This is a genomic window from Phytopseudomonas dryadis (genome assembly GCF_004327355.1).
GTDB lineage: Bacteria > Pseudomonadota > Gammaproteobacteria > Pseudomonadales > Pseudomonadaceae > Aquipseudomonas > Aquipseudomonas dryadis.
The window spans coordinates 112770-170440 of sequence record NZ_QJUM01000007.1 but is presented as its reverse complement, the minus strand read 5'-3'; the positions used below and the strand labels follow the sequence as shown (position 1 = coordinate 170440).

The following is a 57671-nucleotide window of genomic DNA, read 5'->3' as shown; positions in this document are numbered from 1 at the left end:
CTGGAGGAAGAACTCGGCGTGGCCCTGGTCGAACGTCAGGGCAAGGGCGTCCAGCTCACCGCCGCTGGCCGTCAGCTTAGCCAACAAGTCAGCCTCGCCTTCGAACAACTGCGTGGCATCCATCGCACCCTGCCCTCCTCCGCTCCGTCCGGCAAACTGCGCGTCGCCTGCGCCCCGGCGCTGCTGGCGCGCATCTCGACCCTGCTGGAGCGCTTTCTGCGCAACTACCGCGAAGTGTCGCTGCACCTGATGTCGCTGGAGCAGGCCCACCAGGGCGCGGACATGGTGATCTCCTTCGGCGACAGCCCGGTCGAGGGCCAGCGCATCGCGGCCCTGCGCGACATCCAGTACTTTCCGGTGTGCAGCCCGCGCCTGCTCAATGGCAGCGAACCGCTGCGCAAGCCGCGCGACCTGGCGCGCCAGGTCCTGCTGCACGAAGACGACGGTTTTGACTGGAACCGCTACTTCCTCGCCGCCGGCATACCCGGCCTGCAGGTCCGCCAGAACGTCTACATGCCCAACGCCTACCTGACCATCCGGGCGGCGACCGCCGGTGCCGGCATCACCATCAGCGACCATATCCTGGCCGGCGACGACCTGACCCAAGGCACCCTGGTCCGCCTGTTCGACATCGAGTTCCCGGCGCCGCACCCCTACTTCATCATCATCCCGCCCCACGCCGACCACGACCTCGCCAAGGCATTTTCCGACTGGCTGCTGCGCGAACTGGAAATGATCGAACGCGTCGGATAGGCCACGCCAGCGGAGCACTGCTGCGGTTATCCTTGTCGCCCTCGGGCCTGCTGCCGTTTCAGCACGACCGCACCGGCGCCCGGCAGGCATGCGCCACTTGACCTGTCCATGTGGGTCACACGGACGCGTGTGCGTCTAGAAACGCAGCAGTCGCGGCAAAACGGGCCGCCCCTTCGGCTTGCGCTGAAACAGCAACAGACCTGGGAGAGCAACATGCACATCTACAAAGTCGGCGGCGCGGTGCGTGACCGCCTGCTCGGGCGACCGGTCACGGAAATCGATTGGGTGGTGGTCGGGGCGACGGCCGAGGCCATGCTGGAACTGGGCTACCGCCCGGTGGGGGCGGACTTCCCGGTGTTCCTGCACCCGCAAACCGGCGAGGAATACGCCCTGGCCCGCACCGAACGCAAGAGCGGGCGCGGCTACGGCGGTTTCACCTTCCATGCCAGCCCCGAGGTGACCCTGGAAGAAGACCTGATCCGCCGCGACCTGACCATCAACGCCATCGCCGAAGACGAGCACGGCCAGCTCATCGATCCCTATGGCGGCCAGCGCGACCTCGCGGCGAAACAGCTGCGCCACGTGTCCCCGGCTTTCGCCGAAGACCCGCTGCGGGTGCTGCGGGTGGCCCGCTTCGCCGCCCGCTACGCGGCCCTGGGCTTCAGCGTGGCGCCGGAGACCCTGGCGCTGATGCGCCAGCTCGCCGAGTCGGGCGAACTGGACGCCCTGACCCCCGAACGCACGTGGAAGGAAGTCTCCCGCGCGCTGATGGAGCCGCGACCGGATGTGTTCATCCAGGTTCTGCGTGACTGTGGTGCCCTGCTGGCCCTGTTTCCGGAAGTCGACGCCCTGTTCGGCGTCCCCCAGCCGCCAGCGCACCACCCGGAAATCGATACCGGCCTGCACGTGCTCGCCGTGCTGCGCCAGTGCGCCGAACACCGGCAACCGCTGACGGTACGCTGGGCCTGCCTGCTGCACGACGTCGGCAAGGGCCTGACGGACAGCAGCGAATGGCCACGGCATATCGCCCACGAACCCCGTGGCGTGCCGCTGATCCAGGCGATCAACCGGCGCTGCAAGGTCCCCAGGGACTGCCAGGAGCTGGCCGAGCTGGTCGGCGAATACCACACCCATGCTCACCGCGCCTTCGAGCTGCGCGCCTCGACCCTGCTGGAGCTGCTGCAGCGCTTCGATGTTTTCCGCCGCCCGCAGCGCTTCGAAGCCTTCGTCGCGGCCTGCGAGATGGACGCCCGCGGCCGCGCCGGCCTGGAACAGCGCGACTACCCGCAGGCCCGCTATCTGCTCGGCGCCATGCAGGCGGTGCGCGATATCGCCGTTCAGCCGCTACTGGCCGCCGGGCACAAAGGCGCGGAACTCGGAGAAGCGTTGAAGCGCGAACGCCTCGCGGCACTCAAGGCCTACAAAGGCGCAAACGGACGGCCGATAGGAGCGCTAAAGGCTGGAGGCTGAACGACAAGCAAACCCCATAGGCTCTTTCGTCCAGCTTTCCAGCCTCAAGCGCTTTTGATCGAAGGCCGAAGGCCGCTCTCGCCTTCTGACGATCTATCCCCGATCCGTATCCAGCAGCTCGGCCGGCGTCAGCTCGATGCCGCGCCAGTGGAAGGAAACCGGCCACAGTTGCTGCTCAATCCGCGCCTCGCGCCAGAGTTCGGCAAAGGTGCGGCCCACCCCCGGATGCTCGGTGTCCGGCACCAGCAGCGCCAGCGGCCTGAGCACGAAGGCGTTCCTGAGGATTTCCGCACGTGGCAGCACCAGGCCATCGAAGTTGCCCACGCGCTGGCCATACATCAGCACATCGATATCCAGGGGCAGGCCCTTGCGATCCGGCGCATAACGGCCGTTGTCAGCCTCGATGAACTTCAGGCGCCGATCCAGCTCCAGCAACGGCAGATCGCTGTAGCCGGCGATCACCAAGTTGAAGAACGGCCCGCTCTTGATACCGACCGCCAGGCTCTCGAATACCGGCGAGCAACGCATGTCCGTGACCAGATCGGCCAGGGCATCGAGACCGGCGCACAGGTGCGCCTCACGCTCGATATTGCTTCCCAGGCCCAGCAATATGGGGGTCAGCGACATCCGCGCTCGATCTCCACGCCGACACCGCCACGGGCCGCCGGCACGGCACCGGGCTTGGTCAGCCGCAGGCGTACCCAGGGAATGCCGAACTCGCCCATCAGCCGTTCGGCCAGCCGCTCGGCGAAAGTCTCCACCAGAATGAACTGCGATTCGCCGGCGAAGGCCTGCACCCGTGCCGACACCGCCGCGTAATCCAGGGCCTTGCTCAGGTCATCGTCCTGCGCCGCCGGTCGGTTGTCCCAGCCCAGCCAGAGATCCAGCTGCAGGCATTGGCGGATGGTGCGCTCCCAGTCGTAGGCACCGATGACGGTGTCGACCTCCAGGCCCGCGATAAAGACTGTGTCCAAGCACGCTCTCCACGGCACGACAATCACGTCGCACCTCGTTAGAATCGTGGTACCCCCCGGCGCGGAATGGATACCATGTTTTGGCTGCTGGCGATCCTCGCCTACCTGCTCGGCTCGCTCTCCTTCGCCATTCTGCTCAGCCGCATGACCGGCGCCGCGGACCCGCGCGCCAGTGGCTCCGGCAACCCCGGCGCCACCAACATGTTGCGCGTGGCCGGCAAACGCCTGGCCATTCTCACGCTGATCGGCGATTTGTTCAAAGGCTTGCTGCCGGTGCTGATCGCCGCGCGACTGGGCTTCGATCTGCAACAGCAGGCCTGGCTCGGGCTGGCGGCCGTGGTCGGCCACCTCTACCCGTTGTTCTTTCGCTTCCATGGCGGCAAGGGCGTGGCCACCGCCGCCGGCATGCTCCTGGGCCTGTATCCGCCGGCCGCCCTGCTGGCGCTCGGCGCCTGGCTGCTGACCTTCCTGCTGACCCGCACCAGCTCCATGGCCGCCCTGATCGCCACGCCCCTGACCCTGCCGCTGCTGGCCTGGCAGCAACCGGCCGCCCTGCTGCCGATGTGCGTGCTCAGCGGCCTGATCGTCTGGCGCCACCGCAGCAATCTACGCGATCTATGGGCCGGCCGTGAGCGGCATTTCTGACAGAGCAGCTTCAAGCCACAAGCGCCAAGCCGCAAGTGACGACGTTCAGCTTGCGGCTGGTGGCTCGCAGTTGGGCAGGTGCTCCATCGGCCAGCGTGCCTGCACGCTGATCGCCAGTTCGTCGTACTGCCCGGCCAGCAGGCGCTGGCAACCGGCGTAGGCGATCATCGCCCCGTTATCCGTACAGAATGCCGGGCGCGCGTAGAAGACCTTGCCCTTCAGCGCTGCCAGCATGTCTTCCAGCGACAGCCGCAGGGCCTTGTTGGCACTCACCCCGCCGGCGATCACCAGGCTGTCGAGTCCGGTCTGCTTGAGCGCGCGCCGGCACTTGATGGTCAGCGTCTCGACCACCGCCTGCTGGAACGCCAGGGCGATGTCGCAGCGGGTCTGCTCACCGTCATCGGCGTTGTCGCGGCACTGCTGCCAGGTATTGAGGGTGAAGGTCTTCAGCCCGCTGAAGCTGAAGTCCAGGCCCGGGCGGTCGGTCATCGGCCGCGGGAAGACGAAGCGCCCGGGCGTGCCCCGCTCGGCCAGACGGGCGATCTCCGGGCCGCCGGGGTATTTCAGGCCCATCAGCTTGGCGGTCTTGTCGAACGCCTCGCCGGCGGCATCGTCCAGGGACTCGCCCAGCAACTGGTAATGGCCAATGCCGTCGACCCTGACCAGTTGGGTATGCCCCCCGGAAACCAGCAAGGCGACGAACGGAAACGCCGGCGGCTGCTCTTCCAGCATGGGCGCCAGCAGATGGCCTTCCATATGGTGCACGCCCAGCGCCGGAATGCCCCAGGCGAAGGCCATTGCCTGGGCACAGGACGCCCCCACCAGCAAGGCGCCGACCAGGCCGGGCCCGGCGGTATAGGCGATGGCATCGATATCCCCGGGCTGGCGGCCGGCCTCGCTCAGCACCTGGCGGATCAAGGGCAGCATGCGTTTGACGTGATCGCGCGAAGCCAGCTCCGGCACCACGCCGCCATAGGCACGGTGCAGGTCGATCTGACTGAACAGGGCGTCGGCCAGCAGGCCGCGCTCGCTGTCATAGAGCGCGACACCGGTTTCGTCGCACGAAGTTTCCAATCCCAGAACCAGCATGATAGCGCCTTGTCTCGAGCAATCCGGCAGCCTGCCGGGCGTGAAAGGCCGGCATGATAATCGTCGCCACGGCACCCAGACCAGTGCTTTTCGATCAGAGGCTTTGCATTCCGGGCGATGAGACGGTAACATCCGCAACCCTTAAAAACCTGCGTACTTCCCCGTGCCGTTTGCCAGGAATACGCTGACCACCGGTAATAAAGAAGGTAGCCCTGGATGCCAGCCGTCAAAGTTAAAGAGAACGAACCCTTCGACGTAGCTCTGCGTCGTTTCAAGCGCTCCTGCGAAAAAGCCGGTGTTCTGGCCGAAGTTCGTAGCCGCGAATTCTACGAAAAGCCGACCGCCGAGCGTAAGCGCAAAGCCGCTGCCGCCGTCAAGCGCCACGCCAAGAAAGTGCAGCGCGAACAGCGCCGCAGCGTTCGCCTGTACTAATACCGTACACGCAACGCCTGAATGCCCGGTTTACGCCGGGCATTATCGTCAAAGACTCCGCATCGCCTTCTGGCGAATGGTCGGAGTTTTTGCGTTTTTGCCGCTAGCAAGCCGATTGGAAATGTAGGCGCTGGTAACGCAGGTCGTTTATCAATAGCCTGCTACTGTTTCCTGCAACGCTGCGGCAGTATTGAGTACCTATGGCCGGCCTGATTCCACAGTCTTTCATCGATGACCTGCTCAACCGCACCGACATCGTCGATGTGGTCAGCTCGCGCATCCAGCTGAAAAAGACCGGCAAGAACTACAGCGCCTGCTGCCCGTTCCACAAGGAAAAGACCCCCTCCTTCACCGTCAGCCCCGACAAGCAGTTCTACTACTGCTTCGGCTGCGGCGCCGGCGGCAACGCCCTGGGCTTCGTGATGGATCACGACCAGATGGAGTTCCCCCAGGCCGTGGAGGAGCTGGCCAAGCGCGCCGGCATGGATGTCCCCCGCGAGGACGGCGGGCGCGGCGGCAAACCGCGCCAGCCCACCGATTCGCCGCTCTATCCGCTGCTCAAGGCCGCCGCCGACTTCTACCGGCAGGCGCTGAAGAGCCACCCGCAACGCCGCGCGGCCGTGGAGTACCTGAAAGGCCGCGGCCTGTCGGGCGAAATCGCCCGCGACTTCGGCCTCGGCTTCGCCCCGCCGGGCTGGGACAACCTGTCCAAGCACCTGGCCGGCGACAGCCTGCAGGAAAAGGCCATGATCGACGCCGGCCTGCTGGTGGAGAATGCCGACAGCGGCAGGCGCTACGATCGCTTCCGCGATCGCGTGATCTTCCCCATCCACGACAGCCGCGGCCGCGTCATCGCCTTCGGCGGCCGGGTACTGGGCGATGACAAGCCGAAATACCTCAACTCCCCGGAAACCCCCGTATTCCACAAGGGACAGGAACTCTACGGGCTGTTTGAGGCGCGCAAGCACAACCGCGATCTCGACGAGATCATGGTGGTCGAAGGCTACATGGACGTCATCGCCCTGGCCCAGCAGGGCCTGCGCAACGCCGTGGCCACCCTGGGCACGGCCACCAGCGAAGAACACCTCAAGCGCCTGTTCCGCCTGGTGCCCAGCGTGCTGTTCTGCTTCGACGGCGATCAGGCCGGGCGCAACGCGGCCTGGCGCGCCCTAGAGGCCACCCTGCCGAACCTGCAGGACGGCCGGCGCGCGCGCTTCCTGTTCCTGCCCGACGGCGAAGACCCGGACAGCCTGGTGCGCAGCGAAGGCACCGACGCCTTCCGCGCGCGCATCCACCAGCATGCGCAGCCCCTGGCCGACTACTTCTTCCAGCAACTCAGCGAGGAAGCCGACCCGCGCTCGCTGGAAGGCAAGGCCCATCTGGTGACCCTGGCGGCGCCGCTGATCGAAAAGATTCCCGGCAACAACCTGCGCACCCTGATGCGCCAGCGCCTGACCCAGATCACCGGCCTCAGCGGCGAAACCCTGAGCCAGATGACGCCGCCAGCGAGCCGGCAAAACCCGCCCACCGCGCAGGACAGCGGCGGCCAGGCGCCGGCTTTCGAAGCCATTCCCGACAGCGCCTACCATGACCTGGCGCCGGCCTACGAAGAAGCGGGCGCGGCCCCCTTCGAGCGCGCGCCGAGGAAAAAGAGCAAGGGCGAGTGGAACAAAGACGGCGGCAAGTGGAGCCGGCAAGGCCGCGACGAACCGCGCGCGCCGCGCACCGCGGTCAGCGTGGAATCGCCTCACCTGAGCGCCCTGCGCACTCTGCTGCACCACCCGGAACTGGCGCAGAAGGTCGAAGAAGTCAGCCATTTCGCCGCAGAAGACGACACCTATGCCCAGTTGCTGGTGGCACTGGTCGGCACCCTGCAGAAGAATCCCGGGCTGCGTTCACTGCAGTTGATCGCCCGCTGGCATGGCACCGAACAGGGGCGCCTGCTCAAGGTGCTGGCGGAAAAAGAATGGCTGATCGACCAGAGCAACCTTGAACAGCAGTTTTTCGACACCATAACTACACTTGCCCATAGCCAGTCGCACAGACGGCGCGAAACGGCCCTGCGCAGCATCATGCAGAAAAGCCCCAGCGAACTGACCGACGAGGAAAAGGCCTTGCTCCGCGAGCACTACAGCAGCCCCTCGTCAGCAACCAGCAAGACCCCAACTGGCGCCTGAGCGCCAAGCTGAGGTATAATCCTCGGCTTGTTTTTAGCCCGCCAAGACCTTAAGTGGATAGGGTGTTATGTCCGGAAAAGCGCAACAGCAATCTCGTTTGAAAGAATTGATCAGCCGTGGTCGTGAGCAGGGTTACCTGACTTACGCGGAGGTCAATGACCACCTGCCGGAGGATATATCCGACCCGGAACAGGTGGAAGACATCATCCGCATGATCAACGACATGGGGATCAACGTATTCGAGAGTGCTCCGGATGCGGACGCCCTGTTGTTGGCCGAAGCCGACACCGACGAAGCCGCCGCCGAAGAAGCTGCGGCCGCGCTCGCGGCCGTTGAGACCGATATCGGCCGCACCACCGACCCGGTGCGCATGTACATGCGTGAAATGGGTACCGTGGAGCTGCTGACCCGCGAAGGCGAGATCGAAATCGCCAAGCGGATCGAGGAAGGCATTCGCGAAGTCATGAGCGCGATCGCCCACTTCCCCGGCACCGTCGACAGCATCCTCGCCGAATACACCCGTGTCACCACCGAGGGCGGCCGTCTGGTCGAGGTACTCAGTGGCTACATCGACCCCGACGACGGCAGCGTGCCCGCCGAAGCGGCCGCCCCCGTGCCCGCCGCGGACGGTGCCGCCGCCGACGACAAGGACGATGAGGAAGAAGACGGCGACAGCGACGACGAGGAAGAAGAAGGCGATGGCGGCCCGGATCCGGAAGAGGCCCTGCGCCGCTTCACCGCGGTCTCCGATCAGCTGGAAATCGCCAAGAAGGCGCTGAAGAAGCATGGCCGCAGCAGCAAGCAGGCCATCGCGGAACTCAAGGCCCTCGCCGAGCTGTTCATGCCGATCAAGCTGGTGCCCAAGCAGTACGACGCCCTGGTGGTGCGCGTGCGCGAAGCGCTGGATCGCCTGCGTGGTCAGGAACGCGCCATCATGCAGCTGTGCGTACGTGATGCACGCATGCCGCGCGCCGACTTCCTGCGCCTGTTCCCGGGTAATGAAGTGGATCTGGACTGGGCCGCCAGCCTGGCCAAGGGCAAATCCAAGTATGCGGAAGCCATCGGCAACCTGCAGGCTGACATTCAGCGCTGCCAGCAGAAGCTGATCGCCCTGCAGACCGAGAGCGACCTGACCCTGGCCGAGATCAAGGACATCAACCGTCGCATGTCGATCGGTGAGGCGAAAGCCCGCCGCGCGAAGAAGGAGATGGTCGAGGCCAACCTGCGTCTGGTGATCTCGATCGCCAAGAAGTACACCAACCGCGGCCTGCAGTTCCTCGATCTGATTCAGGAAGGCAACATCGGCCTGATGAAGGCGGTGGACAAGTTCGAATACCGTCGCGGCTACAAGTTCTCGACCTATGCCACCTGGTGGATCCGTCAGGCGATCACCCGCTCGATCGCCGACCAGGCACGCACCATCCGTATTCCGGTGCACATGATCGAGACGATCAACAAGCTCAACCGCATCTCCCGGCAGATGCTCCAGGAAATGGGCCGCGAGCCCACGCCGGAAGAGCTGGGCGAACGCATGGAAATGCCCGAGGACAAGATCCGCAAGGTATTGAAGATCGCCAAAGAGCCGATCTCCATGGAAACCCCGATCGGCGACGACGAAGACTCGCACCTGGGTGACTTCATCGAGGACTCCACCATGCAATCGCCGATCGACGTGGCGACCGTGGAAAGCCTCAAGGAAGCCACCCGCGAAGTCCTCGCCGGCCTCACCGCCCGCGAAGCCAAGGTGCTGCGCATGCGTTTCGGTATCGACATGAACACCGACCACACCCTCGAGGAAGTGGGCAAGCAGTTCGATGTCACCCGTGAGCGTATCCGTCAGATCGAAGCCAAGGCATTGCGCAAGCTGCGTCACCCGACCCGTAGCGAACACCTGCGCTCCTTCCTCGACGAGTAAGGTTGCAGGGAACAACAAGAATGCCGGTCAGTGCCAAGCTGACCGGCATTTTTTTCATCTGCCGAAAAGCACGTGGAAGAAAGCCTCAAGCTTCAAGCAAAGCATTGCAGGCCGCGTGGGATAAGCACCACGCCCGTGTAGGAGCCGTGTCCCCGCGGCGATTGGTGGCCAGATGGCCGTAACCGCTTCGCCCCGGGGGCGGGGCTCCTACCGCTGAACCCTCTGACTCCTGCCAAGGAGCAAGACGCCACACCCCATGATCCGGGCTCGCGTGGCGAAGGTCAGCCCGCTACCTGGGCGAAGCCCCGGCGAATGTCATCCTCGGGCAGGCTGTCGCCGATAAAGACCATCACGCTCTCGCGCCTTTCATCCGCCGCCCATTCGCTGTCCCAGTCGAAGCCATACAGGCGCAGCACCCCCTGGAACACCATGCGCCGCGGTTCGCCGGCGATATTCAGCACACCCTTGTAGCGCAGCAGCGAATTGCCATGCTCCTCCAGCAACCCTTCCATGAAGGCGCTGAGCTTGTCGATATCCAGCGCCCGCTCGCTTTTCAGCACCAGGGTAGCGATGCGGTCGATGCCATTGCCGGGCAACACCGGGCGCAGGCTCAGGGCCGGCGCCATGTCGGCATTGAGGTTGAAACCGCGCACGTCGAGCAGTTCGGCCAGGTCGATACGGCCATGCTCGACCATGCGGATCGGCGCCCGCCGGTTGATCCGTTGCAGGCGCTGGGTCAGCGCCTCACGGCTGGCCTCATCGACCAGGTCGGTCTTGCTCAGCAGGATGCGGTCGGCGAAACCGATCTGGGCCTGGGCGATGGTCTCCTGCAGATGGCGCTCGGCATTGGCCGCATCCACCAGGGTGATGATGCCGTCGAGCACATAGCGCTCGCACAGCTCGTCGCCGGCGAAGAAGGTCTGCGCCACCGGTGCCGGATCGGCCAGACCGGTGCACTCGATCACCAGGCGATCGAAGACCAGCTCGCCGCTGTCCAGTTTCTCCAGCAGCAGGTACAGGGCTTTCTCCAGTTCGACATGGATGGAGCAGCACACGCAGCCGTTGGCCAGGGTCATCACCTGCACCGGCTCGCTGCCGAGCAACTGGCCGTCGATCGGCGTCTCGCTGAACTCGTTCTCGATCACGGCGATCTTCAGGCCATGCTCGGCCTTGAGCAGATGGCGCAACAGCGTGGTCTTGCCGGCACCGAGGAAGCCGCTGAGCACGGTGACGGCGATGGGGATGGCAAAGGTGGATTCAGACACGGTAACCCTCGAAAGTCGAAAAGAGCGCTTGAGGCTGGACGAAAAAGAGGCTGGGACGGCTAATGCCGATCAGATAAGGTTTCTATAGGAACAGGGAGGCCTACAGAAAAGCGATCCCCCGCGCGTAGGAGCGTCGACCTCGGCGCGATGCAATCGTGGCCATCGCACAAATCGTGTCACGGCCACCAATCGCCGCGGGGTCGCGGCTCCTACAGGGCCAGGGCAAACCGTCGTTTTGCGGGCCAAGCGCTTAACTAACTGGCATTAGACTGGGGCAACCAGTTTTTTCGTCCAGCCTTACAGCCTCCAGCCGCTTTTCTCATCTTGACTAGCAGCAACGAATCGGCCGCCCCTTGCCGCCACCATAACGCGCTTCCTGGCGCTCGCGGAAGAAGGCTTCGTAGCTCATCACCGGTTTGTCCGGGTGCTTGCTGGCCATGTGTTCGACATAGGTGTCGTAGTCGGGCATGCCCACCAGCATCCGTGCGGCTTGACCGAGGTACTTGCCCATACGGCTGAGATCATTGAACACGGGCCACCTCCGGCGCGTCGGCGGGAATGGCCTGATAGACGGCCTCCTGATCCGTGCGTTTGCCGATCTGCCAGGCACCGCGGCCGACCTTGACGGCATAGAACAGCACACTGAGCACCACGAACAGGAACAGCACCGTCAGGGTGGCGTTGGTGTAGGCGTTGAAGATCACGTGCTGCATCTGGCCGATGTCCTTGGCCGGCGCCAGGATCTGGCCGGCGTCCAGGGCATCCTGGTACTTCCTGGCCAGGGACAGGAAGCCGACTGCCGGGTTCGGGTCGAGCAGCTTGATCAGGCCGGCGGTGGTGGTGCAGATCAGCAGCCAGGTGGCCGGGATCAGCGTCACCCAGACATAACGCTGCCGCTTCATCTTGATCAGCACCACGGTACCGAGCATCAGGGCGATACCGGCGAGCATCTGGTTGGAGATGCCGAACAGCGGCCACAGGGTGTTGATGCCGCCCAGCGGATCGATCACCCCCTGGTACAGCAGCCAGCCCCACAGCGCCACGCAGCCGGCGGTGGCGATGACGTTGGCGAACCAGGACTCGGTACGCTTCAGCGACGGCACGAAGTTACCCAGCAGATCCTGCAGCATGAAGCGCCCGGCCCGGGTACCGGCGTCCACCGCAGTGAGGATGAACAGCGCCTCGAAGAGGATCGCGAAGTGGTACCAGAAGGCCATGGTGTTCTCGCCCGGCAGCACGCTGTGGAGGATCTGCGCGATGCCCACGGCCAGGGTCGGCGCGCCACCGGCACGCGCCAGGATGGTGTGCTCGCCGATGTCGCGGGCCACCGCCTCCAGCTCGTCGGGCGTGATGGCGAAGCCCCAGCTACTGACCGTGGCGGCGACCGCGGCGACATCCGAACCGACCACCGCCGCCGGGCTGTTCATGGCGAAGTACACGCCCGGCTCGATCACCGAGGCGGCGACCATGGCCATGATCGCCACGAAGGACTCCATCAGCATGCCGCCGTAGCCGATGTAGCGGGCATGGGACTCGTTGGCCAGCAGCTTGGGCGTGGTGCCCGAGCTGATCAGGGCGTGGAAGCCCGAGACCGCGCCACAGGCGATGGTGATGAACAGGAAGGGGAACAGCGTGCCCTTCCACACCGGGCCGGTACCGTCGGTGAACTGGGTCAGCGCCGGCATTTTCAGCTCGGGCATGACCACCAGGATGCCGACGGCCAGGGCGATGATAGTGCCGATCTTGAGGAAGGTCGACAGATAGTCGCGTGGCGCCAGGATCAGCCACACCGGCAATACCGCGGCGACGAAGCCGTAGCCGATCAGCATCCAGGTGATCTGCACGCCGGTGAAGGTGAAGGCCGGGCCCCACACCGGGTCGGCGGCGATCACCCCGCCGAGCCAGATGGAACCGAGCAGCAGAAACACGCCAACCAGGGAAATCTCACCGATGCGCCCGGGCCGGATATAGCGCATGTAGATGCCCATGAACATGGCGATGGGGATGGTCGCCATCACCGTGAACATGCCCCAGGGGCTTTCGGCCAGCGCCTTGACCACGATCAGCGAGAGCACCGCGAGGATGATGATCATGATCAGGAAGGCGCCGAACAGGGCGATGGTGCCGGGGATCTGGCCCATTTCCTCGCGTACCAGCTCGCCCAGGGAACGGCCGTTGCGGCGCGTGGAGATGAACAGCACCATGAAATCCTGTACCGCGCCGGCCAGTACCACGCCGGCGATCAGCCACAGCGTGCCGGGCAGGTAGCCCATCTGCGCGGCAAGCACCGGGCCCACCAGCGGGCCGGCGCCGGCGATGGCGGCGAAGTGGTGGCCGAAGAGGATGTGCTTGTTGGTCGGCACATAGTCCAGGCCGTCGTTGTTGAGCACGGCGGGGGTGGCGCGCGACGGGTCGAGCTGCATCACCCGGGTGGCGATGAACAGGCTGTAGTAACGGTAGGCGACCAGGTAGAGGGCGACGGACGCCACCACGATCCACAAGGCATTGATGGCCTCGCCGCGGCGCAACGCCACGACCCCCAGGGCGCAGGCGCCCAGAATCGCCAGCACCACCCAGGGCAGGTGCCGGACAACGCTATTGTTATTGCTCATAGATGCACTCCGAAGGGAAAACGCACGAACAGCCAGATCAGCTTAGACGCCGGACGGGAAATCACTAGTCCCCGCGGATCGCCATCAGCGCCGTAACAGAGCGGTCGAGCGGGTCGCCACGCCCGGTATCCTATGCACAGACGACGAACGAGCACCGTGCGTTCCACCCAAAACGCGCGGCCATCGGCAGGCCGCCAGCGCGGCCATTGCGCGGCGGATGGCACTTCCGCTCGACCGCGCGGTGCCGCCGCCACACGCTTCATGCTCACCTTGGCTATAGTGAGTGCACCTTCCAGGAGTTTTTGCATGAACGACATAGCCAACGAACGTCGGCGCTTCCAGCGCATCGCCTTCGATGCACCCACCGAAATTGTCCAGGCCGAGAGGATCTGGCCGGTCGAGCTTCACGATATTTCGTTCAAGGGCTTGCTGATCAGGCGCCCCAAGGACTGGGATGGCACAACGGGCCAGACCTTCGAAGCCCGTATTACCCTCACCGACACCTTGCGCGTGGTCATGCAGGTGGAGCTGGTTCACAGCGAAGCCAAGGTGCTGGGCTTTCTCTGCCAGCACATCGACCTCGACTCCATGAGCCACCTGCGCCGCCTGGTGGAACTGAACCTGGGCGACGAGCAGTTGCTGGAACGTGAACTGGCCGCACTGTGCGAGGACGATACCTGAGCCGCAGCGAGCGGCGTGCTCGGCTTCGTTCGACGACACGGGGCGGATGACGCCCCAATCCCTAATCAGGCATTGGGCCCGCAAAACGGCGGTTTGCCCTGGCCCTGCGGGAGCCGCGCCAGCGCGGCGAGGGGTGGCCATGACCCGCGTCGTGCGATAGCCAGCAGCGCATCGCGCCGAGGTCGACGCGCCTACGCGGGCGGCGGTTTTCCGCTCTTCCGTAGGCCCCCTGCCCCTGCAAAAACCTTATCTGATCGGCATGTCCCCAATCCCAGCTTTTTTCCTGCGTTTCTGCGCAACGTCGCCCCATGTCGCTCGGCGCAGCGTATCGTATGCCATCATCACGGCTTCCCCTGATACGCGACGAAAACCGGCATGCCCCGCCCCATTACCTACCTCGGCCCGCTATTGCTGGCGCTCCTGTCGAGCGCCTGTTCGGTACCCTCATCGGAACCGCTGGAACAGCAGGTGTACATCTGGCAGCGCCAGTGGCAGCCAAGCCATGCCGAGGCGCTGGCCCGAACCCGGACGCATATGTCCACCCTGCGGGTGCTGGCCCTGCAAGGCCATCCCCAGGGCGGCTGGGCGCGTGCCTACCCGGATCTGCCGCTGCTGATCCGCGATGGTCGGCCGGTGATCGCCGTGGTGCGCCTGGACGGCCAGTTGCCGCAACTGGATCAGGCCGAAATCGGCGCCCGCATCGACAGCCTGCTGGCCGACTGGCGCAGCGCCGGCCTGCAGCCGGTCGGCCTGGAGATCGACCATGACTGCGCCACGGCCCGCCTGCCGGGCTACGTGCACTGGCTGCAAGCCCTGCGCGAACGCCTGCCGCAGGATATCCGCCTGAGCATCACCGCCCTGCCCGCCTGGCTCGACAGCCCTCACCTGGATGCCCTGCTGGCCAGCGTCGACAGCTCGGTGCTGCAGGTACACGCGGTCAGCGACCCGCGCGCCGGCCTGTTCGATGCCGGCCAGGCGCGGCGCTGGGCCAGGCGCTATGCCGAACGCAGCCCGACGCCCTTCTTCCTCGCCCTGCCGGCCTATGGCGTCGCCCTGCTCGACAGCCCTGACGGCCTGCCCCTGGTGGAAAGCGAAGTGACGCTGCCGCACGCCGGCGCGCGCCACGAACTGCGCGCCGAGCCACAGGCGGTGGCCGGCCTGATCGACGGCCTGCGTGGCGACGCTCTGCGGCACCTGGCCGGCATCGTCTGGTTTCGCCTGCCACTGCCCGGCGACCGCCGGGCCTGGCCCATGCCGACCCTGCTCGCCGTCATCGATGGCCAGCCGCTGCAGGCCAGGGTAGAGCTGCGCGTCGACACCCGGGACGCTGTCCAGCAGCTGTTCGTCGACAACAACGGCACCCTGGAGGCCGAACTGCCGGCGCGCCTCGAAATAGCGGCCGGCGCCTGCGACGCCGCCGATGCCCTGCCGCCCTATCGCCTGCAGCGCACGGCCGATGCTCTGGTCTTCACCCGTCAACGCAGCGCGCCCCTCGCCGCCGGACACTCCCGGCCCCTGGGCTGGGCCCGCTGCCGCCACCTCGATCAAGGTACGCTTGCCCATGCACAAGACTGACTGGCGCCTGGCCTTCGCCCTCGCCACGCTGCTGCCACTCGCCGCCCAGGCCTGCGGCCCGGACTTTCCCTATCGCCTGCTGGACGACCGGGCCAACGCCCTGAGCGAGCTGCCGGAGGGCAATTTCAATTTCGAGGTCAGCCGCCTGGGGACGGCCATCGAGCAGTTGGGCCAGGCCGGCGCGGGCACCCTCAGCAACTACTGGTATGACGACGATGCCTACACCTCGGCCCGCGACCAGGCCGAGCGCGAGCAAATGCCCACCGCCCAGGCGCAGCGCATCGCCACCCTGCGCACGCTGGACGATCCGGCCCAGGTCGAGGCGCAAGGCCGCGATCTCCCCGCCGAACTGCGTCTGTATACGGCGGGAGCGGTGGCCTTCGCCCGGGGTGACGACGCGCGCGCCAGCGACTATTTCCGTCGCGTGCTGGCCCTGCCCGCCGAGCAGCGCGCCCTGCGCAGCACCTGGGCCGCCTACTCGCTGGGCCGCAGCCTGGCACGCCAGGCGCAGGACACCGACGAGGACGCCCGCCTGGCTCTGCTGCAGCGCGCCGCCGAGGCCTATCGGCAGGCCCGCGACCTGCACATCGAGGGCTTCAGCGACCCGCTCGAACTGGGCATCGCCAGCCTCGGCGAAGAAGCCCGCCTGGCCCTGCTGCGGGACGACTGGGCCGGCGCCATCCACCTGTATGCCAGCCAGTCGCGCCATGGCTCGGCGACGGGCACCAGCTCGCTGCGCCAGGTGGCGCGCGCGCTGATGGCCCTGCCGCCGGAACGCCTGGCCACCCTGCTCGACCAGCCGCCAGTCCAGCGCCTGCTGACCGCCCAGCTGTTCAGCCGCCTGGACAGCTTCGACCCGCTGTCCGAGGCGACCCAGGCGCTGATCGAACAGTTGCAGAAGCTGCCCGTAGCCGCCCTGGAGAACGCCGACCGCCTGGCCGCGCTCAGCTACCAGCGCGGCGACTACGGCAATGCCCGGCGCTTCCTCGAACAGGCCGGCGACAGCGGCCTGGCCTGGTGGCTGCGGGCCAAGCTGGCCCTGCAACGCGGCGACAAGCCGGCGGCCCTGCAGGCCTATGCCGCAGCCGCCAAGGCCTTTCCCCGGGAAGAAAGCTGGGGCTTGCGCATGACCGAGGGCGGCACCTACGAAACGGTGCAACCGGGCTGCCGCATCGGTGGCGAAATGGCCATCCTGGCCCTGGAGCGTGGCGACTACCTGGACGCCTTCGAACAGCTGTACCGCGGTGGCGAGCTCTACTGGATGGACGCCGCCCTGGTGGCCGAGCGGGTGCTCAGCGTCGACGAGCTGAAGGGCTATGTCGACGCCCATATCGCGGCCGAAGACCAACCGGCCGAGGACTGGCGGCAACCGGTAGCCAACCGCATGCGTGAACTGCTGGCCCGGCGCCTGGTGCGCGAAGGTCGCAGCGAGCAGGCCATCGCTTATTTCAACCGTGACGAACTGCGCGACCAGGCCCGGCAGTACCAGACGGCCCTGGACCAGGCCGAATCCGCCTGGACGGACATCGGCAAGGCCGAGGGGTACTACCGTGCGGCCATCGTCGCTCGCGAAGGCCTGGATCTGATGGGGTACGAGCTGGACCCGGACAACGTCTGGTTCGGCGGCAGCTTCTACTTCGCCACTCGCCGTGAGGCTCGGCTACAGCCGGCGGGGCTACTGAGTGCAGCCGAGGCCGAACGGCAGAATGCCAGCGCCGCCAACCCCGACCGGCGCTTCCACTACCGCTACGTGGCGGCGGATCTGGCCAGCCGCGCCGCCGACCATCTGCCGCCGCGCAGCCAGGCCTTCGCCGTCTCGCTGTGCCTGGCCACGGGCTGGACGCTGGAGCGCGCGCCGGATATCGCCCGCGGCTATTACCGGCGCTATGTGGAACAGGGCCCCTACGTCCCCTGGGCCCGGCACTTCGGTTACGACTGCCCCGAGGCGAACTTCGACGGTGCCCGCGCGCTGCTCTGGCAACAGCGCCAACAGGCCGTGCGCCAGGCACTGCGGCCGTACAAGTACCTGCTGGCGGCCATCCCCGTGCTGCTGCTCGCGGGTGTCGTGCTCTGGCGCCGACGGCGCAGCGGCAATTGATGCGGCCAATGCCAGTCAGTCAAGCATTGGGTCCGCAAAACGGCGGTTTGCCGTGGCCCTGTAGGAGCCGCGACCCCGCGGCGATTGGTGGCTGCGCCGTAGATGCCGCTGAATGGACACAACCCTATCGCGCCGAGGTCGGGGCTCCTACAAAATCGGCATTGGCCATGCGGCGTCCTGTCGCGGCCAGCGCCCGGCGATCATTGACCTCGGTCAAGTTCGCCGGGAAGGGCCAGTCGCAGGATAGAGACGAACCCAGAACGGCAATGCCGCACGGAGGTACCGTCATGATCACCGCCCCTATCGCCAAGACAGCCGGTTTCCATTCGCCCCGCCAGAGTGTGACTCGGCCAGCGCTCTACGTCGCCTGGCTGGCCCGCGTCAGTCAGCGCCTGCAACGCCGCCGGCAGGCGGACGCGGCCTGCCTGATCCACTGAGCCGGCGCGCGGCCTCACTCGAACAGCGCATCCAGCGCCTGTTCGAGACGGGTCACGGCCACCACTTGCAGCCCGGGCGGCGCCTCCTTGGGCGCGTTGCCACGGGGCACGATGGCGCGCTTGAAGCCATGCTTGGCCGCTTCCTTCAGGCGCTCCTGACCGCTGGGCACCGGACGGATCTCTCCGGATAGGCCGACCTCGCCGAACACCAGCAGATCGTGGGGCAGCGGCCGGTTGCGCAGGCTGGAGATGACGGCCGCCATCAGCGCCAGGTCCGATGCCGTTTCCAGCACCTTGACCCCACCGACCACGTTGAGGAACACGTCCTGGTCGTAGGTGGGAATGCCGCCATGACGGTGCAGCACCGCCAGCAGCATGGCCAGGCGGTTCTGATCGAGCCCCAGGGTGACCCGCCGCGGGTTGGCCATGTGGCTGGTGTCGACCAGCGCCTGCACCTCCACCAGCATCGGCCGGGTGCCCTCCCAGGTGGCCATGACGATGCTGCCCGGCACTTCCTCCTGGGCGCGGGTGAGGAAGATCGCCGAGGGGTTGGTCACCTCCTTCAGGCCCTTGTCGGTCATACCGAACACGCCCAGCTCGTTGATCGCGCCAAAGCGGTTCTTCACCGCCCGCAGCAGGCGCAGGCGGCCGTCCGGGTCGCCCTCGAAATACAGCACGGTGTCGACCATGTGCTCCAGCACCCGCGGGCCGGCCAGGGCGCCTTCCTTGGTGACGTGGCCGACCAGGAAGATCGCCGTGCCGCTCTGCTTGGCGAAACGCACCAGCAAGGCCGCACTCTCGCGCACCTGGGCCACCCCGCCGGGGGCCGACTGCAACTGCTCGGTGAAGATGGTCTGGATCGAGTCGATCACCATGACCTTGGGTTTTTCCAGGCGGGCGGTGGCGATGATGCTTTCGATGCAGGTCTCGGTCATCACCTTGAGCTTGTCTTCCGGCAGGCCCAGCCGGCGCGCGCGCATGGCCACCTGCTGCTGGGACTCCTCGCCGGTGACGTAGAGCGCGGGAAAACGCTGGGCGATATTGCACAGGGTCTGCAGCAGGATGGTCGACTTGCCGATACCGGGATCGCCGCCGATCAGCACCACGGAGCCGTCCACCAGGCCGCCGCCGAGTACCCGGTCCAGCTCGGCCGAGGCCGTGGAGAAACGCGGCATTTCCTCGACGCTGACTTCGGCCAGGGTCTTCAGTTGCGCCTGCTGCCCCGCCCAGCCGGTGCGCCCGCCGGGTGTGCTGGCGCTGGCCTCCAGCACGGTTTCCACCAAGGTGTTCCAGGCGCCGCATTCAGCGCACTGCCCCGCCCATTTCGGGAAGGTCGCGCCGCACTCGGTGCAGCCATACATGCGCTTGGCCTTGGCCATGGGGGAGGACTCCTGTGCGAACGAAGCCCGGATGATACGAAATGGCTGGATATATTTACAGCCTCGTACAGCGCCGGCAGCCGCCGAAACGCCAAGCCGGGCGCGCCGACCATCGGCGCGGCCACTCAGTAGCCGGGCAAGCCTCGGCAGCCGTCGTCACACGTCCCCTTGCAACGCTGCAACTGCAGCGCGATGGCGTTTTCCAGTCGCGCACGTTGCCGGCGGAGCGGCGAGCGCTCCACCCCCTCGGCGCCCTCCTCACGGAAGATGCGCTCGTTCAGCCGTTCATACTCGCCGGTCAGGCGGGCGAATGCCGGCGCGCAGCGGCGCAACTGCCGCCAGTCGGCGCGCGGCTGGCCGGCATCGGCGTCCGGCGAACGGAGCTTGACCGTCATGGGGCGGCTCAGCCGCGGCAGGCGTTGCCGCATCCGCAGCACTGGCCGGCTTCGCGCTTGAGGCGGCGGGCCAGGTCGTCCTTCAGCGCCAGGCGCTGCGACTTGAGCTGGCCCAGGGCCGCATCGTCGAGCCGTTCGATGCCGTCCTCGATACGGCAGATGCGCTTGTCCAGGGCTTCGTATTCCTCGGCCTGGTGGGCGAAGCCGGCGTCTTCCTGGCGCAGGTGGTGCAGTTGGGCGCGCCACTGGGGGAAGTCATGGATCAGCGGATGGTGGTCGACGTGCATGGCAGCGCTCCTGGTGGGAATCAGCCTGCAGCCTAACCGCCCGGGGCGGCCCTGCCGTTGATCCGGGTCAACCCCGCTCGGCGGGCGCGACGCCGGTCAGGGCTGGCCCTGCTGCCAACGCGTGCGGATATCGCCCCGGGCAAGGCGCTGCGCGTTGTTGCCGAAGGCATCCTCGGCGCTCAGGTCGGCGCCTTTGTCCGCCAGGGCGTCGAGCACGTCCTTGCGCTGGAACAGCGCCGCGTACATGGCCGCGGTCTGGCCGCTGCCATTGCGCTGGTCGGGGTTGCAGCCGGCGTCGAGCAGGCGCTTGGCGATGCGCAACTCGCCCTTGAAGATGGCGCCCATCAGGGCGGTATTGCCGCGCTTGTCCTGGGCGCAGGCATCGGCGCCGGCGGCCAGCAGGCGCTCCACCGCCTCGCGGTGACCGTGGTAGGCGGCGAGGATCAGGGCGGTGTAGCCCTTGTCGTCGGCGGTGCCGAGGTCGTAGCCGGCCTGGATGAATTCGTCGAGCATGGCGCTATCGCCCGCGCGCGCCGCCTGGAAATAGTAATCGCGCAGTTGCGCCTGGATGCCTTCGGCATCGCTGGCCGGCGGCGTGTCGGCCAGCAGCGGTACGGCGCCGGTCAGCGCCAGCGCGAAACATATCGTACGTAGCATGGGAACCTCCCGAACGGCCACTGGCCGTTCCCGCTTGCACAGTAGCCGCGATGCCCGGGAAAAGCGGCATCGCGGTACCCGGTGAATCAGTCCTGCAGCTCGGCGGCCAGCGACTTGACCCGGGCCAGGTCGCCCTTGGCCACTTTGGTCAGGCCCTCGCCATACTGGGCATCGGCCTTGTAGAAGAACGACAGCATGATGTGCTTGCTCTCGTCTTCGGCGCCGGCCAGGGCACCGCCCAGGCTGGCGATCAGGTCGCCCTGCATCTTCTTGTCGTAGGAGCGATACAGATCACCGGCCTGCTTGAAGTTCTGCTCGCGCTGGATCTTCTTCTGCTCGGTGCTGCCGCTCAGCGGCAGGTTGCTGTAGCGCGCATGCTCGGTGGCCGGACGCGGGTTGATGCGGCTGGGCTCGTAGTTCACCTCGGTGGTGGTGTGGCCGATGTTCGCCGCGCCATCCTGGTTGCCGTTGTTGACCGCGACCTTGGCCTGGTTGATCGGCAGGAAGGCATGGTTGACGCCCAGGCGGTACATCTGCGTGTCGGCGTAGGAGAACAGGCGGCCTTGCAGCAGGCGATCCTCGGACGGCTCGATACCCGGCACCAGGTTGGCCGGCGCCAGGGCGACCTGCTCGGTCTCCTGGAAGACGTTGTCCGGGTTCTTGTTCAGCACCATCTGGCCGATCTTCTTGAAGGGCACGTCCGGCCAGATCTTGGTGGCGTCCAGCGGATCGAAGTCGTACTTGGCCAGGTCGGCCGGCTCCAGCACCTGGATGTACAGGTCCCACTTCGGATAGTCGCCGGCGTTGATCGCGGTGATCAGGTCGCGGCTCATGTGGTTGAAGTCCTTGCCCTGGACCTGTTCGGCCTGTTTCGGGTCATGGTTCTTGGTGCCCTGCAGGCTGCGCCACTGGAACTTGACGTAGCGGTACTCGTTCTTGTCGTTGACCAGCTTGTAGGCGTGCACGCCGTTGCCGTCCATGTGCCGGTAGCTGGCTGGCGTCCCTTCGTTGGAGAACAGCTGGGTCAGGGTGCGGGTGGCTTCCGGCACATGGCTGAAGAAGTCGAACAGGGTGCGGTCGCTGCCGTAGTTGGTGTTCGGGTCGGGTTTGAAGGCGTGCACCATGTCCGGGAACTTGATGGCGTCGCGGATGAAGAAGGTGGGGAAGTTGTTGCCGACCAGATCCCAGTTGCCTTCGCTGGTGTAGAACTTGGTGGCGAAGCCGCGCGGATCACGCAGGGTTTCCGGCGAATGGTTGCCGTGCACCACGCTGGAGAAGCGCACGAACACCGGCGTGGTGGTACCGGGGGTGAAGACCTTGGCGCGGGTCAGGTCGGAAATGTCGGCGCTGGCCTTGAATTCGCCATGGGCCCCCGTGCCGCGTGCGTGCACCACGCGCTCGGGAATGCGCTCGCGGTCGAAGCGTTGCAGCTTCTGGATCAGTTGCACGTCCTGCAACAGGGCCGGGCCGGTGCTGCCGGCGGTCTGCGAATTCTGGTTGTCGCCGACCGGCGCACCATTGTCACGGGTCAGGGGGGCGGCGTAGCTGGACAGGGTAAACAGCGAGGCGGACAGCGCCGCCGTCATCAGGCCAAGGGCGGGTGCCCATGAAGTCCGGGATTTCATGGAAGAGTCCTCTTTTTTGTAGAGATGAGCGCGTCGTGCGCCCATCAAGCCTACGAGGACCCGAACCCGGACCTAAATTGAAAAATGCCAGCGCCTCGATAGGCAATGGTTATTGCTCGTTCTTGCGCAAAGCTGCTACGCCCCGCCGGGCGGTTGACGCCAACAGGGCAGTGCGGCAGCGCAGGAACGGCCGTGGACAGCCGCTGGCATGATCCGAACGCAGCGGATCACGCCTCGGCCACAAGCCCGTCGCCCTCAGGCCTCTTCCAGTTGCTGAACGATCTTGTCCTTGAGCAGGACCCGCTCGCGACGCAAGCGGCCCAGGGTTTCATCATCGAAGGGTTGGTTACCCGACTCGAGTTCGACGATGCGCTTGTCCAGGCTCTGATAGCGCCCGACCAGGCCATCGAAACCCGGGTCCGTCCTGCGGCGCTCGGTCAGCTCATCGGCGAACTGACGAAACTCCTTGTGCAGATCATGCTCGGCGGTCATGGGTCACTCCCCTTGGTGTGGATGTTCAAGGATTGACCCCAGCCCGACGACTCCGGCAGCAATGATCCGACAGGCTGTCATCGGCCCGAGCAGTCATTGCCACAGTGACAGCAACCGCCAGCGGCCTCGTGCGGTTGCCGCGCCAACTCCTCAAGCGGAGCGGAAGACCGCAACCGGGGCGTGTTCGCGCCCTCGCTCGATACCCGCGCTGCGTCGATCGACGCGTAGGCCAGCGTGGCCTCGGGCGGATCGCGGCGCGGTTGTGGTTCGGGCGGAGTGGCGTAATCGATATGCATGGTCATGCTCCCGGTAGGTGAACTCGGGCCACTGTAGTCGGCTGCAATCCGGCGTCCCTTGACCCCCGTCAACGCCGCCGGGCCGGCGGACGGCCATCCGTCGCCGCCATGGCGCGCGCGCTGGCGGAGCGCATCGGCAGGGCGACCGAAGGGAAATCAATCCGGACAATTGTCATGCCCCGGGGTCACAAAATTGGCGCGGCCATGAGAAGGACGCATGGCAGACGACCGGGAGTGCTTTACACTTCACCGCACGAATCAGACCAATGGGGGTTGCACATGAGCTTCATCAATGAATTCAAGGCGTTCGCCGTCAAGGGCAATGTCGTCGACATGGCCGTGGGGATCATCATCGGCGCCGCCTTCGGCAAGATCGTCTCGTCCTTCGTCGGCGACGTGATCATGCCGCCGCTCGGTCTGCTGATCGGCGGAGTGGACTTCTCCGACCTGGCGATCACCCTCAAGGCCGCCGAAGGCGACCTGCCGGCGGTGGTGCTGGCCTACGGCAGGTTCATCCAGACGGTGATCGACTTCATCATCGTCGCCTTCGCCATCTTCATGGGCGTGAAGGCGATCAACCGCCTCAAGCGCGAAGAAGCCGTGGCACCCTCGGCGCCACCCGCGCCGAGCTCCGAGGAAGTGCTGCTGGGCGAAATCCGCGACCTGCTCAAGGAACAGCAGCGCAAGGAATGACGCTCATGTGCAACGGCGCCCGCGGGCGCCGTTGCAGAGAACGGCCTTACCCGGCGGCCGCTCGCGTGAGCAGCAAGCGCGCCACGCGCCGTTCCTTGACCTCGATGACCGTCAGTTGCCAGCCGAGGTAGTCGACCCGATCGCCAATCAGCGGCAGGCGGTCGAGCAGGCTCATGGTCAGGCCGGCCAGGGTCTGATAATCGTCGGTCGGCCTGGCGCCGAATCCCAGGCGCTCACGCAGCACCGCCAGGTTCACCGCACCGTTGACGCGGAAACCATTCTCCACTTCCTCGACGTCCGGCCCTTCGACCTCGCTGGCATCCGGCAGCTCGCCGGCGATCGCCTCGAGGATATCGGTCAGGGTCAGCAGACCTTCGAAGCCGCCGAACTCGTTGACCACGAAGGCCACGTGGGTGGAGGCCTGGCGCATCTGCTCCAGGGCGCCGAGCACGCTGGAACTGTCCGGCAGGTTGATCGGCGCGCGCACCAGGCTTTCGATGGCCGGCTGCTCGCCCCTGAGCAGTTCCTTGAACAACTCCTTCTTGTGCACGTAGCCCAGCGGCTCGTCGCCGGCGTCGCCACGCGAGACCAGCAGACGCGAGTGTGGCGAGTCGAGCAGGGCCTGGTGGATCTTCTCCGGCGAGTCGTCGAGGTTGATGCGGTCGACCTCCATGCGGTCGGTCATGACCTTCTGGATCGACTGCTCGGCGAGGCTGAGCACGCCGCTGATCATCACCCGCTCACGGCGGTCGAACAGCGCCACTTCGCCCTCGCTGCCTTCGAGCATGTCGGCGATCTCGTCACCGACCTCGTCGGCCTGCACCTTGCCGCCGAGCATGCGCATCACCGCGTGGGCGGTGCGCTCGCGCAGGCCGCGCTGGCCCTGCAGGCTGCGCTTGCGGCGCGAGCGGGCGACCTGGTTGAACAGCTCGATGAGAATGGAAAAGCCGATGGCGGCGTACAGGTAGCCTTTGGGAATGTGGAAACCCAGGCCTTCGGCGGTGAGGCTGAAGCCGATCATCATCAGAAAGCCCAGGCACAGCATGATCACCGTCGGCCGGGCGTTGACGAAGGCGGTCAGCGGCTTGCTGGCGACGATCATCAGACCGATGGAAACGATCACCGCGATCATCATCACTTCCAGGTGCTCGACCATGCCCACGGCGGTGATCACCGCGTCCAGGGAGAACACCGCGTCGAGCACGATGATCTGCGCCACCACCGGCCAGAACCTGGCATAGGCGCGCGCGCCGCCATGCTGGTGTACGCGGCCTTCGAGGCGTTCATGCAGTTCCATGGTGGCCTTGAACAACAGGAACACGCCACCGAAGAGCATGATCAGGTCACGCCCGGAGAAGGTCTTGTCGAATACCTCGATAAGCGGATCGGTCAGGGTCACCAGCCAGGCCATGCTGGCCAGCAGGCCCAGGCGCATGATCAGCGCCAGGCTCAGGCCGATGACCCGCGCCCGGTCACGCTGCTCGGGCGGCAGCTTGTCGGCGAGGATGGCGATGAACACCAGGTTGTCGATGCCCAGGACGATTTCCAGGACGATCAGGGTCAGCAGGCCCAACCAGGCCGTGGGATCAGCGATCCATTCCATTTAGTGCGGTGCTCTCTCGACGCGAAGACGGACACGGCCAAACGCGCGACGCAGCAGTACAGCACGTGCGCAAGCGGATGGCGGTGGGGAAAAGCATGCAGCGCCAGGCTGCCGGGAAGACGAACGCCGGGTGGCGTCGCCGGAGTGGCTCAGCGCCCTCGGCCTGGGTGGCGAGGGCGGTCTACAACTGTCACTGTCCATGGGATCCGTGAACGGCAATATCGGCCGGTCAATCTAATCCAGTTGCCCGATGGCGCTAAGCGGCCATTCGTAACCAGTTTTTACCAAAGCGCCTACCAGTAGTTCTCCACCGCCACCTGGCCGGGCCGGCGCGTCAGGCTCAGGTTCATGCCGCGCACCTTCAGACGCTGGCGGATGTCGTCGATCATCTGCGGGTTGCCGCAGATCATCACCCGCGAATGCTCAGGCGCCAGTGCGAGACCGGCGGCACGCTCCAGCTCACCGCTGTCGAGCAGCTCGGTGATGCGCGCGTTGAGGCAGCCCGGCGCCTGCTCGCGGGTCACCACCGGCAGGTAGGTGAGCTTGTGGGCGAACTCGGCCAGGTACTCCAGCTCGGCGAAGCCGTGGATCATCGGCTGATAGGCCAGCTCGGCGACGCTGCGCGCGCTGTATACCAGGACGATGCGCTCGAAGCGTTGCCAGATGTCGAAGTCCTGCAGCATCGACAGGAACGGCGCGACGCCGGTGCCGCTGGCCAGCAGCCAGAGGTCGCGGCCGTCGACGAAGCGATCCAGGGTCAGGTAACCGGTGGCGGCCTTTTCCACCAACAGGCTGTCGCCCACCCGCAGACGGCTCAGCTCGCTGGTGAACTCGCCGCCCGGCACCACGATGGAGAAGAACTCCAGGTGCTCGTCATGGGGCGCGGAGACCAGCGAGTAGGCGCGCCAGACCACCGTGCCATCGGCCTTTTCCACACCGAGGCGGACGAACTGTCCGGCGCGGAAACGGAAACCCGCATCACGGGTGGTGCGCAGGGTGAACAGGCTCGGGGTCAGGGTCTGCACCTCGAGCAGGGTCTGGCGGGTGTACTTGTCTTCGCTGCTCATGCGCGGCTCCATCGGTTCTGAACCGCTAGTGTCGCGCAAAGCCGCGCCGGCAAACACCGGCAGTTTTCAGGGAAAACGGCCCGGGGCTGTGCCTGGCGAACGCCTGCCGCGATGCTATGATCGCGCGACGCCCCGTCGCGATAGATGACGGATGGATTGCCCCCGCCTCGCCTTCCACACCGTGACCAACGCGCTGACGCCGTTGTAGCGTCCAGCCGGAACCAGGAGCCTGCCATGAATGCCCATACCCCGCCTCCCCGCACGCTGCCCGCCGCGCTGCTCGAGGCCCTTGCGCAACTGCTCGGCGAACGCTTCAGCACCGCCCGGGCCGTGCGCGAACAGCATGGCCGCGACGAATCGCTGTACGACCCGGTAGCGCCGGACGCCGTGGCCTTCGCCCGCAGCCAGGAGGAGATCGTCGCCGTACTGCGCCTGTGCCACGAACACCGGGTGCCGGTGATCCCCTATGGCAGCGGCTCGTCCCTGGAAGGCCACCTGCTGGCGGTCGAGGGCGGTATCAGCCTGGATGTCTCGCAGATGGATCAGGTACTGGCCTTCCAGCCCGAGGACATGAGCATCAGCGTGCAACCGGGCATCAGCCGCAAGGCGCTCAACGAATACCTGCGCGCCTCGGGCCTGTTCTTCCCCATCGATCCGGGCGCCGACGCCAGCATCGGTGGCATGTGCGCCACCCGCGCCTCGGGCACCAACGCCGTGCGCTACGGCACCATGCGCGAGAACGTGCTGGGCCTGACCGCGATCCTGGCCAATGGCGAGGTGATCAAGACCGGTTCGCTGGCGAAGAAATCCGCCGCGGGCTACGACCTGGCGCGCCTGTTCATCGGCAGCGAAGGCACCCTTGGGGTGATCAGCGAGATCACCCTCAAGCTGCATCCGCAGCCGGAAGCGGTGAGCGCCGCGGTGTGCAGCTTCCCCAGCGTGCATGCCGCCGTACAGACGGTGATCCAGACCATCCAGCTGGGCATCCCCATCGCCCGCGCCGAACTGATCGACACCCTGACCACCCAGGCGCTGAACAGCTACTTCAAGCTGGGCCTGAGTGAAGCACCGACCCTGTTTTTCGAATTCCACGGCAGCGAGGCCGGGCTCGCCGAGCAGGTGGCCATGGTCAAGGCGCTGGTGGCGGAGAACGGCGGCAGCGACCTGCAGTGGGCCACCGCCCAGGAAGACCGCAACAGGCTGTGGAGCGCCCGGCACAACGCGCTGTTCGCCATCCTGCAGCTGAAACCCGGCTGCCGCGCCTCCTCCACCGACGTCTGCGTGCCGCTGTCGCGCCTGGCCGATTGCGTGGTGGCCACCGACGAGGACGTGCGCCAGTCGAACATCCCGGCACCGATCTTCGGCCATGTCGGCGACGGCAACTTCCACGTCTGCCTGCTGCTGGACCCGAACAGCGCCGAAGAACGCGAGGAAGCCGAACGCCTCAACCGGCGCATCGTCGAACGCGCCCTGGCGGTGGGCGGCACCTGCACCGGCGAACACGGTATCGGCCTGCACAAGATCGACTACCTGGTGCAGGAGCACGGCGAACCGGCGATCGAAGTGATGCGCTCGATCAAGCGCGCCCTGGACCCGCACAACCTGATGAACCCGGGCAAGATCTTCCGCATGAACTGAATGGCCTGCGCCGGTGCAGCCGGCGGACAGGCTTCGCGTCATCCAGCCCGTGGCTGACGCGAACCGTAGCCTGGGTGGAGCGCAGCGATATCCAGGGCACCATCTCCCGGGTGTCGCTGCGCTCGACCCGGGCTACCTGAAGTGAAATCCCGGCGGCCATCCCGACGAGGCGAAGCGCGAGTCCGCCCTCAGCCACGCGGCCCGACCGATCCACCGAACAGACGGCTGCCCGTGGCTGACGCGAACCGTAGCCTGGGTGGAGCGCAGCGATACCCAGGGCACCATCTCCCGGGTGTCGCTACGCTCGACCCGGGCTACCTGAAGTGAAATCCCTGCGGCCATCCCGCCGAGGCGAAGCGCGATTCGCCCTCAGCCGACCGATCCACCGAACAGACGGCTGCCCGTGGCTGACGCGAACCGTAGCCTGGGTGGAGCGCAGCGATACCCAGGGCACCATCTCCCGGGTGTCGCTGCGCTCGACCCGGGCTACCTGAAGTGAAATCCCGGCGGCCATCCCGACGAGGCGAAGCGCGATTCGCCCTCAGCCGACCGATCCACCGAACAGACGGCTGCCCGTGGCTGACGCGAACCGTAGCCTGGGTGGAGCGCAGCGATACCCAGGGCGCCAGCTCCCGGGTGTCGCTGCGCTCCACCCGGGCTACCTGAAGTGAAATCCCTGCGGCCATCCCGCCGAGGCGAAGCGCGAGTCCGCCCTCAGCCACGCGGCCCGACCGATCCACCGAACAGACGGCTGCCCGTGGCTGACGCGAACCGTAGCCTGGGTGGAGCGCAGCGATACCCAGGGCGCCAGCTCCCGGGTGTCGCTGCGCTCGACCCGGGCTACCTGAAGTGAAATCCCGGCGGCCATCCCGCCGAGGTGAAGCGCGAGTCGCTGGCGCAGACGCGGCCAGACCGATCCACCGAACAGACGGCTGCCCGTGGCTGACGCGAACCGTAGCCTGGGTGGAGCGCAGCGATACCCAGGGCACCAGCTCCCGGGTGTCGCTGCGCTCGACCCGGGCTACCTTCTGCTTTTACTTGCCGCTTGTGGCTTGTAGCTTGCCGCTGCCCCTCAGAGCGCATCGCGGCTGCTGACGCCATCCACCAGGCGGGCGATGCCCAGCGGGTTGGCGTTCTTCAGGGCGTCGGGCAGCAGCGCGTCCGGGCAGTTCTGGTAGCACACCGGGCGCAGGAAGCGGTCGATGGCCAGGGTGCCGACCGAGGTGCCACGGGCATCGGAGGTCGCCGGGTACGGGCCACCATGCACCATGGCGTCGCAGACTTCCACGCCGGTCGGGTAGCCGTTGAACAGCACGCGGCCGACCTTCTGCTCGAGCAGGGCGAACAGCTCGCCGGCGCCGGCCAGGTCGCCCGGTTCGCTGATCAGGGTGGCGGTCAACTGGCCGTGCAGGCCATCGATGGCCGCCAGCAGCTCGGCCTTGTCGGCCACTTCGACGACGATGGTGGTCGGGCCGAAGACTTCTTCCTGCAGCAACTCGTCGCCGTTCAGCAGCAGGCTGACGTCGGCCTTGAACAGTTGCGGGCGAGCCTGGTTGCCTTCCTGCCTGGCGCCGGTCAGGTGAGTGATGCCGGCATGCGCGTTGAGCGCTTCCAGGCCTTTCACGTAGCTCTTCAGGGTGCCGGTGTTGAGCATGGTTTGCGGTTGTTGCTCGGCCATCTTGGCGGTGAAGCTTTCCAGGAAGGCGCTGAACTCAGGCGAACGGACACCGATCACCAGGCCTGGGTTGGTACAGAACTGGCCACAGCCCATGACCACCGAACCAGCCAGCTCGCCGGCGATTTTCTCGCCACGGGCCTTGATGGCTTCGGGCAGCAGGATGACCGGGTTGATGCTGCTCATCTCGGCGAATACCGGAATCGGCTGCGGGCGCGCCGCGGCCATGTCGCACAGGGCGCGACCGCCTTTCAGCGAACCGGTGAAGCCGACGGCCTGGATCGCCGGGTGCTTGACCAGCGCCTCGCCGACGCCACTGCCGTAGATCAGGTTGAACACGCCCTTGGGCATACCGGTGTGGTCGGCGGCGCGCAGCAGGGCTTCGGCAACGAAGGCGGCGGTAGCCATATGGCCGCTGTGGGCCTTGAACACCACCGGGCAGCCGGCGGCCAGCGCGGAAGCGGTATCGCCACCGGCGGTGGAGAAGGCCAGGGGGAAGTTGCTGGCGCCGAACACGGCGACCGGGCCGAGGCCGATGCGGTACTGACGCAGATCCGGACGTGGCAGCGGTTGGCGATCCGGCAGGGCGCGGTCGATGCGTGCGCCGAAGAAGTCGCCACGGCGCAGCACCTTGGCGAACAGGCGCATCTGGCCGCTGGTGCGGCCCCGCTCGCCCTGGATACGGGCGCTGGGCAGAGCGGTTTCGCGGCAGACGGTGGCGACGAACTCATCACCCAGGGCATCGAGCTGGTCGGCGATGGCGTCGAGGAAATCGGCGCGCCTGGCGGCCGGCAGGCTGCGGTAAGCGGGGTAAGCGGCTGCGGCGGCTTTGGCGGCAGCGTCGACTTCTTCAGGGGTGGCCTGGACGAAGTCGTAGGGCAGGGCTTCGCCGGTGCTGGCGTCATGGCTCTGGTGAACGACGGAGCCGGCTGCGCTGAACGCGCCGCCGATGATGTTGTGGCCGATACTGGACATGGGGTGTGCTCCTGGTCAGAACGCAGGCGGGGCCAACAGGCCCCGTCTACAGGAAGGTAGAAGTGCTCGTGTTACAGAACGCGCACGCTGCCCGGTGGCAGCGGCTCGTCGGCCGCGACCAGGCCATTGCGCAACGGCGCGCCGAACTCGTTCATCTCGATCTCGAAGGTATCGCCGGGCTGGGCCTTGATGCCGTCGGCGAAGGACAGCGTGGCGGTACCGAAGTAATGCACGTGCACATCGCCCGGGCGCAGGAACTGCTGGTACTTGAAGTGGTGGAACTCCAGGTTCTCCAGGCTATGGCACATGTTTTCCTCGCCGCTGAGGAACTCCTTCTCCCACAGCACTCGATCGCCCCGGCGAATGCGGCTGGTGCCGGACAGATGGGCCGGCAACTGGCCTGTGCGCAGCTCCGGGCCATAGGCGCAGAAGCGCAACTTGGAGTGCGCCAGGTACAGGTAGCTGCGCCGCTCCAGCACATGGTCGGAGAACTCGTTGCCCAGGGCATAGCCGAGGCGGTAAGGCTTGCCGTCATCACCGATGACGTACAGGCCGACCAGTTCGGGCTCTTCACCGCCATCCTCGGCGAATACCGGCACCGGCAGGTCGGCGCCAGGACGCACGACGATACCGCCATCGCCCTTGTAGAACCACTCCGGCTGCGCGCCGATCCTGCCAGCGCCCGGTTTGCCGCCCTCCAGCCCCCAGCGGAACATGCGCATGGTGTCGGTCAGGGTGGCGTCGTCCTGGGCCTTCTGCTGGTGCATCTTGTCGCGGGTCGAGGCGCTGCCGAGGTGGGTCAGGCCGGTGCCGGTGATCAGGCAGTGGGCCGGATCTTCATGATCCAGCGGCGGCAGGATGCGTCCGGCTTCCTGCAGGTCGCGGTAGGCCGGCCCTGTTTCGCTGCCGCGCGCCGTCACCTCGTCCTGCAGGCTGCGCCCGGCACGAATGGCCGCCAGCGCCAACTCGCGGGTGCTGCCGGCTGCACGCACGGTGTGGATGGCATCGCCTTCGACGATGCCGACCTGGCGTTGGCCCTTCGCGCTTTCGAACTGGATCAGCCGCATGATCATCTCTCTTGTTCCAGGGGATTGGCCGGGACTTTACGAACTGCGCGCCGGCCTGCCTAATGACAACCCCTGATCGCGTAATAACCCGTGGTTATTCCCCATGCTCGCATCGCTGCCCTCCCTGGTTTCCCGCCTGCGCCTGAAACAGCTGCGCCTGCTGATCGCCCTCGACGAACAGGGCTCGCTGCACAAGGCCGCCGAACAGGTCTCGATCAGCCAGCCGGGGGCGACCAAGGCCCTCAACGAGATCGAATCGGCGTTCGGCATGCGCCTGTTCAGCCGTACCAGCCTGGGCCTGGAAGCCAACGACCTGGGCCGCTGCGCGATCCGCTACGCCCGGTTGATCCACAGTGACCTGGCCCATCTGCGCGAGGAGATGCTCGGTATCCTGCAGGGCCAGGGCGGGCGCCTGGTGGTGGGCGTGATCATGGGTGCGGTGCCGCTGCTGATGCGCAGCCTGACGCGCCTACGCGGCAAACAGCCGGAGCTGTCGGTGGAGATCGTCGAAGACACCAGCGCCCGCCTGCTCGGCCTGATCGACCAGGGCCGCCTGGATCTGGCCATCTGCCGCACCAGCGTCAACCAGCGCCCGGACGCCTACGACCGCCTGAGCCTGCATCAGGAACAGTTGCAGGTGGTGGCCAATCCGGATCACCCGCTGGCCGGCAGCCAGGGGCTGAACCTGGCGCAACTGGCGCCCTACAACTGGGTGGTGTATCCGGCGAACATGCCGATGCGCCTGGTGCTGGAGCGCGAATTCAGCCAGGCCGGCCTGGAGTTTCCGCGCTACCCGCTGGAGACCGCCTCGACTTTCGCCACCCTGATGCTGCTGCAGGAAGACCCCGGCCTGATCGCCCTGATGCCGCACGAAGTGGCGCAGTCGGCAGCCCGCTTCGGCAAGCTGGCGCGCCTGGACCTGCCACTGGCGTCGCGCAGCGAACCCTACGGCGTGGTCAGCCGCCACGGCTCACCGCTGTCGGCCCCCGCCCGCTTGCTGCTGGAGGAACTGCGCAGCGAGTAGACGCGCCACCGCCCGGCGTGCCATCCAGCGGGCGGGGAGCAATGCCGGCCGGGCCATGGCAGAATGCACGCCGCCACGCTCAGCATGAGAACAGCATGCCGTCATTCGTTTCCCCCTTCGCCACCCAGGACCTGCTGCGCCAGCCGGAACAGCCCGGTATGCCGCTACAGGCCTTCGACGCCGCCGACGCCTACCTGCTCGAGCACCTGCACGGGCAAAGGCTGCCGGCCAGCACCCGCGTGCTGGTGCTCAACGACAGCTTCGGCGCCCTGGCCTGCGCCCTCGCCAGCCATGTGCAGGTGACCAGCAGCGGCGACTCGCACCTGGCCCACCAGGCCCTGCGCCTGAACCTGGCGCGCAACGGCCTGGCGGCGGACGCCGTGTGCTTCGTGCCGGCCAGCGCAAGCGCCACGAGGCCGTTCGACGTCGTGCTGATCCGCGTCCCCAAGACCCTGGCGTTGCTGGAAGAACAACTGATCCGCCTGCATGGTCAGTTGGCCCCGGGCGCTCAGGTGATCGCCGCCGGCATGATCAAGCACCTGCCCCGTGCGGCCGGTGACCTGCTGCAGCGCTACGTCGGCCCGGTGCAGGCCTCGCTGGCGGTGAAAAAGGCGCGCCTGCTGTACGCCACGCCAGAAGCCAAAGCGACGCCGAAGTCGCCCTACCCGACTCGCTACCACCTGGAAGAGCCGGCCATCGAGCTGAGCAACCACGCCAACCTGTTCTGCCGCGAAGGGCTGGATATCGGCACCCGCACCTTTCTGCCTCACCTGCCGCGCCATCTGGATGATCGCCGGGTGGCCGACCTCGGTTGCGGCAATGGTGTGCTGGGCATTGCCTACGCCCTGGGCAGCCCCAAGGCCGAGCTGACTCTGGTCGACGAGTCCTATATGGCCGTGCAATCGGCCACAGAGAACTGGCGCGCCGCCCTCGGCGAGCGCCCGGTCACCATCCGCGCCGGCGATGGCCTGGCCGAGCAGGCTGCCGACTCGCTGGATCTGGTGCTGTGCAACCCGCCCTTCCACCAGCAGCAGGTGGTCGGCGACTTCCTCGCCTGGCGCATGTTCCAGCAGGCCCGCGCGGCCCTGGTCACCGGCGGCGAGCTGTGGATCGTCGGCAACCGCCACCTCGGCTACCACGCCAAGCTTGGGCGCCTGTTCCGCGGCGTCGAGCAGGTGGCGGCAACACCCAAGTTCGTGGTGCTCAGGGCGACCAAATAACCATCGGCAATGGCGGAGCGGTTGCGCCCCAAATCCCGGGTATCGCTACGCTCAACGCCGGGCTACCAAAGCCTCGTAGCCTGCGGTTGAGCGCAGCGATACCCAGGAGCGGGCAACGCCGCGCTACAGGGTCAAGGTAAAGCGCGACAGCAACGCCCCCGGCAAGGCCATCGAGCCGGTCTGCCTGGCCCCGTAGGTTCCGTTGGGCAGCAGCAACTCCGGCTCGCGGGTCAGGGCCTCCAGGTGCGGGCCGAGGAAATCGAACAGCGAATCGTCGAAGCGCATGCTGTTGACCGGCGCCTGGATACGGCCGTCCTCGACCCAGAAGGTGGCGAAGCGGGTCATCCCGGTCAGGCGCCCGGCCGGCAGGTCGGAGAAGTTGCTGTACCACAGGTTGCCGATATACAGCCCGCTGCCGAGCCGCTGCAGGACGTCGCTGTCGTCCAGCTCGCCGCCGTGCAGGCGCAGCGCCAGGGGATATTCGCCACTCCCCGCGCCATTGGCGACCAGGCCGTATTCGGCGGCGCTGCGCGAGCTGACCAGGCGCTCGCCCGGCTGCCCTTCGCTCAGCAGCCGCAACGGCTGCCGCGGCCCCTCGCGGGTGAAGGCCGGCGCCAAGCCGCCTTCGATGCGCTCCTCCAAGGTCACCCTGGCACTCAGGCTGGCGCTACCGGCGAACAGCCGCTGCAACGGACTGCTCCCGGTGGCCAGGGCCTGGGCGGAAAAACCCCAGGCGAACAGGCCGAACAACTCCTCCAGCGCCGTGGGCGTCAGGTAGGCGCGGTACGCCCCGGGCTGCAGCTCCCGCGCGGGTTTGCCCAGGTGTTGCAACTGTTCACGGGCGAACGCCAGCTTGCGGGCGAAGGCCTGGGCGTCCCAGCGCTCGCCGGCATAGCGGCTTTTCACCGCCTGGCCGTTGTCATGGAACAGGCTGAATTCGAAGTTGAAGCTGCTCGCCGCATGCCAGCCGTAGGCGCCCCAGGAACTGGCGAAGCCCTGGTACTGCGGCCCGACGGCATAGAACCCGACCAGATCGAGCCCCGCCGAGGCCTCGACGATCTGGGCGATGGCGGCGGCGCTGTCCGGGGTCGCCTCGCCTGCCGTGGTCTCGCTGCGCCAGGCCTGACGATTCAGGCGCAGGTACGGGTCGTCGGCCAGCGCCGGCAGGGTCGCGCGCAGGCGCTGCAGGGCCTGATCCAGGCGCAGGCGATCCTCCTCGATCACCCCGCTGAGGGCCAGTTCGAAGTCGCCATGGCGCTCACCCTGATACAGCGCCAGGGTGGCGTAGGCCTGCTGCACCTGGCCGGCCTGGCGCACGCGGGCCTGGTTGAAACGGATGAAATCCGAGGACTCGGCCTGGTACTCCAGGGTAAAGCCCTCTCCCGCCTGCACCTGGGCGTCGAGGTGGCCGAGCAGGTCGTTGAAGTGGCGACGGGCATCCATCAGGCGGCTCCTCCGAATACGTCGATATCGGCGAACACGCAGGCCGGCGAGGCATGGCCGACGCGGATCACCTGGTTGGGCTCGCCCTTGCCGCAGTAGGGGGTGCCCAGCACTTCGAAGGTGCTGGCATCGCCGACTGCCGTCAGGTTGCGCCAGAGCCGCGCGGAGATGCCACGGTAGTTGGGGTTCTTCACCACGCCCTTGAGTTCGCCGTTTTCGATCAGTTGCCCCCACTCGCAACCGAACTGGAATTTGTTGCGCGCATCGTCGATCGACCAGGAGCGGTTGTTGCTCATCAGGATGCCGTGCTCGATGCCGCCGACCAGTTGCGCCAGGCTCCGGGTGCCCGGCTCGAGGTTGAGGTTGGCCATGCGGTCGAGGGGCGGCCGGTTCCAGCTGCAGGCGCGGCTGTTGGCGACACCCTCCAGGCCGCTGCGCCACTGCGACAGCGCGCCGCCGAGGGGGCGCTGCAGGATGCCCTCGCGGATCAGGTACTGGCGCTGCGCCGGGGTGCCGTCGTCGTCATGCCGATAGCTGGCCAGCTCGCCGGGCACGCCCGGGTCGAAGGTCACGTCGAGCAGCGGCGAACCATAGCGGTAATGACCGAAATCCTCCTGGCGAACAAAACTGGTGCCGGCGAAGTTGCGCTCGTCGCCGAGGATGCGATCCAGCTCCAGGGGGTGGCCGATGGACTCGTGGATCTGCAGGATCATCTGATCCGGCATCAGCAGCAGCGCGCGCGGGCCACTCGGGGTATTGGGTGCCAGCAGCAGTTGCAACGCCTCGTCGGCGACACGGCTGGCGCTACCGACCAGCCCGAGCTGGTCGATCACCTCGGCGCCGCCCTGGCGGGCCAGGTGGCTGCCGCCGAAGCTGCGGCTCTGGCTGTCGGCGCCGTCGCTGGCGGTCACGCCCAGTTGCGGGAACACGTAGCGCTGGGCACGGCGCAGGCAGGCCCCGGCGCTGTTCAGGTAGATCTGCTCGGTGGCGGTGAAACTCAGGCCGACATGGCTGTCCACCAGGCGTGCATCCCTGGCTATCCGGCCCGACTCGCCGGTGAGCAGGTCGAACCAGTGCGACGCGTCCGCCAGGGCCTGCCCGTAGCCCGGCATGATGTCGTCGGCCTGCTCCGTGGGCACCGGCAAGGCACGGACATCGAGAAGATGGCGCCCGGCCAGTTGCCGGGCCAGGTGCTCGGCCTTGTCGAGAGCCGCCTGCAGCCCGGCCTGGCTGAGGTCGCTGGTAGCGGCATAGGCCTCCACGCCAGCGATGCGCACGCCGAGCATGGCGCCGGCATCGTCGCCGAAGGACGGCGCCTGGGCCACATGGCGGCGCACCCAGTAGTGTTCCGTGGTTTCGCGGACATGGCGCAACGACCAGAAATCGGCCGTGGATTGCAGGGCGGCGAAGCGGCGTTGCAGGGTTTCGCTGAAGGCGAACATCGGGGCCCCTCGGGTTTGCGGCAAAGGGGGCAGTATGGGAATAACGCTGCGGGTTGAGCAACTGTGGGGGCAGTGCAGATGGGCGAGTGACAAACCGGACAACTGGGCGTCTGTCAGAAAGGGGGGGATGGCCGGGCGCCTACGTTTGCTCGGCTTGAAAAACGGTGGACAAGCTTCGCGTTGTCCACCCTACACATGTCCGGGCTACCTGCTGCGACAAATCCGCGGCTGAGCTATGGTGTTAGGCGGGCAGATGAGCTACGGGACATCTGCCCAGGTAAGACCTAGATTTCAGATGGGATTATGATGAGGCGCTGTTCGGAAACCTGGATGCACACACGCTGACCAATTGCAAAGCCAGCTTGCTGTAGCCAATATCCCTGTAAGCGTAGAAACGGGACAGGCGGTGGTAACGGCCAACGATTACGATTGCGGCACTCGTAATAGGTGTAACCAATCGTGAGTTGGCGGCTGAGAGGGAAAACGGCTTGAGCAGTCATGGAAATTTCCTAGAGGTCGTTCAATTTCGCCTCTTGTTCAGAGAGGCGGCCGGGCGCTTGAACACCGCTCTAGGACGGCCCGCAGATTTCCCCCGAAGGGTCTTGTATGGCTGCGCGCCACCCGGCCATAAGCAAGCATTGCCCAAGGATTCAGGCTCATGCAAAACTTACAGACGCAAAAAAACCGCCTGTCTTACGGGAGCGGTTGTCCGCCTAGAGAAAGGTGTGTTCAGCACCTGCCGAGCAATCTAGCGGCTTCGTGGGGCGCGGTCAACCTGTCGAGTCTCGCCTAACAATTCATTCAAGCCGACGCAGCTTCGCAGCGCGGCTTAACTCAAGCTTAGGTGAACAGGCCGCACCGTGGATAAAAACAAAGTCATCCATCAAATCAGAAGACTGACTATTGCGTCCGATTCATTTCAGCAATGCCTAACTCTTCTTAAACACATGGAAGAAATATCTACAACCCTTAGCAACGATCTGTATCCGCCAATGATTGCAGGGATCGTAGTAACTTACTCTAAGAATTTCAATCAGGCTGATGGCCTAGGCCCGCTACCAAGTCTATTTACAAAATTTTCAGAACCTCAATTACAAACCGCTCATACCAAAATAATAGAGGCGCGCAACAAACTCTATGCACATCGAGACATAAGCGTGCATACATTCAAAAACAGCGAGGGTGGAGTATCCCAGTACCCTGTAGAAGTCCGCATAAACGATGAGAATACAGCTTTTCTATTTCAGCCAATGCTAAAAGACATTCCACCCGAACGCATACCAGATATTAAAAAGTTACTTAACTTTCAAATGGAAAGACTTCAAGTTGACCTTGACAAGAAGCTGGCAACTGTCGTCGATTTCAATAAAGGCTACAGGCAAGGTACTACCTATCTACTTGGCGAAGATTTCCCGTGATGTATTCACCTAACAAATGGTTCAAATCGCTCGCTTCGCTCTCTGGGACTGCGTGCCGCAGCCCCTTAACCAAACGTTATACAAAATCAATCGAACTCGGTGAAATGGCATGACTACATGCGTTGCAATTATGGTAATTGCGTCAATTGTCAGCGGATTTATTTCCGCAGGAAGCTGGCTGTACGCAAGCATCGTGAAAGTCAGTCATGAAAAAGAAATGGAGCGCCGTCGAAAAAAAGCTGAAAGGAAAGGCGAAAAACCCAATTTTGCGTCCGTAAGTCTGGATGACTGGGACATGTCTGCAACTTTTTCCGCTCAATCTAGATTGAATGCAATCGGCGCTATATTTGCTGCCATCTCAATATTTCTACAGGCATTTATTCAGCTTCTTGAATTCGTATAACTGGTTCAAATCGCTCGCCTCGCTCTCTGGGACGGGCTAAAGCCCGCCCCTTAATCAAACGTTGGGCGCCACTAAATACTCATAGGCAAAAGCATTGAAACTGATCGAGATCCGAGTTCGTAACTTTCGCTCCATCGAAGCAAGTAGCCCGGACATGTAGGGTGGACAACGCGAAGCTTGTCCACCGTTTTCAATGCGCCTGGTTCAGGACAAATCACGGTTGAGCCCATGGTGGATGGATAAAGCGTCAGCTACGCGCCCCGATCCACTCTGCCGAAGCCTATCCGTACACGCCCTCAACAGAGCACGATGTTTCGGCATCGTGCTCTGTTCCAGGTATCAGAAGCTGAAATCCACCTTCGTCCACAGCGTGCGCCCCGGCTCGCCGATCCGCTCCGGGTTGTCGGCGAGGAAGCCGAAACCGGCGTCGCCGGCCAGGTTCAGGTGTTCGCGGTAGGCTTTGTCGAACAGGTTGTCGACGCCGGCGCTGAGCTTGAGCGAATCGCTGACCTGGTAGCCGGCATTGAGCGAGAACACGGCGAAACCGCCGCTGTCGCCGAAGTCCTTGCCGACCACGTTGCCCTGCCCTTCGCTGATCCGCCGCTGGGCGGCGACCACCCGCCACAGCGCGCCGGCGCTCCAGCGTTGCTGCTCGTAGGCCAGGCCCAGGCGCGCCTCCAGCGGCGGCATCTGCGGCAGCGCCGAGCCGTCGGAGCTGTTCTTGCCCCAGGCGTAGGCCAGGGTGGCATCGCTCTTCCAGTTCGACGTCCACTGGTAGCTGGCGCCCAGCTCGCCGCCCATGATCCGCGCATCGATGTTCTCGGCGCGCGAGCGGCTGCCCATCATGCCCGGCGTGTAGGTGAAGAGGATGTAGTCGCGCACCTGTCCGGCATAGCCCGAGGCCCAGGCCTGCAGCTTCTCGCCCTGGTACTGCACGCCGAAGTCCAGTTGCGTGGTCTTCTCCGGCTCGATGCCCTCGAAGGCATTCGATGAACCCAGCGGGCCATCGTCGGGCGAGAACAGCTCCCAGTAGTCCGGCATGCGCTGCACATGGCCGAGGCCGGCGTACAGGGTGGTCGGCGAGTCGCTCAGCTCGTACTCGTAGCGGGCGAAGCCGCTGGGCAGGGTCTCGGCGCGGCTAGCGCCCGCGGTCGGATTGGAGGTGCTGCCCATCATGCCGTCGATGCGCTGGCGGAAATCCCGGGCCGAGGCGCGATCCAGGCGCACACCGGCGATCAGCCGGTTGCGCGCCTCGAGCTGCCAGGTGGCCTCGGCGAAGGCGCCATAGTTGTGGAAGTCGGCGTCCTTGTTCCAGGCGAAGGCGCCCGGCCCGGTGAGCGTGCCGCTCATCATCTCGTAGCTGGAGCGTCGCGCCCGGTGTTCGCTGCGCTGGGCATCGACCCCGGCGACCAGCTCCACGTCCCGCCAGGTCAGGGTGGCGGCGAAGCGGCCGCCGAGGGTGCGGCGGTCGACGTTGGACGCCATCGGCATGGGCATGCTGCTGGCCGGGTTGGGCGTGCGCAGGCTGTAGTTGTCCATGATGTGGTCGGCGTAGTTGTAGTAGATATTACCCTCGACCTTGCTCAGCAGGCCGCCGAGGTTCTCACGCTGGAAGCGCAGGCCCAGGCTCTCGCGCTCCAGCCGGGCGGCGTCCATGCCGCGCCCGGCGTAGCGCGCCTCGCCGTCGCCGCGGCCGGCGCTGAGCTCGATCAGGGTGTCGGCGTCGGGCGTCCAGCCGAGGGCGACATCGCCGCTCCACTTCTCCCAGCGCGACGGCCAGGTGTCGCCGTTGCCGTCCCGGTAGTCGTCGGCACGGGCCTGGCTGCCGATCAGCCGCAGGTAGCCCTGCTCGCTGCCCACGGCGCCATCGATCAGCTTGTCCAGACGCCCCCGTGAGCCGACCAGCAGGCTGGCGTCGAGGCGGCTGCCGAGTTCGGCGAAACGCTCGGGCTCGCGCTCGAAACGCACCGTGCCGGCCGAAGCGCCAGGCCCCCAGAGCACGGTCTGCGGGCCCTTGGTCACGATCAACTGGTCGTAGGTGGACGGCACGATATAGGCGCTCGGCGCGTCCATGCGCGCCGGGCAGGCGCCGAGCATCTGCCCACCGTTGGTGAGGATGCTCAGGCGCGAACCGAACAGGCCGCGCAGCACCGGATCGCCATTGCTGCCACCGCTGCGGATGGCGGAGAAGCCGGGAATGGTCTTCAGGTAGTCGCTGGCGTCGGTGGCCGGCACCGGCTGGCGCGGCGCCTTGGGGTCGGTGACCACGGTCAGCGGCGAGCGCTGCTGCACGGCGGTGATCACCGTCGCTTGCAGCTCATGCCGAGCAGGGGACTCGGCGGCCAGCGCCGCGGCGCTGAAGCCGAGGCTGGCGCACAGGCAGAGGGCCTGCCGCAAACGCTGACGAGCGGGATCGATGGCGAAGCAAGAGGTGCCGTATGGACGGCGGGAAGAGCGGCTCATGTGCAAGCATTCCTGATGCAGACGGGTACGAAGTCGCCGCGCCATGGGGCGCTGCGCCGTAAAAGGTCTAAGCGATCAGAAGCCGGGGAGAAGCCCGGGGATTGGCCGAAGGCCACAGGTAGCGCGGCGGGGTCTTGGCTCGCGGTTCGCGCCAGGGGCGCAGGAGGCGTCGGGCGCGGGGCAGCCAACTCAAGCCGAACAGCAGCGCCAGGCCCAGCACCAGCGCCGAACACAGCGGGCACTGGAAGGTGCTCATCATGGCGTCGGCAGGCTCGCCGGTAGCGCTGCCGCCAGCCTCACCATGCAGGGAACAGAAGCCGCCATCCAGGCCGCTCAGTTGCAGGCCCACACCCTGGCCATGATGGACCGCGCAGGCGAGCAGCGCGAACAGGATGCTGGCGTACAGCACCCAGGCGATCAGCGAGCGATCCTGGCGGGCGATTTTCATGGCGGCGACTTTACGACAACGGGCCAACCGGGAGGCGTGGCCGATTGCCGCACCGCCACCAAAGGGTGAACCCGTCCCAGGGCCTACTCTACCTCAGCGCAAGCCGCATTGACGTGGCACGACCAGCCAAGGGGCTTACGAGCCAGATGCTACAAGGCGGAAGCGGCCTTCGGCCTTCGATCAAAAACGCTTGAGGCTGGAAAGCTGGACGAAAGAGCCTATACGGTTTGCTTGTCGTTCAGACGTAGGGTGGACAACGCTCTTTTTGTCCACCATTGCGATTGCGGGGCGGTGGACGGATCGGGCCGCGCAGGCAAGCGTCGTCCACCCTACGAACGTCCGCTATCGCCTTTTTGCGGTCGTACATGAAGCCAGCAGCCCGGGCAGGCGTAGGGTGAACCGGGGCACGTAGCTAACGCGAAGCTTGTCCACCGTTTTCGAAGAACCTAGCCCGGAATGAATCACGCTGAGCAATGGTGGATGGATAAAGCGTCAGCTACGCGCCCCGATCCACCCTACCGGAGCGCCTGCAGTACGCCGCTAAGGCGTACTCAACCCCGCCGCATTCATAAACAACCGCAACAGGTACGACAGAGCCCCCAGGCTCAGCACGCTCACCGTCCAGATGCCGGCCAGCCAGGCGATACGCTGCCAGAGCGGTTTCTTGTCAGCCGTGCGATTCATCAGTGGTACCCCTGCTCAGGCGTCACCTTGCCGCGGAACACGTAGTAGCTCCACGCGGTGTAGACGAGGATGAAGGGAATGATGAACAGCGCGCCGACCAGGGCGAAGCCCTGGCTCTGCGGTGGTGCGGCGGCCTGCCAGATGGTCAGCGAGCCGGGCACGATGTTCGGCCACAGGCTGATGCCCAGGCCGCTGTAGCCGAGAAAAATCAGCGCCAGGGTCAGCACGAAGGGTTTGTTGTGGTCGTGGTTGGCCACCGAACGCAGCAGGTAGAAGAAGGTCGCCAGTACCAGCAGCGGCACCGGCAGGAACCAGAACAGGTTGGGCAGGCTGAACCAGCGCTCGGCGATGCTCGCCTGGGACAGTGGCGTCCACAGGCTGACGATGCCGATCACCGCCAGCAACAGCAGCGCCAGCGGACGCGCCATATCGTGCATCTGTTGCTGCAGGCGCCCTTCTGTTTTCATGATCAACCAGGTGCAGCCGAGCAGCGCATAGGCGGCGATCAGCCCCAGGCCGCTGAACAGCGGGAACGGCGCGAGCCAGTCCAGCGAGCCACCGGAGAACGCCCGGCCTTCGACCGGAATGCCTTCGATGAAGGCGCCCAGGGCCACACCCTGGAAGAAGGTCGCGGCCAGGGAGCCGCCGATGAAGGCCTTGTCCCAGATGTGCCGCTTGCGCTCCCGCGCCTTGAAGCGGAACTCGAAGGCCACGCCACGGAACACCAGGCCGAGCAGCATCAGCATCAGCGGCAGGTAGAGCGCGCTGAGCACCACCGAATAGGCCAGCGGGAAAGCGGCGAACAGCCCGGCGCCGCCGAGCACCAGCCAGGTCTCGTTGCCGTCCCAGACCGGCGCCACGGTATTCATCATGATGTCGCGCTCGCCCTTGTCCGGCACGAACGGGAAGAGGATGCCGATGCCCAGGTCGAAACCGTCCATGACCACGTACATCATCACGCCGAAGACGATGATGATGGCCCAGACAAGCGATAGATCGATGCCCATGTTCATGCCCTCGCGCTCGGTTCGGTGGCGGCGTACCCGCCGCCCTGCTGGCCATCTTCTGCGGCGGAGATAGGCCGCGCCGGCGTGCGCGAGGTACCCGGGCCGCCCTCGCCCGGCCCATCGCCCTCACCGGTGACGGGCCCCTTGCGCACCAGGCGCATGACGTAGCTCATGCCGGCGCCGAACACGGCGAGGTAGACCACCACGAACAGCACCAGGGTCAGCCCCAGTTGCGCCGCGCTGTGCATCGACACACCGTCGGCGGTGCGCATCAGCCCGTAGACCACCCAGGGCTGGCGGCCGATCTCGGTGGTGAACCAGCCGGCGAGAATGGCGATCAGCCCGGACGGCCCCATCCACAGGCACAGGTGGAGGAACGGCCGCGACTGGTACAGGGTGCCGCGCCAGCGCAGCCACAGGCTCCACAACCCGGCGAAGATCATCAGCATGCCCAGAGCAACCATCACCCGGAACGACCAGAACACGATGGTCGAGTTGGGCCGGTCCTCCCTGGCGAATTCCTTCAGCGCCGGCACCTGCTGGTCCAGGCTGTGGGTCAGGATCAGGCTGCCGAGATAAGGCACCTCGACCTTGAAGCGGGTTTCTTCGCGCTGCATGTCCGGCCAGCCGAACAGGATCAACGACGTTGGCTCGCCGGAGCTGTTGTCCCAGTGGCCTTCGATGGCGGCGATCTTCGCCGGTTGATGCTCGAGGGTATTGAGACCGTGAAAGTCGCCGATCAGCGCCTGCAGCGGCGCCACCAGCAGGGCCATCCACATGGCCATCGACAGCATCTTGCGCAGCGCCGGGTTGTCGCGCCCGCGCAGCAGGTGCCAGGCCGCCGAGGCACCGACGAAGAAGGCCGTGGCGAGGAACGCGGCGGTGGCCATGTGCGCCAGGCGGTACGGGAACGAGGGGTTGAACACCACGGCGAACCAGTCCACCGGAATCACCCGGCCGTCGACGATCTCGAAGCCCTGGGGCGTCTGCATCCAGCTGTTGGAGGCGAGGATCCAGAAGGTCGAGATCAGCGTGCCGACCGCCACCATGAGCGTGGAAAAGAAATGCAGCCCCGGCCCCACGCGGTTCCAGCCGAACAGCATGACGCCGAGAAAGCCGGCCTCGAGGAAGAACGCGGTGAGCACTTCGTAGGCCAGCAGCGGCCCGGTGACCGAGCCGGCGAAGTCGGAAAACGCGCTCCAGTTGGTGCCGAACTGATACGCCATGACCAGGCCGGAGACCACGCCCATGCCGAAGTTGACGGCGAAGATCTTCGACCAGAAGTGATAGAGATCGCGGTACACCGCCTCCCCGGTCTTCAGCCACAGGCCTTCGAGCACGGCCAGGTAGCTGGCCAGGCCAATGGTGATGGCGGGAAAGATGATGTGGAAGGAAATGGTGAAGGCGAACTGGATACGGGCGAGATCCAAAGCCTCTAGGCCGAACATGCAAGCGTCCTCGATCAGGTTATCGTTCTAGTTGCAAGCATTGCGAGAACAGGAAAAGCGCCAAGCGCCTTGACCTGGATCAAACGATCGACGAAAGACTACCCCCCACCCCGCCGCCTGCCGCCGTGGTGGGTTGCCGCGCGGCAGGCCGTCGCGTGCGGCGTTATGACTTAGTTCCGCGCCACTGGCACAGGTGCGCCTTGCCGGACGAAGGGCTGAAAGCGCCGCTTGCGGCCAGGCGACAGGCGCGGACAGTGGGCGGCCGGACGGGCGCCGAAACCGCTTGCCCACGGACGCACGCTGCCAGTCGTCGCAGCCCGGGCGCCTGCGTCCAAATGTCGCGCCGAGTATGCTAGGCTTGCCGCCCCGTCGTTAGCCTCCTAAGCATTCCCATGTCCGTGCACGGCCAGTTGCTGCTGCGTCACCATGTTCCCTTCATTCGCTTCTGGCTGGCCCGGGTATTCACCGCCAGCGGCTTCCAGATGCTCACCGTGGCCATCGGCTGGCAGATGTACAGCCTCACCGGCAATGTGCTCGACCTGGGTCTGGTCGGCCTGGTGGAATTCCTGCCGAAAATCCTCTTCATCCTGCTGACCGGGCATGTCGCCGACCGCTTCGACAGGCGCAAGGTCGCCGCGCTGTGCCAGTGCGGCCAGGCCGCGGTCGCCATCACCCTGCTGATCGGCACCAGCACCGGCAGCCTGACCCGCGAGATGATCTTCGTCATCGCCTTTCTGATGGGCACGGCACGGGCGTTCGAGATGCCCACCACCCAGGCGCTGCTGCCGAACATCGTGCCGCCGGGGCTGTTCCCGGCAGCGGTGGCAGCCTCCAGCTCGGCGATGCAGACCGCCACCATCGTCTCCCCCGCGCTCGGCGGCGTGCTCTTCGCCATCGCCCCGGGCTGGGTCTACGGCCCGGCGCTGGGGCTGTACCTGATCGCCCTGTGCCTGATGCTCAGCCTGCCCTCGCAGCAGAAGCCGCTGAAACAGAAGATCTCGGTGGAGTCGTTGCTGGCGGGTTTCCGCTTTATCCGCAGCCGCCCGGAAGTGCTCGGTGCCATCTCCATGGACATGTTCGCCGTACTGCTCGGCGGCGCCACGGCGCTGTTGCCGGTGTTCGCCAAGGACATCCTGCTCACCGGCCCCTGGGGCCTCGGCCTGCTGCGCTCGGCGCCGGCGGTGGGCGCCCTGCTGATGTCGATCTGGCTGGCGCGCCACCCCATCGAACGCCGGGTGGGCCCGGTGATTCTCGGCTCGGTGGCGATCTTCGGCGTGGCCACCATCGGCTTCGGCCTGTCCACTTCGCTGTGGTTCAGCCTGGCGACCCTGGTGCTGCTCGGCGCGGCAGACATGGTCAGCATGGTGATCCGCGGTGCCTTCGTGCAGTTGCAGACGCCGGACGACATGCGTGGCCGGGTTGGTGCCGTGAACGGCCTGTTCATCGGCGCCTCCAACCAGCTCGGTGATTTCCGCGCCGGGGTCAGCGCCGCCTGGTTCGGCACCGTGCCGGCCGTGTTGATTGGCGGCTTCGGCGCCATCGCCATCAGCGCCCTGTGGATCAAGCTGTTCCCGGACCTGTCCAGGCGCGACCGCATGCATGACCCGCTGGTGTGGGAAGACAAGCCTTAGGGCGTTCGTCCTTCGGCTCGTTGCAGGGCTTCACCGACCATCCGCGCCGCGTCATCGCAGTCATGCCGCTGTTGGGCATCTGCCGGTCGCGCACAGGGCTTGAGCAGATCGGCACGGCCCTCAGTCGCGCGCTGAGGATAGCTCTTGCGTACCTCCGGCCCTACCAGGCCAGCCAGCAGGGTGCCGCCAACGATGATCGCCAGCCAGAGCATCAACATCAGCACTGCCCTGCCGCCAATGCCTCTCCTGAGCAGCGTCCACCAGCCTGTCGGCGAAGCACCGGCGGTCACGGCGGCGAGGAAACAGACACTGCCGATTAAGGTCATCATTGCCAGTGCTGCCGCCCAGGGCACGTGCTTGGCCCAAGCGCCCACCAGCAGCGCGAACATGGTCGCCGGCAGCAGATGACGAATGAGCAGCAAGCCCGCGCCCTGACGCCACACCCCCGCCGGTAGAATGAACCGGCTCAGCCATACATCCAGCGAGGCGAGACGCCGCGCCATCCACCCCCAGCCTCTGCGCAGCAGGCTCAGCAGCGCGATGGTCACCGCGCTGGCAACCAGTGCCAGGAGTCCATCCCTCAGCAACGACTGTCCGTCAGCGGCAGAGGGCCTGTAGGCCTGATTGATCAACAAAACCAACGCCGTCAGCAGCCAAGCATAGAGTGCGGCGAAAGCCCCCCACTCCCGCGGCCGCCACTGGCGCCATTCGGGGAAGTAGAGCACGCCCTGCACAGATGGCCGATGGGGCATCCTGACAGTCGCGGCCAGCGCCTGACAGGCTTGCCAGTCCTGCTCGCCGAAACCATCGGCCATTCTGCGCCGCTGGCCATTGCTCATGGGCCGGAACAGGAACCAGGCCGCACGCTGTTCGGGAGTCTGTGGCTGGGAGACGGCGAGGAGCGCGCGCAGCATCCGCAGTTCTTTCTCCGACGCCAGCCGTGCCAACAATGCCGCCCAGCGCTCGCCATCGCAGGGCAGGTATCCATCTTGCTCACTCCAGCCGAACAGTCTTTCCAGGCGCTCGATCAGCTCGACCGATGCCTGCTCGTACCGTTCAAGTATCGGCACCAACGCCTGCTGCAACTGCCTGTTCAACTCCAGCGGTCTCAACCACTTCTGCCGCGCCAGTTCGTACACCCGATGATGGAAGCGTGACTCGCTGATCACCGGCAATGACGCGCGCAACTCAGCCAGTTCGACCTCGAGCAGGCGCTGCGCAAGCTGAGCCATGGCCACCGGTGGCAGGTAATCGGCCTGCCAGGGCGTCAGCCAGTCCAGACGCGCCATCGCCCAACGCAGGATTTCGAGGGCACGTTCATCCCTTTCCTCACAACGACGCACCAGCTCAAGCTGAAACTCCCGCTCGAGATTGGCCTCTCGGGCGTCCAGTAAGGCTATATCTAACGACTCGCAGGTATCGATCAGAAACGCGATCCGAGCCTGTTCGTCGAGGTGCGCCTCTTGTGTCGCGCTCAACGGCACGAAGGCACGCTGACCGTTGCCAAACGGTTCCGGCACGACCACTACGGATGGCTGATCGAGCTCAGGCGGCGAGGCGGGCTCAGGTACTTCCTGGCTGGCCCATTCGATCGCGTATTCGTAGGCCTCGCGCAGACGCTGAAAGGCTTCCGGGTCTTCGTCCGGACGGTGCTGCTTGAGCAATTGGGCGTAGCGGCGCTTGATGCTGCGCGTATCGGCCTCGGCGTCCAGGCCGAGCAGTTGCCAGGGGCTCACCACTCGGCCTTGCGGCTGTAATCGACCTTGAACAGCCCGCCCCTGAGCATCGCCAGGCGTGGCCACGGCGAGCGGCCGCTGCCGACCAGACCGAGGAACAGCAACTGCAGCGCGAGCACCCCGGCGAACACCGCCCGGCTGTCCAACGCAGCGGGCGCGAACAGCGCGATCAACGCCGCGAACAGCGCCGCCGGCACGCCGTGGCGCAACAGCAGCATGCCGGCTCCGCGGTCACGCCATGCGGCCGGTAGCAGGAGGCGGCTCAGCGGCATGTCGAGCACGGTGAAAAAACGCGCCAGCCAGCCCCAGCCACGGGCCAGGCAGGCCAACAGGGCGATCATGAACAGGCTGGCGACCAGATTCTCCAGCCCCAGGCCGAGCAGCCCCTTGGAGCGCGCCGCAAACACCCCGGACATGGAACGGTACAGGGCATCGGCGAACATGCTGGCGAACAGCAGCAGCCAGGCATAGACCGCCGCCGGCGCCGCCCAGTTGCGGGGCTGCCAGCGACGCCAGTCATCCGCGACGACCAGCCCGAGCAGGGCCGGCAGTTCGGGATAACGCGCGTGCAACAGCTCATCCAGCGCCTCGCAGGCCAGCCAGTCGTCTTCGCCGAAGCGATCGACCAGGCGCCGGCATTCGCCTTCGTCCAGCGGCTTGAGCAGCAACCACGCCGCCCGCTGTTCGGCGCTCAGCGGCCAGGTCTCGCGCAATTGCTGTTGCAGGTGCAGCCCTGCCGCCTGGCGCTCGCAGCGCCGGCAGAGGGCATGCCAGCGCTCGCGGGAACAGGGCAGTTCGCCCTGGTCCTCGTCCCAGCCGAGCAGGGCGCCCAGCCGCTCGAAAAAGGCGGCGGACCAGGACTCGACCTCCTCGAGCAAACGGATCAAACCGTGCTGCAACTGCAGGCGGCGGTCCAAGGCGTGCAGCCAGTCGCTGGCCAGCAGCACGCCGACGGCTTCCAGCACGGCGCGTTCCTCACCGGCCTGCAAACGCCGCCGCAGTTGTTCCAGCTCCAGCGCCAGCAGGCGCCCGGCCAGGCCATCGAGATGAGCCTGCGGCAGGTAATCGGCTTGCCAGGGCGACAGCCAGTGCAACTGCCGCATGGCCCAGCGCAGCATGGTCACGCCGCGTTCGTCGAACGCCGCGCAGCGCGCCAGCAGGTGGCGCTGGAAATCGGCTTCCAGCCCTTGCTCACGGGCCCGCCGCAGCGCCTCGTCCAGCGAGGAAGCGGCGTCGAGCAACTGGCCGATTCGGGCCTGGACATCGGCATCTCTCGTCACCGCCGCGAGGGGCGCGAGCGCAAGCGGACTCCCTTCATCGGCGACAGCTGACGGGCGGGGCTGCCCGGCGCTGGCCAGGGCCGGCTCGCAGGCCGGTGCAGAGGCCTCGTCGCTACCGGCGGCGGCCAGACGCAGGGCCTGCTCGTAGGCCTCGCGCAGGCGCTGGAAGGCCTCGGCGTCGTCATCCGGGCGATGTTGTTTGAGCAGTTGGGCATAGCGGCGCTTGATGCTCCGCGTATCGGCCCCGGCGTCCAGGCCGAGCAGTTTCCAGGGATTCATGGGCGCCTCAGTAACCGTGCTCGATGGCATCCAGGCGCGCCAGCAATTCCGAGCGCAGCTCCCGGATCTCGCGTTCGTCCTGGCGTTCCAGGATGCTGGTGAAATGCGCCGCCAGTTGCCCGACATGTTCGCGCAGGTCGCCCAGGCTTTCCTGATAGAGGCGCTCCAGGCGCGCCATCAGCATGCTGTTGACCTGCTGGTCACGGGGATGGACCTTGAGCGCCTGCAAGGCCGCGAAACGCTCGGTGATTTCCTCGGGGCTGAGTACGCCCGGGTTGTTCTCGATCACCAGGCGCCGGCTGTCGCCGGTCAGCGGCGTGTCCACCTGGGCTTCGAGCAGGCCGTTGCTGTCATAGGTGAAGCGGATGTCCAGCGACACCTCGCCAGCCGGCCGCGGCGGCACGTCGATGTCCAGCTCGCCGAGGAAGATGTTGTTGGCCACCAGCCGGCTCTCTCCCTGGAAGATGCGCACGCTGACCTGTTTCTGCCCGTCGTGCAGGGTCTGCACGCTCTTCACCCGGCTCACCGGCACCACGCAATTGCGTTCGATGATCGGCAGGTAATGGCCGGCCTGCTGTTGCGTCCCGACCGTCTTGGAGATTTCCACCCCGAGGCTGTAGGGGCAGACATCGGTCAGCACCACTTCTTCCAGCGAGGCATCGCGGGCTTTCAGCGCCGCCTGGATGGCGGCGCCCTGGGCGATCACTTCGTCAGGATTGAGGTTCATCGAGGGGAAGCGGCCGAACAGGCTGGCGACCAGCTTGCGTACCAGCGGCATGCGCGTGGTGCCGCCGACCAGCAGTACCTCGTCGAGGTCGGCCACCTTGATGCGCGCATCGCGCAGCGCCCGCTCGATGGGCGCGCGCAGGCGCTCGAGCAGGGGCTCGCAGATGCGCAGCAACTGCTCCTGGCTTATCGACTGCTGCCACTCGCGGCTGTCCTCGCGCAACTGGAAGCTGGCCTGGCCTTGCTGGCCGAGGGCGTGGCGCACGCGCTGGGCCTCGCGGCGCAGGCGCTGGCGGATGGCCGGCTGGCTGGCGTCGGGCAGCCCCTGGCCGGCCTGCTCGGCGAGAAAATGGGCGACCAGCGCGTCATCGAAGTCCTCGCCACCGAGGAAGTTGTCGCCGGCACTGGCGCGGACCTCCATGATGCCGTCGAACAGCTCCAGCACCGAGACATCGAAAGTGCCGCCGCCCAGGTCGAACACCAGGAACGTCGCCTCGCCCTTCTGGTGCAGGCCGTAGGCCAGGGCCGCGGCGGTGGGTTCGTTGATCAGCTTCTCGACCTTGAGGCCGGCCAGTTCGCCGGCGATGCGCGTCGCCTTGCGCTGGGCATCGCTGAAATAGGCCGGCACGCTGATCACCGCTTCGCTGACGGGCTGCCCGTAGATCCGCTCGACGTCTTCCTTGAGGCTGCGCAACACCAGCGCCGACAATTCCTCGGGACGGAACGCGCGCTCGCCCAGGCGCGCGACCTGGGCGCTGCCCATGTTGCGCTTGAACAATGCGCTGGTGAGCTGGGGATGGGTCTGCAGGCGCTCGCGGGCGATATCGCCGACGATCAGTTGACCCTGGTTGTCCAGGCCGACCACGCTGGGCGTCAGCAGACGGCCGAGGGCGTTGGGCACCAGCCGGGCCGCTTCGCCATCCCAGACGGCGACCAGGCTGTTGGTGGTACCGAGGTCTATTCCGATGATCATCCAGCCGCAGCCTCCCTGTGCGTTCCTGGCCAGGAAACGGGATGTTCCTGCGCCGGCTCGATATTAGAGCGGGACGCGCGGCGCCGGTAAAGTCCGTCGCGTCAAGTTTGCCAAGCCGCTCACCCGGCGAGCGTCTTTTGTCGCGCAGGGCGCTGGCCCTGCCCGTTCCGGCACTGAAACGGTAACGGCGTCCACCCGGGACGCACCAAAACTGTCCATTCGGTCATGTTTTTAACGCCCGGGGCGAGCTGATATGATGCCGCGCGCAGGCCGCTAGCGAATCCGCGGTACATCGGGGCGCCTTGGCACATGATGTGCTTGGCTTGCGCCCCGCCCCTCTCAAACACGCGTTCGCTGCCACCGGGAGCCCCGCATGCTGGAAAGACTGTTCCAACTCAAAGCGCACGACACCACGGTTCGCACGGAGATCCTCGCCGGGGTCACCACCTTCCTGACCATGGCCTACATCCTGTTCGTCAACCCGAGCATCCTCGGCGAGACCGGCATGGACAAGGGCGCGGTGTTCGTCGCCACCTGCCTGGCGGCGGCCTTCGGCTCGGCGGTGATGGGCCTGATCGCCAACTACCCGATCGCCCTGGCTCCGGGCATGGGCCTCAACGCCTTCTTCACCTACACCGTGGTGCTGGGCATGGGCCACACCTGGCAGGTGGCGCTGGGCGCGGTGTTCCTCTCGGCGTGCCTGTTCTTCCTGCTGTCGATCTTCAAGATCCGCGAATGGATCATCAACAGCATCCCCCTGGAGCTGCGCTCGGCCATCGCCGCCGGCATCGGCCTGTTCCTGGCGCTGATCGCCCTGCAGAACGCCGGCATCGTCGCCGCCAACCCGGCGACCATGGTCGGCCTCGGCGACCTGGGCTCGCCCGCGGCGCTGCTGGCCATTCTCGGTTTCTTCCTGATCATCGCCATGGAAGCGCTGCGCATCACCGGCGCGGTACTGATCAGCATTCTGGTGGTCACCCTGCTGAGCATTCTGCTCGGGGTCAGCGAGTTCGGCGGCCTGGTGTCGATGCCGCCGTCGCTGGCGCCGACCTTTCTCCAGCTGGATATCGCCGGCGCCCTGGACGTGGGCCTGATCAGCGTGATCTTCGCCTTCCTCTTCGTCGACCTGTTCGACAATTCCGGCACCCTGATCGCGGTGGCCAAGAAGGCCGGGCTGATGCGCAAGGACGGCCACCTGCCGAAGATGGGCCGCGCGCTGATCGCCGACAGCACCGCGGCCCTGGGCGGCTCGCTGCTGGGCACCTCGACCACCACCAGCTACATCGAATCGGCCGCCGGGGTGAGTGCCGGCGGGCGTACCGGGCTGACCGCCATCGTGGTCGCCGTGCTGTTCCTGTTCGCCCTGTTCTTCGCCCCGCTGGCCGGCAGCGTGCCGGCCTTCGCCACCGCGCCGGCGCTGCTGTTCGTCGCCGTGCTGATGGCCTCGGGCATGGCCGAGATCGACTGGAGCGACATCACCATCGCCGCCCCCGTGGTGGTCACCGCCCTGGCCATGCCGCTGACCTACTCCATCGCCACCGGCATCGCCTTCGGCTTCATCACCTGGGTCGCGGCCAAGAGCCTGGCCGGCCGCTGGCGCGAACTCAACGGCATGCTGGTGGCGCTGGCTGTGTTCTGCGTGATCAAGCTGGCGCTGTTCTGAACAGAAGGCTGCTGCGCGTCGGCCCTGCTGCGTTAAAAACAGGCTCTAGCTCGCGAGCCTTCACCAGCAGGAATTGATCGTTCCCACGCTCTGCGTGGGAACGCTTCCCCGGACGCTCCGCGTCCCGTGGCACCGATGATCGACGGTGACGGCACTCTGGCAACGGAATCGCTACAATGGCGCCCCGTTTTCCTGCCGCACGAGTGACCGATGAGCCGCCCCGCATTCGACCCCGCCACCTACGACGCCCAACTCGCCGAGAAGCAGGCGCGCCTGGTCGAACTGCTCGCGCCGTTCGCCGCGCCGCAGCCCGAGGTCTTCGAGTCGCCGCGCGAGTACTATCGCCTGCGTACCGAGTTCCGCCTGTGGCGCGAAGCCGGTAGTGAGAACCGCCACTATGCGATGTTCGAGGCCGGTGACAAGCACAGCCCGATCTTCTTCGACGATTTCCCCATCGCCAGCCTGCGCATCAACGCGCTGATGCCGCGCCTCAAGGCCGCCTGGCAGGCCAGCCCGGCGCTGGGTTTCAAGCTGTTCCAGGTCGAATTCCTTACCACCCTGAACGGCGATGCGCTGATCACCCTGTGCTACCACCGGCCGCTGGACGATGCCTGGGAAGCCGCGGCCGAGCTCCTGGCCGAGGAGCTGCAGGTGAGCGTGGTCGGCCGCTCGCGCGGCAAGCGCATCGTGGTCGGCCGTCCCTATGTGGAGGAAGAACTGCAGGTGGCCGGGCGTACCTTCCGCTACCGCCAGCCGGAGGGGGCCTTCACCCAGCCCAACGGCGAGGTGTGCCAGAAGATGCTCGGCTGGGCCCATGAGGCGCTGGGCCAGCGTGACGACGATCTGCTGGAACTGTATTGCGGCAACGGCAATTTCACCCTGCCCCTGGCCACCCGCGTGCGCAAGGTGCTGGCCACCGAGATCAGCAAGACCTCGGTCAACGCCGCCCTGGCCAACCTGGCCGACAACGGGATCGACAACGTCAGCCTGGTGCGCCTGTCCGCCGAGGAACTGACCGAAGCGCTCAACGGGGTGCGCCCATTTCGCCGCCTGGCCGAGATCGACCTGCAGAGCTACGACTTCGGCAGCGTCTTCGTCGACCCGCCACGGGCCGGCATGGACGCCGACACCTGCGAGCTGACCCGCCGTTTCGAGCGTATCCTGTACATCTCCTGCAACCCGGAAACCCTGGCGCAGAACATCGCCCAGTTGCACGGCACCCACCGCATCGAGCGCTGCGCCCTGTTCGACCAGTTCCCCTATACCCACCATATGGAGTCGGGTGTGTTGCTGGTTCGGCGCAATTAAGGCGTAAGCGGCCGCTCACCTCGTAGGGTGGATGACGCTCTTTTCATCCACCATTGCGATCGCAGAGTGGTGGACGGATCGGGCCGCGTAGGCAAGCGTCGTCCACCCTACTAATGGCCGTTTGCGCCTTTAAGACCGTAGAACGTAGCCTGGATTAGCCGCAGGCGTAATCCGGGGCCGAAGGCCGTGATCCATGGTTCAACGCGAGTCACCGACCGGCCGCTATCGCCTTGAAACAGCCATAACCCCCTATCAGCTCACCTGCTCCAGCCACTTGTCGACGTCCTTGCGACTGATCTTGCCATCGGCCTTGGTGTTGTTGGGGTGGAAGCGGATGGTGTCGAGAAACTCGAAGAACTCCTTGTTATCCATGAGGAAGCGCACGGCGTCGATGTCTTCCTTGGAGTTGTCGAAGCGGTCGTCGCCCCTGAGCAGCTTGTTGAAGTCCTTGTCGCTGATGATATCGTCGCTGCCCTGCCACTGTTCCCAGTTGTCGACGAGACGGTCGATCTTGTCCTTGTTCTCGCGGTAGAACTCGGCGTCGAACTTGCTGTTGTAGGTGACCAGATCCTCCATGTTGTCGCTGAACCAGTCGTCGTCGATGCGCCTGTCCTTGTCGACCTTCTCGGTGAATTCCTTGAAGTGCTCCGGCTGCGCCTCCCACACCGGGATGTCCTCGGGGTACCAGGCGTCGAAGCGATCCTCGTACTTGCCCTCGTAGTACTTGTACTCGTAGCTCATGTGAACCAGGTAGTTGAGCTTGTCACCCCACTCCTTCTCGAGCACGCCGTCCTTCTCCAGCTCGCGGAAATAGTCGCGTACCTTCTCGACCGTCTCCTCGCTTTTCTTCAGCGCGACCACTCCATTGATGATGGCGCTGATAAAACCCAGCACGGCACCGACCCCACCGGCTGCCGCAGACACCACCCCGGCAACGGCCGCCGAGCCGACGCCAATCGCGGCGGCCAGTCCAGCGCCGCCCATCACCAGCCCCGATACGCCGCCGATCAGTTGCAGACTCTTGGCCGCGAATTGCTCGGGCGTGCCGCCCTCCTTGCGCAGCTTGTCGATGCCCATGCCGCCGAGCACCAGGTCAAGCACTCCGCCGGCCACGTCGGCGATGCCGCCGATGGTCGACAGCGCCCCGCCGACCCAGCGCAGGCGATCGGCCTCGGGGACGTTGGACAGACTCGGATTCCGGTCGGTAACGCTGGTCAGGCTCTTGCGCATCTGCTCCTGCTGTTCCGGGGGCAGTTGCTCGATCAGGTCCTCGACCGCTGGACGCGAACTGCGGGTATTACTGTCGAAATCACTCCAGAAACTCTCGACGGTGAATTCCTTGCCGAAGTCGGCCTCCGGCAGTTTGTCGAGCTTTTTCTGGATCTCCTTCAGCTCGACGGACTCGGACTCCGTTACGTTCTTGGGCTTGAAGTGCTTGTCCCAGACGGTTTCCTTGAGGCTCTTGCCCAATCCCAAGGAATCCGCGACACCCGGTTTGCGGAACAGCTCCTCGTAGGCACCGGTGACCATGGTGGCCATCGGCGAGATCATGCTGATGGTGGTGACGAAGTTCTTCGCCGCTTCGATGCGCTCGGCCGGGGTTTCGCCGAAATTGAGCCCGCCATCGGCCAGCTTGTAGATGCCCGCGACCATCGAGATCAACCCGGCGCTGGAGCTCAGCACCCCGGTCTTGCCAAGCTTGCCGAGCACGCCGGCCACGCCGTCGCGTTCGGCCAGCGGCACCTTGGCGACGGCCTTCTCGATTTCCTCGGCGGTGATCGTGCCGGACTGCCCCGAGGGGTCGTTGATGCTCGCCCTGGCGCTATCCTCGAGTAGCTGAGTCAGCGGCTCGCGGGCGTTCTGCACCGAGGTGACGAGTTTCTGCTCGTCGGCACTCAGATCGGGCTTGGTCTGCCCTTTTTCCTTGCCGCCACCGAAGAAGTAGTTGTAGACATCGGTGCCGCGCTTGGTGCCCAGCACCGAGGTCATCATGGTGGTCAGCAGCGTGGCGACCATGTCGGTGGTGGCCTTTTCGACGTTCTCCTCGCCCACGCCCTCGATGCCGTCCTTGTACAGCTCGTTGAGCTGCTCGATGGGGATGCCGAACTTGAACTCGGTATCGATCTGCGCCGCCAGCTCCGGGTCGAGCAGGCTCAGCGACTGCATGTCGGAGGCATAGCGCGCCGCGGCGCCCTCGGGGTTTGTCTCTTCCAGTTCCGCCAGGGCTTTCTTGTAATCGTCGTCGCGCAGGGTCTCGGCCAGCTTGTCCTTGAAGTCGTCCTTGTTTGCCACCTTGTCGATGGCGTCCTTGAGCAGGCGGTCGTTGTCGGCGGCGATATCCGGATCGGTCATCAGCTCGAGCAGTTCCTCACCCAGCTTGCCCTCGTCGACCAGGCCGCGCATGTCGGCCGGGCTCATCTCCTTGGGGTCCTTGCCGTAGCTGGTGGTGGTGCTGTTGAAGGCGCCGTTCTGGGTGACGTAAGGCAGGAACTGGAAGCCGCCGTTGAGCATGGCGCGCGCCTCGAGCAGGCGCAGGTACTTGGCCTCCTTGGAGTCGTCGGGCTTGTCCTTGTATTCCTCCTTGAGCTTTTCGTAATACAGTTCGCCCACGGATTTCGGCTTGCCGTCTTTCGTCTCGCTGGTATCGGCCAGCATCAGATCGGTGTCTTTTGCCGGCGGCAGGTCGCGTTTCTCGAAGGCCTTGTCCACGGCGCCCTGCTGCTTCTCCACCTGGGTGCCGTCGAGGTTGGCGAAATGCTCGGGCGTGACGCTCTCGATGACGATGAACTTGCCACGGCGCGGCGTCTCCACCGCCTTCACGCCCGGCGCCAGGGTTTCCACCTTGGTGTCGTCGGTGACCACGGGAATATCGTCGCGCGCGCTCATCACCTTGTAGTCGCCGTCGTCGAGCTTGTTCTCGATCTTGTCGCGGGCTTTGCCGAGCTCCTTGACCTTCTTGTAGGCTTCCGGCGACAACTCCTTGGAAACAGCATACTTCTTGCCATCGGCAGTGGTGAATAGCGCCGTATCGTTCTCGCCATATGCACCGCTATCGTCGACGGTCAGTTGAAAGCCATTGCCTGGGTGATACACCGCGGCGCTC

At 65.9% G+C, this 57671-nt stretch carries 48 protein-coding genes (2 of these 48 cut by a window edge); 19 read left to right on the top strand and 29 right to left on the bottom strand.

All coding sequences use genetic code 11. The annotated features are described in order from the left end of the window. Both DNK34_RS08240 and DNK34_RS08235 read left to right on the top strand, forming a co-directional pair. On the top strand, positions 1-753 hold the 3' portion of the coding sequence (locus DNK34_RS08240) for a LysR substrate-binding domain-containing protein (RefSeq protein ID WP_131173215.1). 141 nt of this gene lie to the left of the window's left edge; only the last 753 of its 894 coding nucleotides appear in the window; the start codon falls outside the window, past its left edge; it ends in the stop codon at positions 751-753. A gap of 213 nt (positions 754-966) precedes the next feature. Next, entirely contained in the window at positions 967-2223 is a 1257-nt protein-coding gene (locus DNK34_RS08235) for a multifunctional CCA addition/repair protein (RefSeq protein ID WP_131173216.1), read from the top strand. A gap of 93 nt (positions 2224-2316) precedes the next feature. Here DNK34_RS08235 and folK read toward each other — a convergent pair whose 3' ends face one another. Continuing rightward, entirely contained in the window at positions 2317-2850 is a 534-nt protein-coding gene (folK, locus tag DNK34_RS08230) for a 2-amino-4-hydroxy-6-hydroxymethyldihydropteridine diphosphokinase (protein WP_131173217.1), read from the bottom strand. Then, a complete protein-coding gene (gene folB / locus DNK34_RS08225) occupies positions 2841-3197 on the bottom strand; it encodes a dihydroneopterin aldolase (protein ID WP_131173218.1) in 357 nt (118 codons plus the stop codon). The genes folK and folB overlap by 10 nt, the downstream gene beginning before the upstream one ends. A 75-nt stretch (positions 3198-3272) precedes the next feature. Between folB and plsY the strand changes: the two genes are divergently transcribed. After that, positions 3273-3842, top strand: a complete 570-nt coding sequence (gene plsY, locus DNK34_RS08220; RefSeq protein WP_131173219.1) for a glycerol-3-phosphate 1-O-acyltransferase PlsY — start codon at positions 3273-3275, stop codon at positions 3840-3842. A 45-nt stretch (positions 3843-3887) separates the two neighbouring features. On the opposite strand, the gene tsaD is transcribed toward plsY, so the two are convergent. Beyond that, positions 3888-4931, bottom strand: coding sequence for a tRNA (adenosine(37)-N6)-threonylcarbamoyltransferase complex transferase subunit TsaD (gene tsaD, locus DNK34_RS08215; protein ID WP_131173220.1), 1044 nt, complete (start codon positions 4929-4931; stop codon positions 3888-3890). 216 nt (positions 4932-5147) lie between these two features. Here tsaD and rpsU point away from each other — a divergent pair, with 216 nt between their 5' ends. The 3 genes from rpsU to rpoD all read left to right on the top strand — a co-directional run bounded on the left by rpsU (position 5148) and on the right by rpoD (position 9455). Beyond that, positions 5148-5363: a 30S ribosomal protein S21 gene (gene rpsU / locus DNK34_RS08210; RefSeq protein WP_003290642.1), complete on the top strand. Its 216-nt coding sequence runs from the start codon at positions 5148-5150 to the stop codon at positions 5361-5363. 200 nt (positions 5364-5563) lie between these two features. Next, complete coding sequence (gene dnaG / locus DNK34_RS08205) at positions 5564-7540, top strand: DNA primase (RefSeq protein WP_131173221.1); 1977 nt, start codon at positions 5564-5566, stop codon at positions 7538-7540. Between the two features lie 67 nt (positions 7541-7607). After that, on the top strand, positions 7608-9455 hold the full coding sequence (rpoD, locus tag DNK34_RS08200) for an RNA polymerase sigma factor RpoD (RefSeq protein ID WP_131173222.1): 1848 nt from the start codon (positions 7608-7610) through the stop codon (positions 9453-9455). Positions 9456-9736: 281 nt separating this feature from the next. Here the strand turns inward: rpoD and yjiA are convergent, their stop codons facing one another. The 3 genes from yjiA to DNK34_RS08185 all read right to left on the bottom strand — a co-directional run bounded on the left by yjiA (position 9737) and on the right by DNK34_RS08185 (position 13332). Then, positions 9737-10720, bottom strand: coding sequence for a GTPase (gene yjiA, locus DNK34_RS08195; protein WP_131173223.1), 984 nt, complete (start codon positions 10718-10720; stop codon positions 9737-9739). A gap of 328 nt (positions 10721-11048) precedes the next feature. Further along, on the bottom strand, positions 11049-11252 hold the full coding sequence (locus DNK34_RS08190) for a YbdD/YjiX family protein (protein ID WP_131173224.1): 204 nt from the start codon (positions 11250-11252) through the stop codon (positions 11049-11051). Beyond that, a complete protein-coding gene (locus tag DNK34_RS08185; RefSeq protein ID WP_131173225.1) occupies positions 11242-13332 on the bottom strand; it encodes a carbon starvation CstA family protein in 2091 nt (696 codons plus the stop codon). Before DNK34_RS08185 ends, DNK34_RS08190 begins: the two co-directional genes overlap by 11 nt. A 306-nt stretch (positions 13333-13638) precedes the next feature. Here DNK34_RS08185 and DNK34_RS08180 point away from each other — a divergent pair, with 306 nt between their 5' ends. The 4 genes from DNK34_RS08180 to DNK34_RS25405 all read left to right on the top strand — a co-directional run bounded on the left by DNK34_RS08180 (position 13639) and on the right by DNK34_RS25405 (position 18123). Continuing rightward, positions 13639-14013, top strand: a complete 375-nt coding sequence (locus DNK34_RS08180; RefSeq protein WP_131173226.1) for a PilZ domain-containing protein — start codon at positions 13639-13641, stop codon at positions 14011-14013. Between the two features lie 375 nt (positions 14014-14388). Continuing rightward, positions 14389-15588 carry a DUF3142 domain-containing protein gene (locus DNK34_RS08175; RefSeq protein WP_131173227.1) on the top strand — a complete coding sequence of 400 codons (1200 nt, stop codon included), beginning with the start codon at positions 14389-14391 and terminating at the stop codon, positions 15586-15588. Next, positions 15575-17686, top strand: coding sequence for a hypothetical protein (locus tag DNK34_RS08170; RefSeq protein ID WP_131173228.1), 2112 nt, complete (start codon positions 15575-15577; stop codon positions 17684-17686). Before DNK34_RS08175 ends, DNK34_RS08170 begins: the two co-directional genes overlap by 14 nt. Positions 17687-17973: 287 nt before the next feature. Next, the gene (locus DNK34_RS25405) at positions 17974-18123 is read left to right on the top strand and encodes a hypothetical protein (RefSeq protein ID WP_165497277.1); all 150 of its coding nucleotides are present in this window, start codon (positions 17974-17976) and stop codon (positions 18121-18123) included. A 14-nt stretch (positions 18124-18137) separates the two neighbouring features. Here the strand turns inward: DNK34_RS25405 and radA are convergent, their stop codons facing one another. The 7 genes from radA to DNK34_RS08135 form a co-directional block, all read right to left on the bottom strand. Next, the gene (radA, locus tag DNK34_RS08165) at positions 18138-19502 is read right to left on the bottom strand and encodes a DNA repair protein RadA (protein WP_131173229.1); all 1365 of its coding nucleotides are present in this window, start codon (positions 19500-19502) and stop codon (positions 18138-18140) included. A 125-nt stretch (positions 19503-19627) separates the two neighbouring features. After that, positions 19628-19897 (bottom strand): hypothetical protein, encoded by a 270-nt coding sequence (locus tag DNK34_RS08160; protein ID WP_131173230.1) that lies wholly within the window; start codon positions 19895-19897, stop codon positions 19628-19630. 8 nt (positions 19898-19905) lie between these two features. Beyond that, the gene (locus DNK34_RS08155; protein WP_131173231.1) at positions 19906-20184 is read right to left on the bottom strand and encodes an HP1242/YdcH family protein; all 279 of its coding nucleotides are present in this window, start codon (positions 20182-20184) and stop codon (positions 19906-19908) included. 96 nt (positions 20185-20280) lie between these two features. Further along, on the bottom strand, positions 20281-20841 hold the full coding sequence (locus DNK34_RS08150) for an ankyrin repeat domain-containing protein (RefSeq protein ID WP_131173232.1): 561 nt from the start codon (positions 20839-20841) through the stop codon (positions 20281-20283). An 86-nt stretch (positions 20842-20927) separates the two neighbouring features. Then, positions 20928-22427, bottom strand: a complete 1500-nt coding sequence (locus DNK34_RS08145) for a catalase (protein WP_207401572.1) — start codon at positions 22425-22427, stop codon at positions 20928-20930. A gap of 294 nt (positions 22428-22721) precedes the next feature. Continuing rightward, complete coding sequence (locus tag DNK34_RS08140) at positions 22722-22958, bottom strand: HP1242/YdcH family protein (RefSeq protein ID WP_131173234.1); 237 nt, start codon at positions 22956-22958, stop codon at positions 22722-22724. Positions 22959-23035: 77 nt separating this feature from the next. Then, entirely contained in the window at positions 23036-23254 is a 219-nt protein-coding gene (locus DNK34_RS08135; protein ID WP_131173235.1) for a hypothetical protein, read from the bottom strand. Positions 23255-23533: 279 nt separating this feature from the next. Between DNK34_RS08135 and mscL the strand changes: the two genes are divergently transcribed. Beyond that, a complete protein-coding gene (gene mscL / locus DNK34_RS08130) occupies positions 23534-23947 on the top strand; it encodes a large-conductance mechanosensitive channel protein MscL (protein ID WP_131173236.1) in 414 nt (137 codons plus the stop codon). A gap of 46 nt (positions 23948-23993) precedes the next feature. On the opposite strand, the gene DNK34_RS08125 is transcribed toward mscL, so the two are convergent. Beyond that, a complete protein-coding gene (locus DNK34_RS08125; RefSeq protein WP_131173237.1) occupies positions 23994-25550 on the bottom strand; it encodes a TerC family protein in 1557 nt (518 codons plus the stop codon). 293 nt (positions 25551-25843) lie between these two features. Continuing rightward, positions 25844-26617 (bottom strand): ferredoxin--NADP reductase, encoded by a 774-nt coding sequence (locus tag DNK34_RS08120; RefSeq protein WP_131173238.1) that lies wholly within the window; start codon positions 26615-26617, stop codon positions 25844-25846. 234 nt (positions 26618-26851) lie between these two features. Between DNK34_RS08120 and DNK34_RS08115 the strand changes: the two genes are divergently transcribed. Further along, complete coding sequence (locus DNK34_RS08115) at positions 26852-28255, top strand: FAD-binding oxidoreductase (protein ID WP_131173239.1); 1404 nt, start codon at positions 26852-26854, stop codon at positions 28253-28255. Between the two features lie 1072 nt (positions 28256-29327). Here the strand turns inward: DNK34_RS08115 and DNK34_RS08110 are convergent. Both DNK34_RS08110 and araD1 read right to left on the bottom strand, forming a co-directional pair. After that, positions 29328-30905: an aldehyde dehydrogenase (NADP(+)) gene (locus tag DNK34_RS08110; RefSeq protein WP_131173240.1), complete on the bottom strand. Its 1578-nt coding sequence runs from the start codon at positions 30903-30905 to the stop codon at positions 29328-29330. Positions 30906-30976: 71 nt separating this feature from the next. Beyond that, a complete protein-coding gene (gene araD1, locus DNK34_RS08105) occupies positions 30977-31972 on the bottom strand; it encodes an AraD1 family protein (RefSeq protein WP_131173403.1) in 996 nt (331 codons plus the stop codon). 103 nt (positions 31973-32075) lie between these two features. Between araD1 and DNK34_RS08100 the strand changes: the two genes are divergently transcribed. Further along, positions 32076-32996 carry a LysR family transcriptional regulator gene (locus tag DNK34_RS08100; RefSeq protein WP_131173241.1) on the top strand — a complete coding sequence of 307 codons (921 nt, stop codon included), beginning with the start codon at positions 32076-32078 and terminating at the stop codon, positions 32994-32996. Positions 32997-33091: 95 nt separating this feature from the next. Continuing rightward, entirely contained in the window at positions 33092-34216 is a 1125-nt protein-coding gene (locus DNK34_RS08095) for a methyltransferase (protein ID WP_131173242.1), read from the top strand. A 123-nt stretch (positions 34217-34339) separates the two neighbouring features. Here the strand turns inward: DNK34_RS08095 and DNK34_RS08090 are convergent, their stop codons facing one another. The 3 genes from DNK34_RS08090 to DNK34_RS08080 form a co-directional block, all read right to left on the bottom strand. Further along, positions 34340-35659: a TldD/PmbA family protein gene (locus DNK34_RS08090; protein ID WP_131173243.1), complete on the bottom strand. Its 1320-nt coding sequence runs from the start codon at positions 35657-35659 to the stop codon at positions 34340-34342. Continuing rightward, positions 35659-37101, bottom strand: coding sequence for a TldD/PmbA family protein (locus DNK34_RS08085; RefSeq protein WP_131173244.1), 1443 nt, complete (start codon positions 37099-37101; stop codon positions 35659-35661). The genes DNK34_RS08090 and DNK34_RS08085 overlap by 1 nt, the downstream gene beginning before the upstream one ends. A 284-nt stretch (positions 37102-37385) precedes the next feature. Further along, positions 37386-37601 (bottom strand): SymE family type I addiction module toxin, encoded by a 216-nt coding sequence (locus tag DNK34_RS08080; protein WP_131173245.1) that lies wholly within the window; start codon positions 37599-37601, stop codon positions 37386-37388. A 360-nt stretch (positions 37602-37961) separates the two neighbouring features. Between DNK34_RS08080 and DNK34_RS08075 the strand changes: the two genes are divergently transcribed. Together DNK34_RS08075 and DNK34_RS08070 are read left to right on the top strand one after the other, a co-directional pair. Continuing rightward, on the top strand, positions 37962-38519 hold the full coding sequence (locus DNK34_RS08075; RefSeq protein WP_131173246.1) for a hypothetical protein: 558 nt from the start codon (positions 37962-37964) through the stop codon (positions 38517-38519). Positions 38520-38628: 109 nt separating this feature from the next. Beyond that, positions 38629-38922, top strand: a complete 294-nt coding sequence (locus tag DNK34_RS08070; RefSeq protein WP_131173247.1) for a hypothetical protein — start codon at positions 38629-38631, stop codon at positions 38920-38922. A gap of 339 nt (positions 38923-39261) precedes the next feature. On the opposite strand, the gene DNK34_RS08065 is transcribed toward DNK34_RS08070, so the two are convergent. From DNK34_RS08065 to DNK34_RS08045, 5 genes are all read right to left on the bottom strand, one after another. Continuing rightward, positions 39262-41430, bottom strand: a complete 2169-nt coding sequence (locus DNK34_RS08065; protein ID WP_411269279.1) for a TonB-dependent copper receptor — start codon at positions 41428-41430, stop codon at positions 39262-39264. Between the two features lie 22 nt (positions 41431-41452). Beyond that, positions 41453-41833 carry a DUF2946 domain-containing protein gene (locus tag DNK34_RS08060; RefSeq protein ID WP_131173249.1) on the bottom strand — a complete coding sequence of 127 codons (381 nt, stop codon included), beginning with the start codon at positions 41831-41833 and terminating at the stop codon, positions 41453-41455. 540 nt (positions 41834-42373) lie between these two features. Next, positions 42374-42517: a DUF2474 domain-containing protein gene (locus tag DNK34_RS08055; protein ID WP_131173250.1), complete on the bottom strand. Its 144-nt coding sequence runs from the start codon at positions 42515-42517 to the stop codon at positions 42374-42376. Further along, entirely contained in the window at positions 42517-43524 is a 1008-nt protein-coding gene (gene cydB / locus DNK34_RS08050) for a cytochrome d ubiquinol oxidase subunit II (RefSeq protein WP_131173251.1), read from the bottom strand. The genes DNK34_RS08055 and cydB overlap by 1 nt, the downstream gene beginning before the upstream one ends. Before the next feature lie 2 nt (positions 43525-43526). After that, positions 43527-44972 (bottom strand): cytochrome ubiquinol oxidase subunit I, encoded by a 1446-nt coding sequence (locus tag DNK34_RS08045; RefSeq protein WP_131173252.1) that lies wholly within the window; start codon positions 44970-44972, stop codon positions 43527-43529. Between the two features lie 392 nt (positions 44973-45364). Here DNK34_RS08045 and DNK34_RS08040 point away from each other — a divergent pair, with 392 nt between their 5' ends. After that, positions 45365-46603 (top strand): MFS transporter, encoded by a 1239-nt coding sequence (locus DNK34_RS08040; protein WP_131173253.1) that lies wholly within the window; start codon positions 45365-45367, stop codon positions 46601-46603. Here DNK34_RS08040 and DNK34_RS08035 read toward each other — a convergent pair. From DNK34_RS08035 to DNK34_RS08025, 3 genes are read right to left on the bottom strand one after another with little or no spacing between them, the layout of a single operon-like run. Next, positions 46600-48339 carry a J domain-containing protein gene (locus DNK34_RS08035; protein ID WP_131173254.1) on the bottom strand — a complete coding sequence of 580 codons (1740 nt, stop codon included), beginning with the start codon at positions 48337-48339 and terminating at the stop codon, positions 46600-46602. The two genes, DNK34_RS08040 and DNK34_RS08035, sit on opposite strands and share 4 nt — an antisense overlap. Then, positions 48336-49898 (bottom strand): J domain-containing protein, encoded by a 1563-nt coding sequence (locus DNK34_RS08030; RefSeq protein ID WP_131173255.1) that lies wholly within the window; start codon positions 49896-49898, stop codon positions 48336-48338. The genes DNK34_RS08035 and DNK34_RS08030 overlap by 4 nt, the downstream gene beginning before the upstream one ends. A 7-nt stretch (positions 49899-49905) precedes the next feature. Further along, positions 49906-51597 (bottom strand): molecular chaperone HscC, encoded by a 1692-nt coding sequence (locus tag DNK34_RS08025; RefSeq protein ID WP_131173256.1) that lies wholly within the window; start codon positions 51595-51597, stop codon positions 49906-49908. Between the two features lie 373 nt (positions 51598-51970). Here DNK34_RS08025 and DNK34_RS08020 point away from each other — a divergent pair, with 373 nt between their 5' ends. Further along, positions 51971-53260, top strand: coding sequence for an NCS2 family permease (locus DNK34_RS08020; RefSeq protein WP_131173257.1), 1290 nt, complete (start codon positions 51971-51973; stop codon positions 53258-53260). Between the two features lie 210 nt (positions 53261-53470). Beyond that, a complete protein-coding gene (gene trmA, locus DNK34_RS08015; protein ID WP_131173258.1) occupies positions 53471-54568 on the top strand; it encodes a tRNA (uridine(54)-C5)-methyltransferase TrmA in 1098 nt (365 codons plus the stop codon). A gap of 252 nt (positions 54569-54820) precedes the next feature. Here the strand turns inward: trmA and DNK34_RS25400 are convergent, their stop codons facing one another. Beyond that, on the bottom strand, positions 54821-57671 hold the 3' portion of the coding sequence (locus DNK34_RS25400; RefSeq protein WP_165497278.1) for a hypothetical protein. 527 nt of this gene lie beyond the right edge of the window; the window shows 2851 of its 3378 coding nt (coding positions 528-3378); its start codon lies off the right edge, out of view; its stop codon occupies positions 54821-54823.

Excerpts from the sequence above, each read along its gene's own strand:
- mscL (WP_131173236.1), top strand. The coding sequence starts at position 23,534 with ATGAGCTTCATCAATGAATTCAAGGCGTTCGCCGTCAAGGGCAATGTC.
- DNK34_RS08115 (WP_131173239.1), top strand. The coding sequence starts at position 26,852 with ATGAATGCCCATACCCCGCCTCCCCGCACGCTGCCCGCCGCGCTGCTC.
- DNK34_RS08085 (WP_131173244.1), bottom strand. The coding sequence starts at position 37,101 with ATGTTCGCCTTCAGCGAAACCCTGCAACGCCGCTTCGCCGCCCTGCAA.
- DNK34_RS08135 (WP_131173235.1), bottom strand. The coding sequence starts at position 23,254 with ATGCATATCGATTACGCCACTCCGCCCGAACCACAACCGCGCCGCGAT.
- trmA (WP_131173258.1), top strand. The coding sequence starts at position 53,471 with ATGAGCCGCCCCGCATTCGACCCCGCCACCTACGACGCCCAACTCGCC.
- DNK34_RS08040 (WP_131173253.1), top strand. The coding sequence starts at position 45,365 with ATGTCCGTGCACGGCCAGTTGCTGCTGCGTCACCATGTTCCCTTCATT.
- radA (WP_131173229.1), bottom strand. The coding sequence starts at position 19,502 with ATGGCCAAGGCCAAGCGCATGTATGGCTGCACCGAGTGCGGCGCGACC.
- rpsU (WP_003290642.1), top strand. The coding sequence starts at position 5,148 with ATGCCAGCCGTCAAAGTTAAAGAGAACGAACCCTTCGACGTAGCTCTG.
- DNK34_RS08175 (WP_131173227.1), top strand. The coding sequence starts at position 14,389 with ATGCCCCGCCCCATTACCTACCTCGGCCCGCTATTGCTGGCGCTCCTG.
- DNK34_RS08055 (WP_131173250.1), bottom strand. The coding sequence starts at position 42,517 with ATGAATCGCACGGCTGACAAGAAACCGCTCTGGCAGCGTATCGCCTGG.
- DNK34_RS08045 (WP_131173252.1), bottom strand. The coding sequence starts at position 44,972 with ATGTTCGGCCTAGAGGCTTTGGATCTCGCCCGTATCCAGTTCGCCTTC.
- tsaD (WP_131173220.1), bottom strand. The coding sequence starts at position 4,931 with ATGCTGGTTCTGGGATTGGAAACTTCGTGCGACGAAACCGGTGTCGCG.
- DNK34_RS08020 (WP_131173257.1), top strand. The coding sequence starts at position 51,971 with ATGCTGGAAAGACTGTTCCAACTCAAAGCGCACGACACCACGGTTCGC.
- DNK34_RS08185 (WP_131173225.1), bottom strand. The coding sequence starts at position 13,332 with ATGAGCAATAACAATAGCGTTGTCCGGCACCTGCCCTGGGTGGTGCTG.
- dnaG (WP_131173221.1), top strand. The coding sequence starts at position 5,564 with ATGGCCGGCCTGATTCCACAGTCTTTCATCGATGACCTGCTCAACCGC.
- DNK34_RS08060 (WP_131173249.1), bottom strand. The coding sequence starts at position 41,833 with ATGAAAATCGCCCGCCAGGATCGCTCGCTGATCGCCTGGGTGCTGTAC.
- DNK34_RS08095 (WP_131173242.1), top strand. The coding sequence starts at position 33,092 with ATGCCGTCATTCGTTTCCCCCTTCGCCACCCAGGACCTGCTGCGCCAG.
- DNK34_RS08080 (WP_131173245.1), bottom strand. The coding sequence starts at position 37,601 with ATGACTGCTCAAGCCGTTTTCCCTCTCAGCCGCCAACTCACGATTGGT.
- DNK34_RS08030 (WP_131173255.1), bottom strand. The coding sequence starts at position 49,898 with ATGAATCCCTGGAAACTGCTCGGCCTGGACGCCGGGGCCGATACGCGG.
- DNK34_RS08170 (WP_131173228.1), top strand. The coding sequence starts at position 15,575 with ATGCACAAGACTGACTGGCGCCTGGCCTTCGCCCTCGCCACGCTGCTG.
- DNK34_RS08160 (WP_131173230.1), bottom strand. The coding sequence starts at position 19,897 with ATGACGGTCAAGCTCCGTTCGCCGGACGCCGATGCCGGCCAGCCGCGC.
- DNK34_RS08155 (WP_131173231.1), bottom strand. The coding sequence starts at position 20,184 with ATGCACGTCGACCACCATCCGCTGATCCATGACTTCCCCCAGTGGCGC.
- DNK34_RS08025 (WP_131173256.1), bottom strand. The coding sequence starts at position 51,597 with ATGATCATCGGAATAGACCTCGGTACCACCAACAGCCTGGTCGCCGTC.
- DNK34_RS08070 (WP_131173247.1), top strand. The coding sequence starts at position 38,629 with ATGACTACATGCGTTGCAATTATGGTAATTGCGTCAATTGTCAGCGGA.
- DNK34_RS08150 (WP_131173232.1), bottom strand. The coding sequence starts at position 20,841 with ATGCTACGTACGATATGTTTCGCGCTGGCGCTGACCGGCGCCGTACCG.
- DNK34_RS08125 (WP_131173237.1), bottom strand. The coding sequence starts at position 25,550 with ATGGAATGGATCGCTGATCCCACGGCCTGGTTGGGCCTGCTGACCCTG.
- DNK34_RS08235 (WP_131173216.1), top strand. The coding sequence starts at position 967 with ATGCACATCTACAAAGTCGGCGGCGCGGTGCGTGACCGCCTGCTCGGG.
- DNK34_RS08110 (WP_131173240.1), bottom strand. The coding sequence starts at position 30,905 with ATGTCCAGTATCGGCCACAACATCATCGGCGGCGCGTTCAGCGCAGCC.
- DNK34_RS08145 (WP_207401572.1), bottom strand. The coding sequence starts at position 22,427 with ATGACGGCGGCGCTGTCCGCCTCGCTGTTTACCCTGTCCAGCTACGCC.
- plsY (WP_131173219.1), top strand. The coding sequence starts at position 3,273 with ATGTTTTGGCTGCTGGCGATCCTCGCCTACCTGCTCGGCTCGCTCTCC.
- DNK34_RS08120 (WP_131173238.1), bottom strand. The coding sequence starts at position 26,617 with ATGAGCAGCGAAGACAAGTACACCCGCCAGACCCTGCTCGAGGTGCAG.
- folK (WP_131173217.1), bottom strand. The coding sequence starts at position 2,850 with ATGTCGCTGACCCCCATATTGCTGGGCCTGGGAAGCAATATCGAGCGT.
- DNK34_RS08100 (WP_131173241.1), top strand. The coding sequence starts at position 32,076 with ATGCTCGCATCGCTGCCCTCCCTGGTTTCCCGCCTGCGCCTGAAACAG.
- rpoD (WP_131173222.1), top strand. The coding sequence starts at position 7,608 with ATGTCCGGAAAAGCGCAACAGCAATCTCGTTTGAAAGAATTGATCAGC.
- DNK34_RS25405 (WP_165497277.1), top strand. The coding sequence starts at position 17,974 with ATGATCACCGCCCCTATCGCCAAGACAGCCGGTTTCCATTCGCCCCGC.
- DNK34_RS08065 (WP_411269279.1), bottom strand. The coding sequence starts at position 41,430 with ATGGCGCGGCGACTTCGTACCCGTCTGCATCAGGAATGCTTGCACATG.
- DNK34_RS08180 (WP_131173226.1), top strand. The coding sequence starts at position 13,639 with ATGAACGACATAGCCAACGAACGTCGGCGCTTCCAGCGCATCGCCTTC.
- DNK34_RS08140 (WP_131173234.1), bottom strand. The coding sequence starts at position 22,958 with ATGACCGCCGAGCATGATCTGCACAAGGAGTTTCGTCAGTTCGCCGAT.
- araD1 (WP_131173403.1), bottom strand. The coding sequence starts at position 31,972 with ATGCGGCTGATCCAGTTCGAAAGCGCGAAGGGCCAACGCCAGGTCGGC.
- cydB (WP_131173251.1), bottom strand. The coding sequence starts at position 43,524 with ATGGGCATCGATCTATCGCTTGTCTGGGCCATCATCATCGTCTTCGGC.
- DNK34_RS08090 (WP_131173243.1), bottom strand. The coding sequence starts at position 35,659 with ATGGATGCCCGTCGCCACTTCAACGACCTGCTCGGCCACCTCGACGCC.